Origin of the sequence: Stenotrophomonas sp. GD03794, from assembly GCF_029842145.1 — a bacterium.
Classification (GTDB): domain Bacteria; phylum Pseudomonadota; class Gammaproteobacteria; order Xanthomonadales; family Xanthomonadaceae; genus Stenotrophomonas; species Stenotrophomonas riyadhensis.
On sequence record NZ_JAOCFV010000005.1, the window covers coordinates 112,724 to 167,661 of the forward strand.

A 54,938-nucleotide genomic window follows, 5' to 3' on the forward strand; every position below is an offset into this window, starting at 1 on the left:
CCCCAGTGCAACCCGTGGCACGACCGCGCCGTCACCAAGCAGTGCCAGCAGCAGCGCAGATGCGCCCACGCCCTTGGCCCAGAGCACGTCGACCACGCCGATGTTGCGGTGGCGGCGCTGCCAGGCCCAGCTCCAGCTCATCACCAGCACGGCATACAGCAGGACCCACAACAGATTGATCATGACGGTGCTCCGGCCAAGGGCGGCGGAATGGTGCTGGAGCCGCGACGAGCGGCCATGCACAGCAGCGAAAGCGCGATGCTCCAGCCCACACCCAGCACCAGCAGGCCCTGCCACAGTGGCGCAGTGAATCGAACCGCATCGAAACCGCGCGCTGCGGAGAGATACGCCAGCGGGGCCAGCAGCAGGCCGAACAGGGCTGGTAGGGCAGGGTGGCGCAGCAGGAAGCGCATCGAGGTGGTCAGCGTCATCGCAAACGCGGCCCACAACGCCATGATCCAGGGCGGCGGCGCCCAGCCCAGCGGGGCAGCAGCGTAGCGCACGGCGCCGCTGGCGGCGGCACTGGCGTCGACCAGCCACGCGCAGGCCAGCGCCAACAGCATCAGCCGAAGATCCAGCCGCGGCTGCGGCGAGGTCAGCAGCTGGCTGCCGATGTAGAGCGATGCTGCCAGCAGCGCCGGCCATTGCAAGCCGCGCCCGGCGCCGGCCACGGCGCACAGCCAGACCAGCTGGTTGCCAAGCAGATTGGCCCAGAACCGGCGCATCTCAGCCGCCTTGACCCGATGCGCCAGCGGGACGATGCCCTGGGCGCGCCAGCAGCAGATGCGAAACGCCGATCGAACGCTCCAGGAAGCCGCCCTCGCAATAGGCCAGGTAGAACTCCCACATCCGGCAGAAGCGCGCGTCAAAGCCCTGCGCCTGCACGGCGGGCAGCTGGGCAAGGAAGCGTTGGCGCCACGCGCGCAGGGTCAGTGCGTAGGAGTGGCCGAAATCCTGCTGGGCGACCAGCTGCAGGTCACTGGAGCGGGTCTTGGCGGCCATGATCGCGTTGATCGATGGAATGAAGCTGCCCGGAAATACATAGCGCTTGATGTAGTCGACGCTGCGCCGTGCCTGTTCGTAACGGTGATCTTCAATGGTGATCGCCTGCAGCAGGGCCACGCCATCCGGCTTCAGCAGTCGCTGCAGCGTGGCCATGTAGGTGTCCAGGTATTCCGCGCCGATGGCTTCGATCATCTCGATCGAGACCAGCTTGTCGTACTGACCCTGCAGGTCGCGATAGTCCTGCATCAGCAGCGTGACCTTGTCCTGCAGGCCGGCAATGCGGACGCGCTCGGTGGCCAGCGCATGCTGCTCGGCGGAGATGGTGGTGGTAGTGACATGGCAGCCATAGTGCTGTGCCGCGTGCAGCGCAAAACCACCCCAACCGGTACCGATCTCCACCACGCGATCGCCCGGCTTGAGTTGCAGTTGCTGGCAGATGCGGTCCAGCTTGCGGTGCGAGGCGGACTCCAGCGACTCGCCGTCTTCGGCGAACAGGGCCGAGGAGTACATCAGGTCCGGCGACAGGAACAGGGCGAAGAAATCGTTGCCGAGGTCATAGTGCGCAGCGATGTTGCGGCGGCTGCCTTCACGGCTGTTGCGGCGCAGGCGGTTCCAGCCGCGCAACAGCCAGCCGCCCACTCGGGCCGGGCCGTGTTCCATGCTGTCGAGCAGATCGCGATTGCGCACCAGCAGGCGTATAAGTGCGACCTGGTCGTCACAGCGCCATTCGCCGTGGATGTAGCTTTCGCCGGCGCCGACGCTGCCTTGTGCCGCCACCTTGCGATAGAACGCCGGGTCATCGATGGTGACGGTGACATGCAGTTCGCCGCGGGCATCGCCCAACCACACTTCGCCCAGCGCGTCGCGCACGCACAGGCGACCGTCGCGCATCGGGGCCAGCTGGGCCAGCAGGCGGCGGCGCAGGAAGGCATCCAATGCGCCGGGGCGCGGCAGCGCGACCGAAGGAGTCATCGAGTTCATCGCGGTTTCTCGGCAAGGGTGGGGTGGTCGTGCACGGGATTGCGTTTCAGCCACAGCCGCAACGCGTGCCAGTGGATGGCGGCCACCACTTGGGTGGTCATCAGTGGATAGCAGGCAAGGACGCGTGCCAGCCCGCGGCCATCCAGGGCGTGCCGTTGCATGACCTGGGTGGCATCAAACTGGCGCGTGCCGTGGCGCCAGACCTGCATGTGCACGCGCAGATCCCCATCAGGGCAGTTGAACCGCCAGTCGTAATGGCAATCCATCGGCATGAAGGGCGAGACATGGAAGCACTTGTCGAACCGCCAGCGCAGCGAGGTGCCTTCGTGCGTGGCCGTCGCGACTGGCAGCACGTAGGCATGCCGCTCCTTCCAGGGCGTGTTGGTGATCTCGGCGACGATGCAGTCCAGCGTGCTGCCATCGGCCCGATAGCAGTAGTAGAAGCTGACCGGGTTGAACACATGCCCGGCGAAGCGGAGATGGGTGAGCAGGCGGACCGGGCCGGTGGGCCGGTAGCCGAGGGTGGATGCAGCGTGGTCGCGCACTGCATCGGCCAAAGGCCGCGCGGGATCGCCGAAGTAATCGCTGCGACGGAACTCGGCCAGGTTGCGGCGATTGATCGACCACAGCCAGCGCCCGGCGAACACGCTGTCGAGTTCATCCAGGTCGAGCAGCAGCTGTGCGATCGGATAGCGGAACGCATGTGGATGCGGAAGGTGCCGGCGATGCATCACCTGCCCGAAGTAGAGTGCGCTGGCGCTCATGCAGCTACCCCTCCGGTCGCCGCCATGACGCGGTGTGGGTCGCAGGTGTGCAGGGCATCGACCACGCGGCGGGCGCTGAGGATGCCGTCCTCATGGAAGCCCCAGCCCCAATAGGCGCCCGCGAACCAGGTGTGGCGGCGGCCCTGCAGCTCGGCCCAGCGCTGTTGCGCGCGCACTGCGGCATGGTCGTGCACCGGGTGGGCGTAGCGCAGGGTGCGCAGCACCTTGCCGGGGTCGATCGCCGCGCTGCGGTTGAGCGTTACCACCAGGGGCGTGTTGCCGGGCAGGTCCTGCAGCAGGTTCATGCAGTAGCTGACCGTGCACGGCGCGGCAGGATCGCGGGGCACATGGGCGTTCCATGCCGCCCACGCCTTGCGGTTGCGTGGCAGCAATGACGCATCGGTGTGCAGCACCGCTTCATTGGTTTGATAGCGGATGGCGCCGAGCACGTCGCGCTCGATGGGGTCGGCGTCACGCAGCAGCGCCAGGGTCTGGTCGCTGTGGCAGGCCAGGATGACCTCATCGAAGCCTTCCACGCCGGCCGCGCTGTGCACGCGTGCGCCCCAGGGCATGCGCTCGACCGACTGCACCGGGCACTCCAGCCGCTCATGCACCCGCCAGCGGGCGCGCAGGGCATCGACATAGCGCGCCGATCCGCCGCTCACCACCCGCCACGGCGCACGCCCGGTCATCTGCAGCATCTGGTGGTTGGCCATGAACTGGGCCAGATAGCGCGCCGGGAAGTCCATCACCGTAGCCGTCGGGGACGACCACAACGCGGAGGCCATCGGCAGCAGGTGCTCGTCGATGAAGGCATCGCCGTAGCGCTGGCTGCGCAGGTACTGGCCCAGCGTTGGGCCCTCGTCTTCTGCCAGCAACAGGGGGGCATCGCGATAGAACCGGCGCAGGTCGGCCAGCATGCCCCAGAACCGCGGTGATACCAGGTTGCGGCGCTGGCAGAACAGGCCATCCAGCGAGGTCGCGTTGTACTCCACGCCGCTGCGCTCGCTGTGCATGGAAAAGCTCATTTTGGTCGGCTTCGACGCCACGCCCAGCTCGTCGAACAGCGCGCTCAGCAAGGGGTAGTGGAGCGGATTGAACACGATGAAGCCGGTGTCCACCGCCATGCGCTGGCCATCCACCTCCACGTCATGGGTGTGGGTATGACCGCCCAGATAGTCGTTGGCCTCGTACAGCGTGACGTCGTGTTCGCCGTCCAGCCACCAGGCGCTGGCCAGTCCGGCAATGCCCGAGCCGATGATTGCGATGCGCATGTCAGTACCTCGCCTTGGCCAGCACCCACTCGGGAATGGGCTTGAGTCCTTTGACCAGCCCAAGCGCCGCCAACGCGCGCAGCCCATACCAGGTCAGGTCGACTTCCCACCAGCGGAAGCCCTGGCGGACGGTGCCCGGGAAGAAGTGGTGGTTGTTGTGCCAGCCTTCGCCGAAGGTGAGCAGCGCCAGCCAGAGGTTGTTGCGACTGTCATCGCGGGTCTCGAAACGGCGGCGGCCGAAGCGGTGCGCCAGCGAGTTGATGGTGACCGTGGCATGGAACAGCACGATGGTGGAGATGAAGAAGCCCCACACCAGCAGTTGCGGGCCGGAGGTGTGCAGGCCCGGTGCCCAGCGCTCCAACCCGGCGCCCAATGCATACAGCGCTGCGGCCAGCAGTACCGGCACGGCCGTATCGAAACGGTCCAGCCAGCGCAGTTCGGGGAAGCGTGCCAGGTCCGGTACCCGCGACAGATCGGTGGCAAAGGCCTCACGGGTCAGGAACCAGCCCATGTGGCTGCGCCAGAAACCGCCTTCACGTGGGGAGTGCGGGTCCAGCGGCTGGTCGGCGTGCCGATGGTGGTGGCGATGATGGGCGGCCCACCACAGCGGTCCGCGCTGTACGCTGGAGGCGCCGATCACCGCGAACACGAACTGCACCGGGCGCGTTGCCTGGAAGGTGCGGTGTGAGAAGTAGCGGTGGTAGAACGCGGTGATCGCGAACATACGCACTGCATACAATGCCGCAGCGACCACCACGGCCGTCCATGAGGCACCGACCCAGATCACCGCCAGGCAGGCGACATGCATCAGCGCGAAGGGTACGGCGCGCAACCAGTCGATGCGCCCCGGCCGCTCGCCGGTGGCCTCTGCGGCGTTGCCGGTATCGAACCAGCGCTGCAGCGTGCTCAGCAGGCGCCAGCGTCGACGGGGAAGGGGCGCTACAGAGGCCATGGCGGATCTCGGCGGGTGTCGTGTCTTCCTTTACGCAGCAGGATGCGCAATGGATGCGCCACGGCGCAGTAAATTTCCACTTCACCTGGGCGTCACGACGCAGCGCTCAACCAGAGACTGCGTCCACGCCTGTTGCCAGTCGCTTGCCGGATGCTCGGCCGGTGGCGAGCGGAAGCGCACGGTCACCTGCGGGTAGCTGCCGCGCGCATCGCGCAGGTTGCTGGTGCCGCGGAACTCCAGCAGGCGACGGTCGCCGTTGGCATAGACCAGTGACAGGCGCGGTGCGATGCCGCCGTACCAGGTGTCCAGGCTGACTTCGATTGCCTGGGCGTCGATGCCCTGCCAGCGAACCGGGCCGGTGCGTCGCACCTGCACCGGGAAGTAGCGCTGGCGTGCCGGCACCAGGAATGGCAGCGTGATGCGCTCGCCCCGAAGCAGCGTCGGCCAGTGCAGGCGTACGGCAGCGTCGAATCCCGCATCGATGACCGCGTCCGGTGGCAGTTCAAGCCGGCGCCGACGCAGCAGGCTGGTGGCATCCTCCTTCCAGGCAATCGACACCGAGTCGCCAGCTGCGTCGACTTCGGCGGTCTGGCCGCTGCGGCGGTCCTGCAGCGAATAGCCCCGTGCCTGCGGGCGGGCGCTGGCTGGCAAGTGCTTGCGGGCGAAGGGCTGGCCATCCGGGCACTGGTACAGCACCCAGCGCTCGGCACCCTCCGTTGCTTCGCGCCGCCAGTGCACTTCACGGTAGAGGATGTCGCCCTGCGCGGAGGTGGCCACGCCTTCACTTCGCAGCCAGGGTGCCGCCAGCGCAGCATGGGGCAGGCACAGCAGCAGCCAGGCAGTGCGCATGGTGTTCATCCGGAAGGGGGGGGCCCAGGTCATACGGCGGGGATGGCCGGTTGGATGCGCTACGTCGCCTGCATCCAATTGCGGCCTTCGCGCGTACAGGGGACAGACCTTCACCCGCCCGCCGCGAACGCAGATGTACCCTGACGCCGCCAGCACACTCCTCAACTTCGATACCGCACGCATCGTGTCCAGTTCCCAGCAGCCGAGCAGCGAGCCGACGAACTGGGCCGGTGACATGGACGGCGTGGCACGGCTTCGTGACCGCGATTGTTTCATGCGGATCTACGACTACTTCATGCCGCGGTTGTGCGTGTACCTGCGCGGCCTGGGCGTGCCCGACGCGGTGGCAGAGGAGCTGGCGCAGGAGAGCCTGTTGCGCCTGTGGCTGCGGGCCGCCGATTTCGACCCCGGGCAGGGGGCCTTGAGTACGTGGTTGTATCGCATCGCCCGCAACCTGCATATCGATCGCATACGGCGCGAACGCAGTTGGATGCAGGTGCAGGCCGCGGTGGAACATGCGGCAACACTGGACGTGGTCGAGCGCAGCAGTGCCGAGCAGTTCGCCGATCAGGCGCGCCTGCGCCAGCGCATCAACGAGCTGCCTGCGGTGCAGGCGCGGCTGGTGCGGATGTCCTATTTCGAAGCCAAGAGCCACAGCGAAATCGCCGAGGCGTTGGGCATGCCGCTGGGGACGGTCAAATCACACCTGCGCCGAGCGTTCCTGCAACTGCAGGCGAAAGTGGGAGGTGCGCTGTGAATCCGCACCACCACCTGCACGAATCCACCCTGATGAGCTATGCCGCCGGGGCGCTGCCGGCGCCGTTGAGTATCGTGGCCGGTGCCCACCTGGAGCAGTGCCCGCATTGCCGTCAGCGCCTGCGCGAGGCTGAGGCGATCGGCTCTGCTCTGCTGGAACAGACACAGCCGTCCACCGCCGATTCGCGGCGTGAGCAGTTGCGTGAGGCCATGCTGATGCAGTTGGCTGCGGAAATGCCGATTGCCATGACCGGAGCCGCGCGTTCCGTGCCGAAGGAGCGGCCCGAGGCCGACCCGGACCATCTGCCTGCCTCGCTGCACCCTTTCTTCGGCGCCTCGCTCAGCGGGTTGCGTTGGCGCTGGATGGCGCCGGGCGTGCACTGCATCCGTGCGGAGCAGATGCCGTCGCTGATCATGCTGAAGATCGCCCCGGGCAAGTGCCTGCCCATGCACAGCCATGGCCGCAGCGAGCTGACCCAGATCCTGCGCGGTTCCTACAACGATGCGCTGGGGCTGTTTGCGCCGGGCGACGTGGCGGATCTGGATGAGGACGTGGAGCATCAGCCGGTGACGGCGCCGGGCGTACCGTGCATCTGCGTGTCGGCGCTGGATGCGCCACTGGTGTTCAGTGGCTGGCTGGCGCGGAAGATCCAGCGTTTCGTGAAGCTCTAGGATGCGTGCAGCGATGGCAATGGGCGCGCTACGGATTCTGTTGACCGGTGCCACGGGGCTGGTGGGGCAGGGCGTGGCCCTGGCCTGCCAGCGCTCGCCCCGGGTTTCCGATCTGACTGCACTGGTCCGGCGCCCGGGCAGCCTCGACGGTAGCGGCAGCGAGCTGATCGTGCCGGACTTCCTTAGGATCGAGGAACGGCAGGATGATCTGTCGGGGTTCGATGCCTGTTTCTACTGCGCGGGCGCTCCACCGGTCGGCACGGCCGAGGCCGAGTACCGAAGAGTGACACTGGAGACCACCTTGGCCGTCGCCCGCGCCTGGGCCACGGTGAACCCGCAGGGGTGTTTCCTGTATGTATCCGGCGCCGGTGCGGATGCGCGAAGCCGGTTGATGCCATTGCGGATCAAGGGCGAGGCAGAGCGGGCACTGCAGTCGCTGCCGGTCCGCACGGTCATGCTGCGTCCGGGTGGCGTTCGCCCCGTGCAGGGCACCGGCACCCGTCATGGCCTGCTGAAGCCGCTGTACTGGGGTGGCGCACCCTTGATGAAACTGGCGAGTGTGATCGCGCCGTCACTGGTGACCAGCAACCTGGCACTGGGCCAGGCGATGATTGCGCTGGCCGGCATGGAGCATTCGCCGGCCACGGTGGAGTGCGCGGACATCAACCGGATCGCGACGGACGTGCGCGACCCGGTTGCCTGACCTCAATGCGCGGCACCTTCCAGTGCGGTACGCACCGCCTGGGCCAGGTCGCTGCGGGTAAATGGCTTGGGCAGCAGCGCGGCCGCCCGGCCCTGGGTGCCGACCGCGTCGTGATCGCGTGGATAGCCTGAGGTGAACAGGACCGCGACGTCGGGCCAGCGCTCCCGGACTTCCCGCACCAGCTCCCAGCCCGACATGCCGGGCATCACCACGTCGGAGAACAGCAGGTCGACCGTAGTGTCCGGACGTTCCAGCAGCCGTAGTGCGGATGGGCCATCGTGCGCTTCCAGCACGCGATAGCCCAGCAGGCGCAGTGCATCAACGGTGTGCGCACGCACGTCATCGTTGTCCTCGGCCACCAGGATGGTTTCCTCGCGTGGCGAGTAACCGGCCAGGCCGGTCGGTGGTGCGCTCGCCTCGCAGGGCAGGGCCAGTGCCGAACGCGGGAACATCATGGTGATGCTGGTGCCGCCGCCCTCCACCGAATCGATCAGTACATGGCCGCCGGACTGCTTGACGAAGCCATGCACCATCGACAGGCCCAGGCCGGTACCACGGCCAACCTGCTTGGTGGTGAAGAAGGGTTCGAACACGCGCGCGAGGGTAGCCGCGTCCATGCCGTGGCCGTTGTCGCGGACCCGCAGCATCACGTATTCGCCAGGCGCTGCATCGGGGAACAAGGCAGCGTAGTCGTGGTCGAGATGGCTGTTGTCGACCTCGATCACCAGCCGGCCCCCGTGGGGCATGGCATCGCGGGCGTTGACGGCCAGGTTGAGTACCGATGCCTCCAGCTGGCTGACGTCGATCTCGACGCACCAGACGTCCTCGGCGGCGCGGATTTCCAGCTGTACCAGCTCACCCAGGGCGCGCTGCAGCATGTCATGCATGTCCAGCAGGCGGTCATTGAGATTGGCTGCCTGGCTGTGCAGTGGCTGGCGCCGGGCAAATGCCAGCAGGCGCTGGGTCAGGCTGGCGGCACGGCCCACGCCTTTCAGAGCATTGTCCAGCGCACGACTGACCATGTCGCCCGGCTCGCCGGCCCGCTCGCTGAGCAGCATGGCGTGTTCAACGTTGCCGGAAATCACCGTCAGGATATTGTTGAAATCGTGGGCGATGCCGCCGGTGAGCTGGCCCACCGCTTCAATCTTCTGTGACTGGCGCAGCGCATGCTCGGCCTGCAGGCGTGCAGTCGTTTCCACCGCTTCGGAGACCACGGCGGTCACCGCGCCCTCGGCATCCAACAGCGGACGGAACGAGAAATCGTAGCTGCGGCGGCCGGTCGGCAGTTCCAGCTCCAGCGCATGCAACGAGCTGTGGCCCTTCGCGGCAGCGGCAATGGCCTGGTCCACGAGGATGCCGACGTCATCGCTGGTGGCAAACCACGGCGATTGCCCGTAGCGCTGGCCTACAACGTCGGGCTTGTCGGCCAATACGGCAGCCAATGAGGCGACATTGGCGTCGACCACGCGGCCATCCAGGTCCAGCAGCACCTGATGCTGGAAGCTGGATTCGAAGATGGCCTGCAAGCGTCGTTTGCTGGCCCGGAGTTCGGTGGTACGCGCCTGCACCTGCCGTTCGAGCAGCTGGTTGTCTTCGCGCAGGGCCAGCTCCGCCTGCTTCAGCCCGGAGACGTCGCTGCCCAGGCAGATGTAGCCGACCACAGCGCCGTCGGCGCCTCGCTCCGGCACGCAGTCCATCTGCACGAAACGTGATTCGCCGCTGCGGTGGGCCAGCTCCACCTGGAAGCGGGTGCGCTCGCCCTGCAGCACCCGTTCGATGCTGGGCAGCGCCTGCTCAAACGCGGAGACTCCGCTGACATCGCGCGCCGTACGGCCCAGCAGTTCGGCCAGGCTGACGCCGTGCCAGTCCAGGAAGGCCTTGTTGGCGAAGCGGTAGCGATGCTCCTTGTCGAGCTGGGCAATCAGTGCCGGGACGGCATCGGTCACCTGCTGCAGCTGGGCCTGGCTGTCATTCAGGGCGGCCTGCGCGTGGGCCAGCTGGGTACGCTCGTTCGCCTCCTGGCGGGCGCGGCGGATCGCATCCGGCAGGCGCTGCAGGCGCTGCTTGACCACGTAATCGCGTGCGCCACGGGTCAGCGCCTGCACCGCCAGTTCTTCGGTCAGCGTGCCGGAAACGAAGATGAAGGGCGTCTGCGGAATCCGCTCGCGCGCCAGCGCCAGTGCAGCGTCGCCGTCGAATCCGGGCAGCACATGATCGGCCAGGATCACATCGAAGGCGCGATTCTCGATTGCCTCGATGAAGGCATTGCGGGTCCACAGGCGCTCAGCCTCGAAGTCGAGGCCGGCCCGCTGCAGTTGTGCGGTGATCAGTTCCGCATCAAGCGCACTGTCCTCCAGCATGAGGATGCGCAGGCGCTCGCTGCGGCGCGATCCATCACGCATTGTGCTGCCCCGAGCCGTTGGGGCGATGCGGTGGTGGCTGGTTGGTGATGCCCCAGAACATGCCCAGGCCCTGGATCGCGTCGAAGAATTCCTTGAAATCGACTGGCTTGACCACGAACGCATTGACGCCCAGTTCGTAACTGCGCACCAGATCCTGCTCTTCGCGGGAGGAGGTCAGCATCACCACCGGCGTGCTGCTCAGGTTCGAATCGCCACGCACCTGCTCCAGCACCTCCAGGCCGTTCACCTTGGGCAGCTTCAGGTCCAGCAGCACCACCACCGGGCCGCCGTGGTTGGCGCCGGCGAATTTGCCTTCGCAGCGCAGGTAATCCAGCGCTTCGGCGCCGTCACGTACATGGATGACATCGTTCAGCAACTGGCAACGCGCAAGTGCGGCCAGCGTCAGCTCTGCATCCTTGGGGCTGTCCTCTACCAGGAGGATCGGCCGCAGGTCCCTCATGGGTGATCTCCTGTGGAACGGGGTAAGGTGAAATGGATCGTGGCGCCCTTGCCGGGTTCGCCCTCGGCCCAGGTCCTGCCGCCATGGCGGCCGACGATACGGCGCACATTGGCCAGGCCGATGCCGGTGCCTTCGAATTCCTCGACGTGATGCAGGCGCTGGAACACGCCGAACAGCTTGTCGACATAACGCATGTCGAAACCGCAGCCGTTGTCGCGCACGAAGAAGTGGTCCTCCTCATCGAGGCGCTCATGGCCGATCTCGATCACCGCCTGCTCGCGCTCACGGGTGAATTTGACCGCGTTGGCCAGCAGGTTCTGCCAGACCAGGCGCATCATCGTCGGGTCGGCCTGCACCTCCGGCAGCGGCGCCAGCGTCCACTGTACGTCGCGTCCGGCGTAGTCCAGTGCCAGGCTCCTGCGGACATCCTCGGCCAGTGCCGCCATGTCCAGCCGCACCCGGCCGAGCGTGGAGCGGCCCATCTGCGAGAAGCTCAGCAGGTCGTCCACCAGCGTTCCGGCAGATTTGGCCGATTCCACGATCGTATCCAGGAAGCGGCGCTCGGTATCGTTGAGGCGTTCGCCGGCCGAGCTGCCCAGCAGCTCCGAGTAACCGACGATGTGGCGGAAGGGCGCACGCAGGTCGTGGCTGACCGAATAGGAAAACGCTTCAAGCTCCTTGTTGCTGCGGACCAGCTGCTCGTTGAGCTCGGCCATTTCCTCGGCCTTGCGCAGCACGATGTCGACGATGGCGGTGCGCATCTCGTGGGCGGCATCACGGTCGGCATCGTTCCACGGCAGGCTGCGCTGCTGCACGGTTTCCTTCCAGGCCTCGAAGGAGCTGCGCGGCGACAGTGCCACGTCGAGTACCGCGGTCTTGCGCGGATCGCCGCCCCAGCGCACGGTACGCACCACTTCAGGGCGGAACCACATCAGGTAGCTGTCATGCAGCTGCGAAATGGACACCGCCAGTACGCCGCTGGCCACGTCGGACAGGCGCGCGCCTGGCGCCCAGTCGGCTGCCAGATGGTCACTGCAGTACGTTTCCTGCCCGGCCTGCTGTGCCGCCAGCCAATCGGCCAGGGCCAGCACGTCGGTTGCGGGCGGGCACTGGCCCACACGCATGCAGTCGCCCTTGTGCACGATGGCGGCGCCTGCTGCGCCGGTCAGCGACAGCAGGCTGGCTTCGTCGTGGCGCAGCGCAGCCATGAAATCCTCGTCGCCGGCCATGCGTGCCAGCAGCTTGACCAGCACCGAGCGGCGCGCCACGCGCTCTTCGATGGCGCGTGCACGCTCCTTCAGCGCGATCTGCAGCGACAGGATCTGGCCCATGAATTCGCAGGCAGTGCGCACGTGATAGGGCAGGCGGCGCGGTTGAACCGTGTGGCAGGACACCAGACCCCACAGCTGGCCCTCATGCACCAGTGACACCGACATCGACGCGCCGGTGCCCATGTTGCGCATGTACTGCAGGTGCACGGGCGAAACGCTGCGCAGCACGGCCAGGCTCAGGTCGGTGGCCGGCGCGTCGCGGTGCGCCTCGCTGCGCATCAGTGGGGCAGGGGTGTAGTTGTTGTCCGCGATCAGTCGCACCCGGTTGCGCCGATACAGCTCGCGGGCCTGGGCCGGAATGTCCGATTCGGGGAAGCGCAGGTCCAGGTAGGACGGCAACAGGCCGTTGCCATCCTCAGCGACCACGATGCCGTTCCAGCCGGCGTCGAACTGGTAGACCAGGGTGCGGTCGAAGCCGGTCAGCCGGCGCATGTGCGCGGCCGCCAACTGGCACAGATCTTCCACGGTGGTAGCCGATTCGATGCCGGTCATCAGTTCGCGGATCGACGGATACAATTCTTCCAGCGAACCAGGCTGGCCGGGAACCGGTGCCTCCAGTTCGATCAGCAGATCGGTGGCGGAGCGATGCACCAACAGCTGATGCCGGCCGTGGCCATCCAGGTGCACGGCGCCGACATGCGCGCTGCTGCCCACCGTGGCCTGCTGGAACAGCGCCTGGAAGGGCGCCAGCACGCCGCCCAGTACCTCGCTGACATGCTGCATCAAGGGTTCGCCGAACTGCTGCAGCAGCCCTTGCTGGCTGATGGCACGCTCACGCACCCGCAGTGACTGCGGCTCCACTACAAGAAGCACACCGTATGGCTGGATGGCACCGGGCGTATGAATCGGCTCACGCGCACAACGGGACTGGGCGGTGTCGTGCGTGGACTCGGCAGAAGGCATCAAAGGCGGGACTCATGATTCGTGGATGGCTGGAATGGCCCAGCGTTGCATCCGGCATGCATGGATGGTGACGCAAAATCGTGCATTCGCATACCAGCACGTGCGCGTGAAGAACGTTTCATTCAAACCTGAATTCTTCATCTGAGCATTCCAACAGCACTTGCATGTTTCGCGAAAGGTACATGTGCGCTGCACGCGCGCTCGACACCCACTTGCCTAGGGTGAACGCACATTCCTGAGTGACTACGCCCCGTGAACCTGCAGACCTTGCTTTCAACGCCATACCGCATGCTTGCCGACAGCTGCCAGTTTGAGCTGCTGGATGTGGATGCCCTGCAGGATCCGGCCAGTGGGCGCCTGCTCCACCTGTACTCACTGGTTGCGCGCTGCCTGTGCTGCGAAACGGTGTTCAAGGCGGAGGAAGGGCAAGGGCTGGTCAGCCACACCGCCGCGCGCGTGGTGCGATGCCCCACGGGTTGTGGCCAGCAGGCGTTCAAGCCGGCGTTGCTGCGTGCATGGCAGCCGCAGCGCGTTGCACAGGCCTGAGAGCACTGATACCGGGTCACAGCAACCCGGGATTGGCGCGCCACGCCGCGAAGTTCAGCGCGGATGCGAACGATATCCAGGCCAGGTAAGGCAGCAGCATCACCGCCGCACCACGATGGATGCGGGCGAAGGCAACGATCGTTGCGCACACCAGCGTGATCAGTACCAGGATGTCGACGAAGGCCAGCGCGCCCAGCTTCCAGCCGAAGAACAGCCAGCTCCATAGCGCATTGACGGCCAACTGCAGCAGATAGAGCGTCAGCCCCGGTTGTGCACCTCGCCAGCCGCGCTCACGCCAGACCAGCCATGCAGCAACAGCCATCATCGCGTAGAGCAGGCTCCATACCGGGCCAAACACGTTGGCAGGCGGTGCCCAGGCGGGAAGGGCGAGAGTGGCGTAGAAGCTGGCGGCGGATGTCGATGCCCATGCGCCGACTGCGGCCGCCGCAAAGGTGATCACGCCCCATCCCAGAAGACCCATAACCTGTGAACGCCGCTTCATTCCGTGCCGCTCCATCCTGCGTTTACCCGCTCATACGAACGGAAGCGGCAAATGGATGCAGCCCGGGGCGATCAGTCTGAAGAACCCGCGGCGCTTCCACCTTCGGCAGCCGGCAACAGCGAAGGGCGCTGATCGAACCATTCACGCGCCTTGGCCAGATGCCACTGGCGCTGTTCGCCATCAAGCTCGATGCCGGCGCCCAGCAGCCCCCAGCGCAGATAGAGATCGCCACGCTTGCGCTGCTCCAGCAGATCCAGCCGCGCACGTACCGACAGGCGATCATTCTCGGCCTGCAGGCCGTCGACCAGAAGATGCCCCGGGCGCCAACGCAGCGTGGCCTGTGCATCGACCTGGCCGGAGTCGAGCAGGGACAGCGTCCAGCGCGGATAGTCGGTGCGCTTGGCGAACACGGCCAGCAAGGGGCGTGCATCGCTCAGGGTCAGATCGGTGATAGCGTCCACCTGGAACGGAGACTGCGCGTCGATGCGGCCCCGCTTGAACACGGCGCGGCCTTTCCACGCGCTGCTGGAATCGGTGCGCGCCACCTGCACATTGCGCAGCTCCACGGTGGTGCCGGACAGATCGAAATGGCGCTGGTTGAAGTCCCCACGGCGAAGCGTCGCGTTCACGTCGACATCGCCGCCCATGTCCAGGCCCGCCACCTTGGCGCTGGCATTGCGACCCAGCAGCCGCGCGGTGCCGTGGCCGACGCGGCCATCGGTGTCGAGCGTGGCGTCGCCGCTGAGGCTGCCGGTGCCACGCAGCAGGCGCACCTGTTGAGAGCCAAGGTAGCGGTTGTAGGCGGCCAGGTCCGGGATGGTCGCTTGGCTGAAGCGCAGCCGCGCACGAACGCCCTTGCGCAGTTCCTGTAGGCGGCCGTCGCCGGTGAGGTCCACGGCCAGGTCGCGCCCGTCGAACAGGCGCACATCCTTCGCATCGCTTGGGCGAGCGGTGAAGCGGGGCAGCCGGATCGCCAGCTGTGCCTGAGTGGGGGTGCCGGCCTTCAGCTCGCCATGCGCACTGGCCGTGCCGGCCAGGCGCACGCCAGCGACCTCGGCCACGGCGGCAGCCGAAGGAATGTCCACGGTGCTGCCTTCGATCAGCTCACCATTGCGCAGGCGTAGGTCGGCCTTCAGCGTGCCGCCGCCATCCAGCTGCAGCCACGGCTTGCGCACGAACAGGGCAGGGATCCAGTTGAGCGAGGTGAAGGTCCATTCGCCACGCACGGTACCGGAGCTGCGCTCCAGCAGCTGGGAAGGGTGCTGGAAGGGAATCTCGCGCCCGGTGATGTGCAGGTCGGCATCGATGCCGGCGGCCGAATCCGGGCGTGGCGGCAGGCGGGCCTGCAGGCGCAGGTCGTTGGCTACATTGAGCTGCAGGGCCAGCACACCGCGATCGGGCGCGCCATCGCCGAGGAAGAGCGGCACCTGCCACAGCGCGCGGTCACCGGGTTGCAGTTGGCCGTCGAACAGGTGGACCGCCAGTTGCAGGCGTCCGGGCACGGGCGCGCTGGAGATCTTTGGCGTTGTGGCGTCCGTATCCATGCGCAGGCCCTGGCTGCGCGCGTCCAAATCAAGTTGCGCATGCAGCAGCTTCAACTTGGCCAGGCCAGGCGCCTGATCGCGATAGTGGCGCGGATAGCTGAAGCGCGCAGTCAGATCCATGTCGCCCAGCAGCTGCACGCCGTCATAGCTGGTATCTGCTTTGCTGAACGAGACCTCGGAATCGAACAGTTCCGATGGGCCGCCGCGCAGCTGCTTGAGGAACCCGACCGTGCCCTGGCCCTTGCCGATGATCAGCAGCTTGCCGAGCCGGGCGCTGCGGATGCTGTCGCTGTCGATGGCGTCGAAACGCAGGGTCCAACCCTGGTCGCCGCGCGGGGGCGACGGAATGGCGTCCTCGACGCGACTGATTTCGGCCGACACGCCTGTGGCCTGCAATCGGGGAACCCGCACTTCGCGGCGGAACAGGGGCAACACGGCCAGCCGGGCGCTGGCGCGTTCGGCGTGCAGCACGTAGACGGTGTGGTTGACGTGCCCGCGCATGTGCACGTTCCACGCGATCACATGGCCAGGCAGCAGCGTGATGGCCGGGCCGGTGGTCATCACGAACTTGTGCGGCTTGCGGTTGGTGACCTGGTCGAACAGCGGGGTGTTGAGGAAGATGTTGCCGGCCAGCAGGTAGGCAGCGTACACGACAAGCAGAATGCGCACCGTGAGGCGCGCATGGCGAGGCCATTGAGGGTAGCGAACGGAAATCAGCGGCTTCAACCTTCATCACATGGGGAGCCAGCGCACTATTGCGAAGTGTTGGGTTGCACCGTGTGAATGCGGGCGTGGAGACGGCCTGAAGTCGGCTACCTGGAGCAATTAGGTGGCACTTGGAATAAGTGCAATGCTTTTTTCCGGGATTATCAACCCAATAGCGGCGGCCTACGCTTTGCCTGCCGAATCCAATCCCCTGGAGAACTGAAATGAGCACCCAACAGACCGTCAGTTTCAAGAACCGTAGCTGGGATGTCGCCGCCACCCTGCGCTTTCCGGAAGGCTTCGACCCTGCCAGCAAGTACGCTGCCATCGTCTGCGCGCACCCGATCAGCAGCTGCAAGGAGCAGACGTCGGGCGCCATCTACGGTGAGGCACTGACCGCCGCCGGATTCATCACTCTTGCCTTTGACGCCTCCACCCAAGGCGCCAGCGGCGGTGAGCCCCGCTTCATGGAAGATCCCGCTACCCGAGTAGAGGACTTCCGCTGTGCCATGGATTACCTGATGACGCTGCCGTACATCGATGAAGACCGTGTTGGCGTGCTGGGCGTCTGCGGCGGCGGTGGCTATGCGGTGAGCGCGGCCACTACCGACCACCGTTTCAAGGCAGTCGGCACGGTGGTGGCTGCCAACTATGGCCGGCTGATGCGTGAAGGTGACATGTCGCCGGATGCTGCGTTGAAGACGTTGGAAGCGCTGGGCAAGCAGCGCACTGCCGAGGCACGGGGTGCTGAGCCGTTGATCGTGGGCTACATTCCCGGCTCCGAAGCGGAGCGCGAAGCCGCCGGAATCAACGACATCGACATCGTCGAGGCGGTGCAGTACTACTGCACGCCGCGTGGCCAGCAGCCGGGCTCGCCGAACAAGCTGCGCTTCACCAGCACCGGCGCCGCCCTGAGCTGGGATGCCTTTGCGTTCACCGAGCATCTGCTGACTCAGCCGCTGCACATCGTCATCGGCGGTGTGCCCGGTGGTTTCGGTTCGTATCGTGACGGCCTGGAGCTGTACGCAAGGGCGCGTTCGGCGCAGAAGAGCATCCAGATCGTGGCCGGCGCCAGCCACTACGAGCTGTATGACCAGCCAGCAGCCACCACCCAGGCGCTGCAGCAGCTGATTCCGTTCTACCGGACGCATCTTGGCGCTTGATGCAACAAGGCCAACCAGAGCAGCGTACGTCCCGCCGGCCCATTTCAGGCAGGCGGGACGTTTGCTTTACAGCTGGATCTGCACCGTAGCGGCGCCCTCGAACGCGGTATCGATACCGCGCTCACGCCACCTGGCCAGATCGGCCTGGCGGTTGGCCAGTGTGGTCTCCCAGATCGAATAGGCATCCGCACCCAGCATCAGCCGCACCGGTGGGTCATTGCTGGCTACAACGTCCAGCATGCGCTGCGCGGCCTTTGCCGGGTCACCCATCTGCTGACCGGAGGATGATTCCAGGTAGGTTTCGAATGGCTCCACAACCGGCCGATAGGCATCGATGCGGTGTGCTGGCCGCATGTTGGCATCACCGGCGAACTCGGTGCGGAACGCGCCCGGTTCCACCAGCGTCACCCGGATGCCGAGCGGCTTTGCTTCGATCGCCAGTGCTTCGGTCCAGCCTTCGATAGCGAACTTCGCTGCACAGTAGGGACCGGCCGCGTTCATTGCCACCAGCCCGGCAATGCTGCTGACAGTGAGAATGTGGCCAGCGCCTTGCTTTCGCATCTGCGGCAACACGGCGCGACTCATTTCGGCAGCAGCGAAGAAGTTCAGCTCCATCTGCTCGCGCAGCTGTTCCAGGCTGAACTCCTCGCAGGCGCCCACCACACCGCGGCCAGCCACATTGGCCAGCACATCGATGCGCCCGAAGCGTTCGATGGCGTCGGCCACGGCACGTGCACGGCCATCGGCATCGTTCACGTCAAGCGCCAGCGGCAGGACGTGGTCCTCATGGCCTGCGGCGATCGCGCGAAGTCGGTCCAGCCGCCGCGCGGTAAGGATGGCGCGGTCACCCCGGGCAATGACCGCTTCGGAAAGGGCCTTGCCCAGGCCGGATGACGCACCGGTGATGAACCAGACACGTGGTTGTTGTGTATTCATTGGAGAATCCTGCGGAATGTTGTGCAACACGCGATCAGATGATGGTCAATCCACCGTCGACCACCAGTTCGGCACCGATGACGTAGGACGCGTCATCGCTGGCCAGGAACAGCGCGGCCTTGGCGATTTCCTCCGAAGTGCCGACGCGACCGATCGGAATGCCCTTGAGCAGGCTTTCCAGGAGTTGCGGATCCTCGGTGAAATGGGTCGCCATCGGCGTGTCGATCAGCCCCGGGTAGATGCCGTTGACACGGATGCCGCGGCGGGCGAAATCGACGGCGGCGGCCTTGGTCAGGTGACGGCTGCCGCCCTTGGAGGCGCTGTAGCCCGGCGGCACGTCGGGGAAGACGATGATGCCGGCGGCGGACGAGATGTTGATGATCGCGCCACTGTGCTGCAGTTCCATCTGCGGCGTGACCGCCTTGATGCCATGGAACTGGCTGGTCAGGTTGACGTCGATGACGTGGCTGAAGTCCTCGGCCGTGGCGTTGTCCCAGCGGCCGTCGCGCGGCCCCGGCGTGCCGGCGTTGTTGACCAGGATATCGATGCGGCCATGGCGCCCGATCGTGGTGGCGGCCACCTCGGCCCATTGTTCGGGCCGGGTCACATCCAGGAACGCCGATGTTGCACGATGGCCCTGGGCGGTGAGGTCCTGCACCAGTGCGTCAAGGTTCTGTTTGCGGTCGGGGGTGCCGGTAGCAACAACGACGGCGCCTTCGCTGGCGAAGACCCGGGCGATGACCGCACCCATGCCGGTGCCGCTGCCGGCGCCGGTGATGATGGCGACTTTGTCCTGCAGGCGTTTCATGGGCAATTCCTGTGTCTGATCGGGAGCGGGGCGGTGATGTGCCGCCATGGAATGCACGATAGGCCCGGGGTTCTGTACGATCCATGCCGTGGCGTTCGCCTGACTTCTTCGAGCGTACGGAAATGAGCGCGGATCCGCTGTCCGATGTGTTGTCACTGCTGCAGCCAAGCAGCCAGTTCTTTGCCGGATTCGATGCCGCCGGCGACTGGGCATTCGATTTCCCGGCGCACGAAGGCATCAAGTTCACGGCGGTCATGGGGGGCGGCTGCTGGGGCCGCGTCGAAGGTGAGAACGCGCCGTTCCACTTCGAAGCCGGCGACTGCTTCCTGCTCAACAGCCGCTGCCGGTTCGTGCTCGCTTCGGATCCCGAAGTGGCCATCGCCAGCGGCGAGCCCATCATCGAAGCGGCGGCGCGGCAGGGCGTTGTCACTCACAACGGGGGAGGAGAGACCTTCCTCATCAGCGGCCGATTCGCGTTTCCCGGGCGGCATGCCGCCGTGCTGTTCGATGCGCTGCCACCCCTGATCCATGTGCCACGCGCTTCGGGGCAAGCAGGCGTGCTGCGCTGGGCGCTGGATCAATGGGCCAATGAACTGCACGCGCCGCAGCCGGGCGCAGGGTTGATGTCCACCCATCTGGCCCATCTCATGCTGGTACAGGTGCTGCGCCTGCACCTGGCTACCCCGGGCCGGGTGCCGAAGGGCTGGTTCCTGGCCTTGACCGACAGCCACATCAGCCTCGCCCTCGGGGCGATGCACGCGGCTCCGGCCCAGTCCTGGACGCTGGAGTCTCTGGCGCGTATCGCCGGGGTTTCGCGCACGGTGTTCGCGCAACGCTTCAAGGCACTGGTCGGGCACACGGCAATGGACTATCTGTCACGTTGGCGGATGCTGCTTGCGGCGGACCGGCTGTCCCATGGAGCCGATGCCGTGTCCAGTATTGCCTTTGCCGTGGGCTACGAATCGGAGAGTGCGTTCAGTACTGCGTTCAAGCGCATCATGGGGCAGGCACCCGCGCAGTATCGCAGGCAGGCCACCTCGCCCAGGTAAGCGGTATCAGGTCGTGCGCCGGCGAGGCCTGGCCGGTGCACGCTGGGTGGCGGCACGTGCTGCACTCGTTGCGCTGCGCTTCCTGCTGTCTTCCAGGTTGTCACGCAACGCTTGCAGCAACAGTGTGAACACCGGCGAAGCCAAGCGCCGGTTCGGGTAGTAGAGGTGATACCCCTCATAAGTCTTGCGCCACTCGGTCAGCGCCTCGACCAGCTCTCCTGACGACAGCCAGTCCTGCACGTAATGCAGTGGCAGATAGGTAAGGCCGACGCCCTGCAAAGCTGCATCGCGCATGGCCGAAATACTGTTGACCACCACCTGGCCTTCGGACTTCACCCGGTGGTCGCGGCCGGCGCGAGTGAATGTCCAGGCATAGATCTCGCCATGGGTGGGCAGGCGCAGGTTGACGCACTGGTGCTCTACCAGCTGCTGCGGCTGTTGGGGTGCCGGGTGGCGGGCGAAGTAGGCCGGTGATGCCACCACCACCATCGGTATCGGCAGGCTGATCGGCACTGCGATCATGTCCTTGGCAACCAGGCCGCCGCGACGCACGCCGGCATCGAAGCGCCCGCTGACGATGTCGGTCAACCCGTAGTCGGTGGTGATTTCCACGCGGATGTCGGGGTAGTCCGGTACCAGCCGGGCGATGGCGGGCATCAGTACAGCGTGCACGGCATATTCGTCTGCGGTCAGGCGCAGGGTGCCGGCGGGCTTGTCGCGCAGTTCACCGATGCGGGCCAGCCCGGCTTCCAGTTCGTTCATGGCCGGGCCGATGAGTCCGAGCAGGCGCTCGCCGGCCTCGGTCAGGGCCACGCTGCGGGTGGTGCGAGCGAACAGGCGCAGCCCCAGGCGGGTTTCCAGTCCGCGGATGATCTGGCTGAGCGAAGACTGGGTGATGCCCAGCCGGATCGCGGCGCGGGTGAAGCTTGCCTCTTCGGCAACCATCAGAAAGGCCGAGAGATCCTTGAGGTGACTGCCTGCCATTGGGTGGTCCTGCTTATAAGTCCATTACGAGTTTTGCGGATTATCACCGCGTCATGCCAGCCCTATCGTAGCTGTCATTCCACACAACGTGGACAGCAACCTGTGAGGACGGCAATGAAAGCAGTGCAATTCCCCAATGGCAACATCACCATGGCCGGCCAGCTGCATGTGCCGGAGCACGCCGCACTGTCGGCCCGTCATCCGGCCATCGTGGTCGTTCACCCGGCCGGTGGCGTGAAGGAGCAGACCGCAACGGTGCATGCGGCCAGCCTGGTCAAGCAGGGCTTCGTGGTGTTGACCTTCGATGCCTCCTGCCAGGGCAACAGCACCGGCGCGCCGCGCGGCAATGAGAACCCGTATGCGCGCGTGGCCGATATCAGCGCGGCGATTGACCTGCTGGTCACGCTGCCGATCGTCGACGCCGATCGGATGGGTGTGCTCGGCATCTGTGCCGGTGGCGGCTATGCGGCACACGCCACGATGAACGATCGCCGCATCCGCGCGGTGGGCACCATCAGTGCCGTCAATTACGGCCAGATGTTCCGCCAGGGTTGGGACGGCGGCGCCGATCCCCGGAATTCAGTCGCGCTGCTTGATGCCGCAGCGCAGGCTCGCAGCCGTCAGGCCGAGGGCGGACAGCTCCAGTACCAGGATGCGCTGCCAGCCAACCGCGAAGCCGCCACACACCCGGACTTTGCCGAAGCCTTCGACTACTACCGCACACCGCGTGGCCAGCATCCGAACGCCACTGGGCTGTTCCCGCTGCAGAACCTGGCCGAACTGGTGGGCTACGACGCCTTCAACAACGCGGAACTGTTCCTCACCCAACCGTTGCTGGCGATCGCCGGCAGCGAGGCCGGCACCCGCTGGATGAGCGAGGAGCTGCACCGGCGCGCGGCCAGCACCGACAAGCACCTGCTGATCCTGGCCGGTGCTACCCACGTGGCGCTGTACGACCAGCCCGAATTCGTGGCGCGTGCGGGCGCGGCACTGGGCGAGTTCTACCACCAGGCGCTGGTGGCGCGCTGAGCACGCCGATATGGCGTTTCATTGAATTACTCAAGGATCTGCAGATGAAAACCCAGGCCTACGCTGCGCTGTCGGCAACTACGCCAATGGTGCCGCACACCATCGAGCGTCGTGAACTGCGTGACGACGATGTCGCTATCGAAATCCTCTACAGCGGCGTCTGCCATTCGGATCTGCACATGGTCCGCAACGACTGGGGCAGGGCGATCTATCCGGTCGTGCCCGGCCACGAGATCATCGGTCGTGTGGTGGCCACCGGCGCGTCCGCGCATCGCTTCAAGGCCGGTGATGCAGTGGCTGTCGGCACCTTCGTCGACAGCTGCGAGCACTGCGATCAGTGCCACAAGGGCGAAGAGCACATGTGCCGCGAGGTGCTGACCGAGACCTATAACGGCCTGGACCGCGTCACCGGCCAGCCGACCCTCGGTGGTTATGCGCGGCACATTGTGGTGAAGGAGGCTTTCGTGCTGCGCGTGCCCGAAGGATTGGACCTGTCTCGGGCCGCACCGCTGCTGTGTGCCGGCATCACCACTTACTCGCCGCTGCGCACCTGGAACGTTGGCCCCGGCAGCCGGGTGGCCGTGGTTGGCCTGGGCGGGCTGGGCCACATGGCGGTCAAGCTGGCGATCGGACTGGGCGCACACGTCACCGTCATCAGCCGCTCGCGCGCCAAGCAGGCCGACGCGCTTGCTCTGGGTGCAGAGGCACTCCTGCCGACCGACGATGCGCAGGCATTGGCGGCTGCGGCTTCCAGCTTCGACCTGATCGTCGATACCGTACCGACCAAGCACGACATCAACCCGTACATTCCGCTGCTGGATATCGACGGCACGCTGGTGGTCGTCGGGCAACTGGGCGATCTGCAGGAGCCGTTCACCGTGCCGATGATCATGGGCCGCCGCCGCGTAGCAGGCTCGATGATCGGCGGAATCCGCGAGACCCAGGAAATGCTGGACTTCTGCGCGCGACAACAGATCCTGCCGGACTGCGAGCTGATCCGCATGGACCAGATCAACGAGGCCTTTGATCGGCTTGAGCGGGCCGACGTGCGCTATCGCTTCGTCATCGACATGTCCATGTTGGCCTGAAGGCCTGCGGTAGAGCGGACGAGGAGCACAGCATGCGCACGGCATTGATCATTGGTGGTTCGCTGGCGGGATTGTCAGCGGCCTTGGCACTGGCCAACGTCGGCGTGGCCTCCACCGTGCTCGAGCGGGCACCGGCGCGCGGGCGCGCCGGTGTGGCCATCCGCGCCGGCGGCACTGCCTTGCGGATGGCATTCACTGTACCGGCGAGCCAGCAGGTGGTGGATGCATTGGGCGGCGATGCCATTGAACAGGCCGTGCTGCCGCATGCGTGGTGGGACGTCTACAGTGCGCTCCGCCAGGCGGCCAGTGTCGAGCCCGGCATCACGCTGGTGGATGGCGAGGCGGTGGTCACCGTTGGTGAGCGGGTTGACGCGGCATGGGCCCGTAGCGCAGAAGGGCGGGAGTGGGCGGCCGACCTGCTGATCGGGGCCGATGGCCATCGGAGCGTGGTTCGACGGTGCGTCGCCCCGGAGCAGCCCGAGGCCTCCTACGCAGGCTATCTGGCGTGGCTGGGGCAACTCGACGTGCCACCCCGGAACGCGCGTGCGCTGAGCGGTGTCGAGTTCCATTCGGCCGGCCACGATGTGCTGGCCATCTACCCGTTGCTGGAGGCTGCACACGCCACCCCGCGATGCGTGGGTTGGGCGTGGTTCGAAGCGCGCAGCACCCGGCTGTTGCAGGCCCTCGGTGCGGTCTGCGAGGACCGGGTGCGGTTCACGCCGACGGCGGACGCAGTGCCCGCAGACGCCCGTATTGCGTTGGCCAATCGTGCGCGGGTGCAGTGGCCTGCACCGTGGGGCAAGGCACTTTCGCGGGCGATCCGCCAGGCGGGCGCGCTGCCGATGCCCATCTCCGAGTACGTCCCCACGCAGGTCGCGCGCGGGCGCCTGGCCCTGGTGGGGGACGCTGCGCATGCGCAATCGCCGATGACCGGCGCGGGATTCGCTGAGTCCATGCTCGATGCCCTGCACGTGTCACGGGCGTTACGCCTGGAACCCGACGTGGTGGACGCCCTGGCGCTCTACCAGCAACGGCGCCTGCCCCACATGCGCGAGCAGGTGCTGCAGGGCCAGGTCTTCGGGCGCTCCTTCCGCGACGCCACTTCGCCGGGTGCGGCGCGCCAGCGCTGGGCCTGACTTCATTCCGAACCGAGACAGAAACATGTTCAGTCACGTAACCCTTGGCAGCAACGATCTTGTGCGGTCCCGTCGCTTCTACGACGCCGTAATGGGAGTACTCGGCGCCCGCCCGGCACTCAGCCTCAACTTCAATTCCGAGCGCATCCTCTACCAGCACGCAGGTAGCCTGCTGGTGCTGGCCACGCCGCTGAACGGCGAAGCTGCCTCGGCGGCCAATGGCGGCACCATCGGCCTGCTCATGGCCAACCCGGCACAGGTGGATGCCTTCCATGCCGCGGCGCTGGCCAACGGTGGAACCTCGTGCGAGGAACCGCCCGGTGTGCGCGAGACTCCGGCGGGCTCGCTGTATCTGGCCTACCTGCGTGACCCGGACGGCAACAAGCTGTGCGCGTTCCATACGCTGGCCGATTCCGCTCCCACGCTTGACACTGCGGGGGCGTCGTCGTGATGAGCCCTCAGCGCCCCCTGAACTCCGGCTTCGACCGGACGAGTACCGCAGCCGATGTGGCGCGGGGTATCGACCTGCGCGGCAAGCGGGTCATCATCACCGGCGGCCACGGTGGCCTCGGCCTGGAAACCACCCGGACCCTGGCCAGCGCCGGCGCAGACGTGCTGGTACTTGCGCGCAACCCGGCGGCGGCCCGGGCCACGCTGGCCGATGTGCCCGGGGTGGAGGTGGACATGCTTGATCTGGCGGACCAGGCCAGCGTGCGTGCCTGTGCCGAGCGCTTCGTCGCCAGCGGACGCAGGGCGGATATCGTGATCTGCAATGCCGCGGTCATGGCCAACGATGAATCGCGCGTGGGCAACGGTTGGGAATCGCAGTTCGGCACCAACCACCTGGGTCATTTTGCATTGGTCAATCTGCTGTGGCCGGCCATTGCGCGAGGTGCCCGCATCGTTTCGCTGTCCTCGATGGGACATCACTATTCGCCCATGCGCTGGACGGACCTGCAGTTCGAAACGGGGTACGACAAGTGGCTGGCCTATGGGCAGTCCAAGACCGCCATCGCGCTGTTCGCGCTGCACCTGGATGTGCTCGGTTGCACCGCTGGCGTGCGTTCCTACTCGGTCCATCCGGGCAAGATCCACACGGCGCTGCAGCGCCACATGGCACTGGAAGAAATGCAGGCATTGGGCTGGCTTGATGCAGAGGGCCGGTTGATCGACCCCAGTTTCAAGACGTCCGCTCAAGGTGCGGCGACCACGGTGTGGGCGGCCACATCGTCGCTGCTGGATGGCATCGGTGGGGTGTACTGCGAGGACTGCGACGTCGCATGGGAGGAAGACCTTCCCGTCCCGAGCGAAGGGGGTGTTCGCCCGTATGCGGTGGACGCCGCGCAGGCAGAACGCCTGTGGCGGCTGTCGGCCGAGCTGACCGGTATTAATGCTTTTGCTGGCATGACGTCAGGCGCGGAGTGATGTCGGAGGCACGCGCTCCCTTGGCCGAACGGCTGCGCCCAGTATCGCTTGCCGGCGTTGTCGGGCAGTCCCATCTGCTGGCGGATGGACAGCCGCTGCAGCGGGCACTGGAAGCAGGCCTGCCACGTTCGATCATCCTGTGGGGGCCGCCGGGGTGTGGCAAGACCAGTATCGCGCAACTGCTACTGGGGGCATCGGGGCATCGCCACACATCGCTGCCTGCAGCGGTGATGACGCCCTCCGAACTGGGCCGGGCGCTGGCCGTGGCCAGCCACCAGGCAGGCCGCGGCCACCTGCTGTTCGTCGACGAGGTTCATCGTCTGGACCGTGCCACGCAGGATGTGCTGGTACGTCATCTGCAGGGCAACGACGCTCGCTTGCTTGCTGCCACCACCGAGAATCCGTCGTTCCAGTTGCGACCGTCACTGCTTCAGCGCTGCGACGTTCATGTACTGCAGCCGCTGCAGCCGATCCACATCGCCGGACAACTGCGGCGTGCGCTGGTGGATGGGATGCAGGGGCTGGCCCACTGCGATCTGAAGATCGACGACGACGTTCTGGGCGCCATCGCCGTTCGCGCTGATGGAGATCTGCGCAGGGCGCTGAATGCTCTGGAGATCCTGGCGGATCTGGCGCCTGCGGATGGTCGGATCCCCCATTCGTTGCTGGATGACGCGCTGCCCCGCCAGGTGCGCCGCTTCGACAAGCAGGGTGAATTGTTCTACGACCAGATATCCGCAGCGTTCAAGTCGGTGCGCAGCACGAATCCCGACGCGGCCCTGTACTGGATCTGCCGGATGCTGGATGGAGGCTGTGATCCACGGTACCTGGCCCGCAACCTGAGCAAGATGGCCATCGAGGACATCGGCCTGTCCGACCCGAGAGCGCAGACCAGGGCCTTGGAGGCCTGGAAGGTACTGGAGCGATTCGGCGACGAACTGGGCGCGGTCGCACTGGCCAACACGGCCCTGTACCTGGGGGCCACCCACAAATCCAACGCCACGGTGATGGCATGGCTGAACGCGCGCTCGCGCAGCGGGTCACCTGCGGACGCTGGCTGAGTGATCGCGGTCAGACACGCATGGCCTGAGCGTTGCTCGCGGCGCTTAATGATCTGAACACGACGCTTGCGGCCATGGCATGGAATCCAACGCCCGCCGCAGCTGTTTCAACCCGCGCACGATGTGCGCCTCAACAAGGTGAATGTGAGATGCAACTTGGTATCCAGAACAAGGTCGCCGTGGTTACCGGTGCGACCCAGGGCATCGGTTATGCCATCGCCAGCACGTTGCTGGCGGAGGGCGCTACGGTGGTGGTGAATGGCCGCAGGAGCGACCAGGTTGACCAGGCTGTTGCGCGGCTGAAGGCCGAGCACGGCGACGCAGCACCGGTGCAGGGCGTGGTTGCGGACCTGGCCAGCGCGGCGGGTTGCAACGTGCTGCTGGCACAGGTGCCAGCGTGCGACATCCTGGTCAACAATGCCGCTGTCTTCGAAACCGCAGACTTCTTCGAGATTGCCGATGACACGTGGGACACCTACTGGGCGGTGAACATCATGGCTGGCATGCGCCTTGCGCGTTCGTACCTGCCGGCCATGGCAGGCAAGGCCTGGGGCAGGGTGGTCTTCATCGGCTCGGAGTGCGGCATCAGCACGCCTCCCGACATGTTGCACTACGCAACCACCAAGACCGCACTGCTGGGTCTCTCGCGTGGCATGGCCAAGCGCATGGCCGGTACTGGCGTGACCGTCAACGCGGTGTTGCCGGGGCCGACCCTGAGCGAAGGTGTGGAGGCGATGTTGCAGGATGAGATCCGCCGGACCGGCAAGAGCATCGAGGAGCAGGGTGCGGCGCTGGTGAAGGCCATGCGGCCTTCGTCGATCACCGAGCGCTTCCAGACTGCGCAGGAAGTGGCCAGCCTGGTGGCCTACACCTGCTCAAGCCTCGCATCCGGCACTACCGGCGCCGCGCTGCGTGCGGATGGTGGCGTGGCTGACACGCCATTCTGATGCGCCTGGCTGCCGTCGTCAGTCCGCATCGATACTGGTGCGGACCTGGCGGCGATAGCGGCCCGGTGCGACGTCCATCACCCGGGTAAAGGCTGCGATGAAGGAGAATTCGGAGCTGTAGCCCACGTCTGCCGCGATGCGTGCCAGCGTCTGCTGGGTGCTGCGCAGGCGGGAGGCGGCCAACAGCATGCGCCAGTTGGTCAGGTACTCGATGGGCGAAACGCCCATCAGCTGCTTGAAGCGGCCGGCGTAGACCGTGCGTGACATGGCCGCGATGCTGGCAAGATCATCCAGCCGCCAGGTACGGGCCGGCTGGCCGTGCATCGCGCGGATGCTGTCGGCGATACGCGGGTCGGTCATGGCCTGCATCCAGCCGGGCGGCAGGGCAGGGTGCTCGGAGGACAGGAACAGGCGGAGCATCTCCACCAGCATCAGATGGGCAAGGTGCTCGACCACCAGCGCAGCCCCCGGGCGTGGCTGTACCAGTTCTTCGGCAAGGCGGGCCAGCGCACGGCGCAGCAGGATGGCCTCGCTGTCGCCATGTGACACCTGCACGATACCGGGCAAGGGGTCGAGGACGCGCACCGCATCGGTATCGGCGAAGCGGAAGCTGCCGCTGATGATCAGATGGTCGCCGCCGCCGTGCAGCGTCCTGCGGCCAGTGGCTTCGAGGTCGAGTACCGAGGCTGCATCAACAGGGGCGAGTTGAGGGTCGCTGCACAGGACATACGAGCCGGCTTTGCTGAGCAGGAAGCAGTCACCTTGCTGCAGGTGCTGCAGCTGTTGGCCGCCCTCGGCGGAGATCCAGCATTCCCCGCGCTCGATGGCACAGAACTTGATGCCCTGCCGGTTGGGAAAACGCAGTGACCATGGGCCCGCCACATCCAGCGCTGCGGTGCGCGTATGGGTGGGGCGGAGCAGGGTTAGTACTTCAGACAGAGGATCCATGCACCAGAACGGCAACAGAAGGGCCGCACATAGCGTACCGCGCCAACCCCGTCTCCGGCGCGAAGCGGGCGGACGATTGCACATCAACCACGAACGGTGGCGAATGGTACCGCCCATGCTCCGTTCCTAGAATTTCCGGCTGGACGTGCCGGTCGCCGGCCTGCGTCCCGATCCATCTTTCCTCCTCGGCGGCATGGCGCTTGCCGCCCTGCGCCTTCCGGGCCCTTCCTCGTGAACCCACTTCCAGAATCGCGGTGGCCGGCATGAATGCGGCGGCCACCCTGTTGTTCGCATTGAAGCTCTATGTGGCCTGCATGCTGGCGTTCGTCGCCTCCGTGCACCTCGGGCTGGAGCAGAATTACTGGGCCAGCGTGACCTGCGTCGCGTTGGCCAATCCAATCTCGGCCAATGTCCGCTCCAAAGCGCTGTACCGTCTACTGGGCACCCTCGGTGCCGGCGTGACTGCGCTGGCCATCGGCGGCCTGTTCGGCATTCTTTCCTTCCCAGTGGTGCTGGCCAGTGGTGTGGTTGCCACGCTGGGCTTCACCGTGGCGGCGGCCAACCGCACCCCACGGGCATATGCGCTGCAGTTGTTTGCCGTCACGTTGTGCCTGATCGCCGTGGGCAACGTGGAACACCCGGGGCGCCTGTTCGACATCGCGCTGCTGCGCGTCACCGAGATCTGCATCGGCATCGCCGCGATCACCCTGGTGGACGGCCTGGCGCCAACCGCATTGGGCCCTTCGGTGAGAACCCGACTGCGCCGCTGGCTACCAGAGGTCAGGCAGTGGCTGGACGACGCGGTCGCTGGCAACGTGGCTACGGACGTGGCTGCGCAGCATCGGCTCAAGGCCGTGGCCGACCTTTCGGCGCTCTCGTTGGTGGCCGAGCAGCTGCGTTTCGACAGCACGGTAAGCAATCGCCAGCACCGGCTGCTGTTTGCGCTGCAGCGGCGGCTGGCGCGTCTTGTGCCCTTGATCGGAGCGTTGGAAGCGACGACCGCGGGCAGCTCGCGCCTGCATGACCCGGCCTGGCGCGCGCGCATCGTGGCAACACGCCAGCGCGACCTGGCCCGTGCACAGCAGGCATGGACCGATATCCAGGTGCTGGATGATGCCCTGGAGAAGGGTGACCCGCTGCCGCCGCATCTGGAGCGCAGCCTGGCCACGAGCCAGCCACTGCCGCTCGCGCCGGATCATCATCACGCACTCCGCATCGGCGGTGGCTGCGCCCTCGCGTATGCGCTGATCTGCCTGCTGTGGTGGGCGACCGGCTGGGCACAGGGGCCGAACATGCTGATCATGGGCACCGTGACGCTGGCCTTCTTCGGCATCTTCGATGGTGCCAATCTGGCTGCGATGAAGTTCGGTCGCTTCGCCGCGTTGTCGGTCGCGTTGTCGGTGGTACTGGGATACCTGCTTCTGCCCATGGCCCAGAGCTTCACTGGATTCGCACTTGCGTGTGCACTGGTGATCCTGCCATTGGCGGTGTGGAGCATCGAGGAGCCGCTGGCGATCCTGCTGCTGGCGCTGACACTCAGTAATGCAGGTCTGGCCAGTCACTACCAGCCCCAGGACTTCGGCACCTTCCTGGACATGGCCGCGGGAACCCTGATCGGCATCTTCATCGGCTTCTTCTGCCTGCTGCTGGTCAAGCGCATGGGCGCCGAAGCGGCCTCGAAGCGATTGCAGGAGGACGGGCGGCAGGACCTGGCGACGCTAAACCGGACCGCGGATCGCGACGTGGAGGACGCCTTCCTTGAGCGCGATCTCGATCGCATCGGGCAGCTTGGCGCCCGTGCCACAGGCGCGAATGCGGTGGCGGCAGCGCACCTGTTTCGGCAGCTTCGCCTCGGCCACAGCCTGGTGCACCTGCAACGTGCCACCCACTATGTGACAGGGATCGAACGCGACTTGCTGGATGCGCTGATGCGTCGACTCCACCGTGAACTGGCGGGCGCAGCGTCGCCCGGAATGCTGGGCGATCACCTCGACCGGGTGCTGCGACGCGACATCCTGCTGGGCAGCCCGGAAGGCGACGCACTGACCGATGCACTGGTTCACCTGCGCCTGGCCCTGGAGCCGGTGCCGGCGCAGAACGGAGAGGCAGCATGATCGGAGAGCTCGACCTGGCTGGACTGTTTGTCTCGCCGTTGCTGCCGTGCCTGCTGATCGGATTCGTGCTGCGCATTGCATTGTCGCGCGTGCTGGATCGGATTGGCGCCTATCGGCTGCTCGGCAATCGCCCTCTGTTCGACCTGTCGCTGCTGGTGATGCTCGTCGGCGCGCTCATGGTTCTCTTTCCGCTTGTCTGGCGCACATCGTCATGAAGAATCTGCAACCCCTGCTGCTTGCCGTTGCCCGGCAAGCCCTTACCCTCATGTTCAGTGCCATTGCTGCGTTCGTGGCCTGGCACATCTACAGCTACTACATCAGTGCGCCACAGACCCGTGACGGCAAGATCCGCGCCGACGTGGTGGCATTGGCCACCGAGGTCTCCGGCCGCGTCTCTGAAGTACATGTGAGAGACAACCAGCAGGTGCAGCGTGGGCAGGTCCTGTTCGTGCTGGACCGTGACCGCCTGGCCAATGCCCTGGAACGGGCGGACGCCGCGGTGGCACTGGCTGCGGAGCGATCCCGCTCTGCGCGCCGTGAGGCTTCGCGCTACGGTGGATTGGTCGGCGTAGCATCCGACCAGGACATCGCTGCCCGCCGCACGCAGGCTGAAGAGGCAGCGGCCAGTCATCGCCAGGCCATCGCTGAGCGGGACCTGGCGCGCTTGAATCTTGAAAGCGCTACCGTGCGTTCGCCGGTGAACGGCACCATCAGCAATTTCTCGTTGCGCCCCGGCACCTACGCCAGCGCAGGCCAGCCGTTGGTGAGCATCGTCGACAGCGAGAGCTATCACGTCGCAGGCTACTTCGAGGAGACCAAATTGCCACGCATCCATCCAGGTGCACCGGTCCAGGTTCATGTGATGGGTGAGGCCGCCACGCTGCGTGGCCACGTGGCCGGCCTGGCACCGGGCATCGATGACCGTGAGCGTGTGACTGCAAATGGCACCCTGCTGGCGAACGTCAATCCGACGTTCACCTGGATCCGGCTGGCCCAGCGCATTCCAGTGCGGGTCGAACTGGATGAAATCCCTGAAGGGATGGCGATGATCGCGGGGCGCACCGCCACGGTGACCCTGATCGAAGACGATTCGCAGGGGAGGACCCCATGATGCGCGCCGTTCCCTATGGGCATGTTGTCCGGCGGGTACTGCCGATGTGCATCGTGCTGGCCATCAGCGCGTGCCGTACCGTAGGGCCGGACTACCGGCCTCCGGTACCGCCGGCTGCAGGCCTTGGGTTTGCATCGATCGAACCCGTACAGGGAGCGCCGGCGGCCGTCAGCAATGCTCCGTTACCAGAACGATGGTGGCGGCTGTACGACGACCCCGCGCTCGATGCCCTTGTGCAGCGCGCCCTTGCCGCCAACACCGATCTGCGGATCGCACAGGCGCGGCTGGAGCAGGCCCGTGCTCAGGCGCGGGAGGTCCGCGCCGCAGCGGGTGTGGGTACTGCTGTCAGTGCCGGGGCAGGTGCCAGCCAGGCTTCCAGCCTTGGTCTTGGATCCAGTGCAGGCGTGCATGCCAGTTTCGATGCTGGCATCAGCATCGACTACGATCTTGATCTGGCCGGGCGGGTAAAGCGGCTCCTCGAGGCGCAGGACGCGCAGACCGAGGCCGTCGCTGCGGCGCGGGACCTGGCCACCATCGGTATTGTCAGCGACGTGGTGCGTGTGTACACCGACAGTTGCGCCGCCGGCGCGAGCCAGCAGGTGGTGGCACGTTCCATCCAGCTGCAGGCCTCGGAGCTGGCATTGATCGAGCGTGCGTGGAAGGCCGGGCAGCAGCCAGCCATCAATGTAACCCGCGCCAGGGGCTTGCTTGGGCAGCTGCAGGCGCAGATACCGCCACTACAGGCCGGCCAGCAATCCGCACTGTCACGACTGGCGTTGCTGCTGGGACAGGCACCCTCGCAACTGGATGCGCAGTACCAGCACTGCACCTCGATTCCGACCATGGCCGGTGTGGTGCCAGCGGGCGAGGGCGCTGACCTGATCCGACGGCGCCCGGACGTACGTGCGGCCGAGCGTCGACTGGCAGCGGCCACGGCACGAATCGGTGTGGAGATGGCGGGCCTGTATCCCAGTGTGCATCTTGGCTTGAGTGCGGGTGCCACATCGCGTCGACTGGACCATCTGTTCGACGATTCCGCACTGCGCTATTCGGTAGGCCCGCTGGTGTCATGGAGCTTTCCGAACCGCTCCGTGGCACGGGCAAGGATAGACGCTGCCGACGCGGCGTCACGGGCTGAACTCGCCGCCTTCGACGGTACAGTTCTCAAGGCGTTGTCGGAAACAGAGATTGCCGCGGCAGCCTATGCCAAGGCATTGGAAGAGAACGCCGTACTGGTGGATGTGCGCGGGGCGGCCCGACTGGCGCATGCGCAACAGCAGCAGATGCTGAAGGCGGGAACAGTATCGGCATTGGAAGCGCTGGATGTGGCGCGTAGCCTTGCGGCGGCCGAGCAGGCCGTCGCCACCTCCGATGCGACGGTCGCTCGAAGCCGCATCGCCCTGTTCCTGGCGCTGGGAGGAGGATGGGAGTCGTAAGGAAGGGCCGGAATGCAATCGGGGCCATGGCTGGCCCCGAAGCACCGTCTTCTCCTCAGGCAAGACGAACGCGGGGTTGGACGCAGCCGTTCAGGCGTTCGGCCATCCACAGCAGGGTCGCCTTGCGGAAGCCGTGCAGCGCATGCTGGTGGCGGCGATAAAGCAGCGCATGGCTGAGATGTGCGAATCGCCCCTTGATCGACGCGCCACGGAAGAATCCGAAGTCTCCCAGCGTGCCAAAGGCGTTGTAATCGCTGATCGAAACGAGTGCACCGAAGTCACGGAACGCGAACTCGGGCAGCGGCCGGCCCTCCAGCCAGGCCGGAAGGTGGCGGGCCAGATGCTGTGCTTGCTGGGTGGCCACCTGCGCCGTAGGTGGCAGGGCGCGTGTGGCACCGGCCAAGGTCAGGCTTGCGGCATCCCCGAGCACGAAGACGGTGTCGTCCGTTGTGGATTGCAGGCTGGGGCGCACCCGCACCTGATTGGCATGATTGAGCTCCAGCCCATCCAGGCCCTCTGCAAACGTGATGCCTTTCACCCCAGCCGCCCAGACCATGAGGTCTGCGGGAACCAGGTTGCCATCGGCCTGACGGAAGCCTTCGGCCTCGGCGGCGATCACGGATGCCCCGGTCAGGACCTGGAAACCGATGTTGCGCAACTGGTGTGTGGCCGACGCCGAGATCGCTGGGGTAAACGCCTGCAGGATGCGTGGGCCTCCCTCCAGCAGGGTCAAATCCAGGCGATCACGAAGGGTAGGGTCTGCATAGCTGGACGCGAGTTCCAGCAACCGACTCAGTTCCGCAGCCAACTCCACACCGGTGGCACCGCCCCCGACGATGGCCACACGCAGGCGGTCGTCCTGGGCCATGGCACGCATCACCCGGGTTCGAAGTGCATCATTGAAGACTTCGGCCTGGGCCAGGCTGTCGATGAAGTGGCAGTGCTCGCGGACGCCGGGCGTGCCGAAATCATTGGCATGGCTGCCCATGGCGAGGATGAGCACGTCGTAGGGGATTCGATGCGCAGGTACCCGCAACTCTCCGTCGGGTGAGCGCAGGTCGCTGATATGGACTTCCCGCGATTCCCGGTCCAGGCCGCGCATTTCCCCCGGCTGGTAAGTGAAGCCGTGCTCGCTGGCATGCGCCAGCAATACCACCTGTTGCTGCTGCAGGCTGCGCGTGCCCGCGGCCAGCGTGTGCAGCATGGGCTTCCAGATATGGGTGGGGCTCTTGTCCACCACAGTGACGGCGGCACGACCGCTGCGACCCAGCTGTTGGCCGAGCTGGGTCGCAAGCAGCAAGCCGCCGATGCCACCGCCGACGATGACGATTCTCTTCTGATCTGACATGGGGTGTGCCTGTTGGCGCGAGGGCAAGGCCGTCCCGCGCCGGGTGGGCTCAGACAATGACGTAGCCGCCATCGACAACGATCTCGGCACCGGTGACATAGGACGCTTCGTCGCTGGCCAGGAACAGCACCACATTGGCAACTTCCTCTGCACGTCCGAAGCGACCAAGCGGGATGCGTGAGCGCATGCCATGGTTGGCGCCATCGTTGGCGATCAGGTCCTTGTTCTGTGGCGTATCGATGATGCCCGGGTGCACCGAGTTGACGCGGATGTTGAAGCTGGCGAACTCGGCAGCAGCCCCCTTGGCAAGCAGGCGGTTGGCGCCCTTGGAGGGGCAATAGCCAGGATGGATGCCGGTGATGGCCACGAGTCCACAGATGGACGACATGTTCACGATCGAGCCCTTGCCCGCGCGCTTCATGTGCGGACTGACCACCTTCATGCCGAGGAAATGGCTGTTGAGGTTGAGCTGGATGATGGCGTTGAAGCCTTCCAGCGTGGCGTTGTCCCAGGTATCAAAAGGGCCGGGAAGCCCTGCATTGTTGACCAGGACGTCGATGCGGCCGTGCGTTGCGATGACCTGGTCGACCACGTCGTTCCACTGGTCTTCGCGGGTGACATCCAGGGGCAGGGCCGTGGCCGACAGGCCTTCAGCACTGAGCTCCGCTGCAATGGCCTGTGCCGCGTCGGCGCGGATGTCAGTGATGAAGACGTGGGCGCCCTCGCGCGCGAACAGGCGGGCATCGGCCGCCCCCATGCCGGCACCCGCGCCGGTGATGATTGCTACTTTTTCCTTCAAACGTGCCATGTGAACGCCTCTGTGCTGTGGATCATGGGTTGAGAGGCCCATGCGCTGTGGCTCACTGGCCGGCGCCGGGTTCTGCATCCATTGGGCGCTCTGGCAGCTCTCAATCCCATGTGCAGGCGTCCGCATTACCTGCGGGATTGTTCGTGCCTGGATTCTGCTAGTGTCCGCCTTGTCCATCACGCCACTCCGCGAGGAACCGCATGGAAATCCGACCTGCCAGCGCGGACGACATCGAGACCATGTGGGCGATCTTCCAGGCCGCCATTGCGACGGAAGATGCGCTTCCGTTCGCCGGCACCTTCGAGGCCGGGACCTTTCGGAGCCATTGGTTCGGAGTGCAGGCGGCCTTTGTGGCCGTTCTGGAAGGGCGCGTGGCCGGAATGTACAAGATGGGTGCCAACTATCCAGACCTGGGCGCGCACGTGGCCAGCGCTACCTATGTGGTCGATCCCCGGGTGCAAGGTCGCGGCATTGGCCGGGCGCTCGTGGAGCACAGTCTTGATCGCGCCAGATCGGAAGGCTTCCTGGCCATGCAGTTCAATTACGTGGTCAGTACCAATGCGCCAGCGGTTGAGCTGTATCGGAAGCTGGGCTTCGCCGTGGTCGGGACGCTACCTGCGGCGTTCCGGCATCGGTCGCTGGGGTTGGTTGATGTATATGTGATGCACCGGTTCCTGTAGACAGCGATATCGCTGTCCATCGGCTTCGGTGCGTCGGGCGGAATGGGATTGAAATGCCGTGGCGATGTGTACCGCCGACGGCACAGCTATCAGGCGAAGACGCGCTCGATGTCCAGCTGGGCGTGCCGCAGTGCCTGTGCACGCGCATCGTCGCCCATTGCCAGACCTTCGGCCCGGATGAACTGCAGGTCGGTGACGCCCAGGAAGCCGAACAGGCTGGTCAGGTAGGTTTCGTGATGATCCATGGCCGCGCCGGGCGCATCACCTGCATACATGCCGCCGCGCGTGGAGGCGATCAGCACCCGCTTGCCGCCCGCCAGGCCTTCCGGCCCCTGTGCGGTGTAGCGGAAGGTCTTGCCGGCCACCGCGATGCGGTCGATCCATGCCTTGAGCTGGCTGGGAATGCTGAAGTTGTACATCGGTGCTCCGATGACGACGACATCGGCCTGCAGGAAGGCATCCAGATCGTCGGCACCGAGCGCCACGTCCTGCTGCAGGGCATCCGCTTCGATGGGGGCGCCCTGGGCGGCGGCAAGGTGGGGCGGGGCAAGGTGGTCGACCGGTGCCAGGGCAAGATCGCGGTAGGTCACGCTCACGTCGTCATGCTGCTGGCGGGCAGCCTCGATGAGCTGGGCGGTGAGCTGGCGGCTGACCGACTGCTGGCCCAGGATGCTGGAATCAATGTGCAGGAGCTTCATGGCGGTTCTCGTAGTGGAGGTAGGACGGGCCCGGCGAACGCACTGCCATGGGCCACGGCTGCACTCTATTTGCGGGCATTGGGCCCCACTAGCCGGTCGCAGCGGATTTCATTCGTCCACGGATGGGAGCAATCCCACTGCGGGTGGATTCGTCCATGAATGGACGGGTGTATTCCCCCTGGGTCGGCTAGTGGGCGGTGGAAGGGGCACCTAGAGTGCGTCCCGCTGGCAGTGATGATGTCGTCGTTCCTGCCGCTGCCACCGACCCTCTTCTTTCAACACGCCTCCAGGAAATGCAGACATGTCCACTTATTCCACAACACCCCTTGGTACCTCGACCTCCACCCGCCTGCAGGGCGCAGTCGAACTGCTCGGCCGCCTCCTGCTGGTCGCACTGTTCCTGCTGTCGGGATTCGGCAAGCTGAGCGCCTACGAGGCCACGGCGGGGTACATGGCCTCGGTCGGTGTCCCCGCGCTGATGCTGCCGCTGGTGATCCTGGCGGAGATCGGTGGCGCGCTGGCGATCGCAGCGGGTTGGCAGACCCGGCTGGTCGCCATGTTGCTTGCCGGCTTCACCCTGGTCACCGCCTTCCTGTTCCACAACAACTTCGCAGACCAGACGCAGATGATCATGTTCCTCAAGAATGTTTCCATTGCCGGTGCATTCCTGATGCTGGCCACCAACGGCGCCGGCCGATTCAGCCTGGATGCGCGCAAGGCCCGATGAGGGCAGGGCGCCGCGCTGAGCGTGGCGACACCATTTGCAACACAATGCAGGGGCCTCCGTACCGGAGTCGTGTGCATGGAGACCGCGGGTGATCGACCTCAATGATGTGGCCCTGTTCGTACAGGTGGCCAAGGCCGGCAGCTTCGCCGAGGCCGCGCGCCGCGTCGGCATGCCCTCCAATACCGCCAGCCGGCGCATCCAGCAGTTGGAGGCGCAGCTGGGCGTCCGGCTGCTGCACCGTTCCACCCGCAAGTTGACCCTGACCGATGCCGGTGAGGGCTTGTACGCACGCAGCGTGGAGCAGATCGAGGCGCTGGCGGACGCCACCCTGGAGCTTTCCGAGGGAAGTGAAGTGCCGGTGGGCAAGGTGCGCGTCGCCGCGCCGGTGGACTTCTTCAACTGGTTCCAGCTGGAATGGGTGCAGTCATTCCTGCAGGCCCATCCCAGGGTCCGCCTGGAGTTCGTGCTCAATGATGCGCGCGCCGACCTGGTCGCTGACGGCATCGATGTTGCGATTCGTGCAGGTGCAGTCACCGGGCCAACACTGATCGCGCGCCGGGTGGGCAACAACCGTGCCGTGCTGGTGGCCAGCCCGGCCTACCTGGAGGCACGGGGAGCGCCCAGCGCACTGGAGGAGCTGTCCACGCACGACTGTATCGCCGTGCCCTCGGGCTCAGGGCGCACGCAGTGGCACTTGATGGGGCCGGATGGCCCCGCCGAGGTCGAAGTGCGCGGGCGATTCAGCGCCAACTCGGCCTTGGCCTTGACCAAGGCCTGCGTGGCCGGCATGGGCATCGCGCTGCTGACCGAGGCGATGGTGGCGCAGCCGTTGCGGGAAGGGAAGCTGGTCCAGGTGCTGCCCGACTACCGTATTGATGGGCTGGAGTTGTTCGTGGTGTACCAGAGCCGGCGGCAGCTGCCTCGCGCCGCCAGCGCGTTTGTCGAGTTCGCCACGACCCATCTGGTGCAGGGGCAGCTGGTGGACGCCTGAATCGGGCGGTAGCTGTTTCAGCGCGGCAGCGATTGCTCCAGCAATGGAGGGGTGAAATCCGATCTGACCGGCTACTGCCATGCGTGGCCGATGCCTACCTTGGACGTACGACGCCGCCGCGTCGTTCGAACCCTGCTTCCAAGGAGATCACGCCATGCTTGCCGTCCACCCCTCCGAATCCACTGCGATCCCTCCGGTCGCCTCCGTGCGCCGCATCGTGCATCGCACCCGCGGCCGCAGCCACGGACCCATCACCCGGCTGGTGAGTCCTTCCGACCTGGGCGAACGTCTCAAGCCGTTCGTCTTCCTCGACCTTATCGATGCGCGTGATCTTTCGCGTGCCAGAGCCGCTGCGCTTGGCCTGCATCCGCATTCGGGCATCGCCACGCTCACCTGGCTGCTGGAAGGGGCGGTCGACTATGAAGACGACCAGGGGCGCCAGGGCAGTATCGAGGCCGGCTGGATGGAGTGGATGCAGGCCGGCAGTGGCGCCTGGCACGGCGGCGGATTCGGTGATTCCGATCGCTTGCGCGGTTTCCAGTTGTGGCTTGCACTGCCGCCGGCACTGGAACTGGGCGCGCCCTTCAGCCGCTACTTCTCTCCTGGCGAGATCCGCAGCGAAGGTCCGGTGACCGTATTGCTGGGAACGTACGGCAGGGCCCGCAGCCCCATCGATGCCCCGGCACCGATCAACTACTTCTCGGTGAAGCTGGCGGCCGGGGATTCGTGGCGGTTCCAACCGCCGCCGGGACATGACGTGGCCTGGGCCGCGGTGAGCGTGGGCTCGCTGCGTGTACCCGAAGCGATCGGTGCAGGTGAACTGGTGGTCTTCGAGGAAGGTGGCCAGGACGTTGCGTTCTTCGCCCGTGAGGACACCGAGTTCGTGTTCGGTACCGCAGCACGGCATCCGTATCCACTGGCAACCGGCTACTACTCGGTCCATACCAGCCCGCAGGCACTGAACGCGGGTGAGGCGCGGATCCGCGAGCTGGGTACGCAGATCCGGGCGGCGGGAAGCGCTGGCTGATGGAGTCGGCTCTGGAGCAGGGCAGGAGGGTGAGGCCCGGCTATCGTGAGTGGCCGCTACTGCTTCCGCGCACGAAGGCGGCAGCCAGCCGCAGTGCATCGTCGCTGCCGCGATCACCGCGCAGCGCGTGGACCAGTCGAGCGGGCGTGACGCCGGTCCATCGCACCAGGTCATGCGTGGCATGGGCCTGGTCGCTGTAGCCGTGGCGCGCTGCGGCGGAGGCGATGTTGGTGGCTTCTCCATCCAGCGTGTGCAACAGAGCCTGCAGCCTGCATACGCGGGCATATTCTTTCGGCGTCATGCCCACGGCCGCCAGAAAGCGGAATTGCAGGCTGCGCAGGGACATGCCCAGCCGCCGCGCCAGTTCGGCGATGCGCAGGTCGCCTTCCGCTGCATCCAGTTCCGCAACGGCCTGTTCGATGCGCTCGTCCAAAGTGAAGCTGGCACAGCATTCCCGCAGCACCTGCCATAACGGCTCGGGCGTGCCGCTTGCCGCGCTGGTGCGTGCGGCCGCACCGAAGGTCTCGGCAAAGGAGGCATCCAGCGTGTACAGGTCCGGTGCCTGGTCGCGAAGACCGGGCAGGCGGACACCGGCGATCAAGGCGCTTGCGGCCGGCTGCAGCCGCACGCCGATGCAGAACACCGGGCCAACGGCCCGCAGGCGGATCGGGCCGCATTGCTGTGCGGCGAAACAGAACGGCAGATCGGAGCGGATCCGGCCGTCTGCCCCATGCAGATGCAGCGGCACGCCAAGTTCCGCCAGCAACTCGCACCGGCCATCGGGATAGATGACCTGCACCTCATGGGCTGGGGCCTCGTCCCGCAGCCACCAGAGGCACTGGACATGACGACGCAGGTCGTCGGGGGCAGGGTGCTCGCGGTAGTCCATGCGGCATCGGACGTCATCCTGCGCATTTTTACAAGCGTCCCCGGGGCTGGGGCGCTAGCCTGCGTCCAACCGATCCAGGAGGTCAGGGCATGTTGAAGTCGACGTTGGTGGTGCTGGGCGCAGGGCTGGCGTTGGGAAGCAGTGCAGTCACTGCTGCTCCGGGTAGGTTCGACTGGTTGGCCGGGCATTGGTGCGGTGGTACCGAGGAGCGCAGGCTTGATGAGGTGTGGCTGCCAGAGGCCGGCGGCGCCCTGCTTGGCATGTCACGGACGTTGAGCCGCGGCAGCATGGCGTCTTTCGAGTACATGCGCCTGGTGCCGGCCGGCAAGGCGGCCGGCCTGCATGTGCAGCCCAACGGTGTGGCGCCGACCACATTCGTGATTGCCGACCACGGCGAGAACTGGGTGGTGTTCGAGAACCCGCAGCATGACTTCCCGAACCGCATCGAGTACCGGCGCGATGGCGCCGAGCTGAAAGCCAGCATTTCCGGACCGGGAGAGGATGGGAAGACCCTGCGGATTCCGTTCGACTATCGGCGCTGTGGTGGTCAGGGGGAGGTGGAGCGGGGGCGGTGAGCGGTCCGGCGCGCCCATTCAATCGTGGCGGCGCCGCAGCGCCTTGAGCAGCTCGTGCAGCGGCATCGGACGAGCAAACAGCCACCCTTGGCCACGCCGTACTCCATGCGCTGCCAGTGCATCGGCCTGTTGCTGGGTCTCGATGCCTTCGGCCACGATGCGCAGCCCGAATGATCGGGCGAGCTCGATGATGTGGAAGACCATGGCATCGGCGGTGTCCGACCTGCCGATGCGTTGCACGAACTGCTGGTCGATCTTGAGGCCATCCAGCGCGAACTCGGTCAGGTAACCAAGGTTGGAGAAGCCTGTTCCAAAATCATCCAGTACCACCTGGATGCCCATTTCTCGCAGGAACTTGATACTGCTTCCGGCCGCGTCGATGGACACCATGCTGTACTCGGTGATCTCGACCTGGAAGTTGCGACCGCTGGCACCAGGCAGTTCGGAGAGTGCGCGCAGTCGAGTGAGCATCTTCGATGACGCCAGATCGCTGCCGGCGAGATTGATGGCGATGTAGAAATCGGGATCTTCCGCCAGCAGCATCGGGCTCTCTGCGGCGACCAGCTCCAGAACACGCTGGCTGAGCCGGGCGATGAGCCCGGTGCGTTCCGCCAACGGCACGAAGATCGCGGGACTGACCGGGGTTCCGCCTGGACGCTGCCAGCGCAGCAGCGCCTCCACGCCCACCCATCGTCCGGTTTCCAGCTCGACGATGGGCTGGTAGTGGAGGCTGAACTCCCCGCGCCGAAGGCCTCGCTTCAGCGAAGTGGCCGATACGCTCAGCAGTCGCCGGGCCCACAGGACCACCCATGACGCCACCCCCAGGCCAGCCAGTATCGCCAGGCCGAGCGTGGCGCCGGCAATGCTGCGCTTCTCTGATTGCCAGCGGCTGCGCGGGTAGGCGACGACCACGCCCGTGGCGTTTCGGCTGGATTCCAGCACGGCCACCGCGTAGCGGCCATCAATGAAGCTGACGCCTTGGCCGCGGCGCCCGGCCGCGAGCCAGGCGGGGCGAACCTCGCCACGCGAGGTCCGCACCCTGCGCGCCAGCGTGGAGTACGTCGCAACCACAGCGTCACGATCGAGCGGAAGGTCGATCACGTGCGTTCTGTACAGGAAGAAGACGAAGCCATCACGCTCTATCGCCATGAATGTCGGTGAAGGCGCGAGGGGAAGGCTCACTTTGGTGCGTACATCGAACTCGCCGCGGAACTCCACGGGACCGAGCACCACCGAATCCACCGGGACCGGCAAGGAGGAGCAGAGCAGGCGACCTTGCTGGGAATGGCCGATCGCCATGATGTCCGGGGACATCAAGGCGATACGGCGCATCGTGGTGACCCGTGAGGGATCACAGAAGGTTGCCGGATCGCCCTGTGTCAGCTGCGCCAGAGCGTCCTTCAAGGTGGCTGACACCCGTTCGGAGCGCTGCAGGACATCCCGCGCGTAGCCCATGGCCACGTTTCGTTCGGTGGCCTGGAAGATCTGCTCGATCCCGATCTGGCTTGCCACGGGCAGGCCAATGGCCGCACAGATGGCCAGCGCAGCCACTGTGCAGGGGAAGAGCCAGGCTCTCATTCGCTGCGTGATCGTGCTTGACATGACGCCAGCCCCGGGAGGCGATGTTCGCGCGTGCAGACGTGCAGGGCGAGCATAGCCCACGGGGCGACAGGGAGGGCGTATCTTTCACTTACATGAATCGATGTGAGCGGGCTTCAGAACAACTGGAACCAGCGGAGCAGCAGGCGGTCCCCCTCGCTGCGATTGGCCGCATCGAACTCCTTGTAGTAGTGGACCATGATGCGGGTCCTGCCGGTGCCGAACTGGACGGCGGGGCCCAGTGCGCTGATTCGTTCCAGCGAATCGGCCCGGGTTCTGCCGTCGATGCGTTCGGCGCTGATCTGCTTGAGCGCATAGCCGGACAGGCCGAGACGCCAGTTCTGGCCCACTGCACGCGAGACCGAGACATTGGCATGCAGCGCCTGGCCAGGTTGCACGTAGTCGGTGGCAAGGGCTGGATTTGGATCGTTGTTGCGGCCCGTCCACAGATAGTGGATGCGAGAGCTGAGTTCCCAGTTGTCCGCGAACTCCCAGGTCAGCGCATAGTGCGGATTGAACGCCCAGGCGTTGCTGCTCGGGTTGATGGCGCGGTCGCGGTGGTAGCTGCCCGTGGGCAGTTGAACCTGCAGGTTCAGGCGCTGGAAGTAGGGGCGCCCGAACAGGGTTGTTTCGGGCCACTGCAATACGACCGGGCTGACACTCAGATTACCCAGGCCATTGCCGGTGCTCACCTTCGGGTTGAAATCCGCATTGGCAAACAGCACCGGCTGCAGGGCTTCATAGCCGTACCAGGCGCCGAAGACCTTGTGCTCGGTGATGCGGCCGACGAAGGTGGCCAGCACGGTGGTCTGCAGCTCGTTGTCGACCGGTCGTGGCCTGCCCTGTGCATCCATGAAGCGGTCGGCTTCGTAAACGTTGACGAACTGCTGGAACAGATTGCCGGGCTTGGACTTGCCATCGTTGAACGAGGTCAGCCCGAGGTTGCCGGATGGAAGTGCAGCCTGTGCCGGTAGCGCAACGCTGCTGCCGACCAGGGCCAGCACGGACAGCATGAAGGGTGCCTGCCGTGAACCGATGGCATATGGAGGGTGCCGCATGCGATCTCTCCCAAGGTTGAGTGATGAGCACGTTCCTGCGCTGGCAGCGCGACCGGAGGCTCAGGCCGGATAGTCGGGTTGCCGTTCCGGTGCGGCAGCCTGGAAAGCAGGGTGTGCAAGGCAGGCCTGATGGATCTGCAGCACGCGCGGGTAGGGCGCCAGGTCGCAGTTCATGCGCAGCGCATTGGCGACCTGGGGGACCAGGCAGCAGTCCGCCGCGCCCGGCGTGTCACCGAAGCAGAACGTGGCTGGGTCGGCGCGTTGCAGCAGGATTTCGGCGGCGGCCAGGCCCTTGGCGATCCAATGGCCGTACCACTCCGATCGTTCGCCAGCCTCCAGGCCCAGCTCGTACTCCAGGTACTTCAGGACGCGCAGGTTGTTGAGTGGATGGATGTCGCAGGAAATGAGGAGCGCCAGTTCCTGCACCCGTGCGCGGCGCATCGGTTCTGTCGGGAACAACGGTACCTGCGGAGCGATGGCGTCCAGGTAGTCGAGAATCGCCAGTGACTGGGTCAGGACCTCGCCGTCATCTGTGACCAGCACCGGCACACCACCGATGGGGCTCAGCGAGCGATGGGCCGCGCTGTACTGCTCGCCCTTGCGGATGGCCACGGTGCGCAGCTGGTACTCTACCCCTTTCAGCGCAAGGGCGATGCGCACCCGGTAGGAGGTGGAGCTGTTGAAGAAGCTGTAGAGGATCATGATCGGCTCGTACGGAAGGAATCAGTGCGCGGTCACTGTCGCAGTCGTGGTGCGTGCGTGCCGATAGCGCAGCCCCATGATGAAGATCAGCAGTGCGGCGATCGCTGCGGGAAGCATCAACAGGCTGAAGATGCCCTGGATGCCCCAGCCCAGGCCCAGCATGGCGCCGCCGCTGAGCGAACCCACGATGGAGCCGATGCGGCCTGCACCCAGCGCCCAGGAAACGCCGGTGGCGCGGCTGGCAGTGGGATAGAACGCGGCCGCCAGTGCATTGGCCCCTACCTGCGAGCCGCTGATGCAGAAGCCCACCCCAGCCACGAAGGCGCCCAACAGCCAGAAGTCGTAGTAGAAGCGTGCGATGGCGCCGATGCAGAGCGCGCCGGCCAGATAGGCCAATGCCAGCACGCGGTAGGGATTGAGCCGGTCCATGGTGGCCCCCAGCACGATCGAGCCGATGGTGCCGCCGATCTGGAACAGGGCGGTCAGCAGCGCCGCCTGGCTCAGGCTCAGGCCAGTGCCCTTGATCAGCGTCGGCAGCCAGTTGGTCAGCAGGTAGATGATCAACAGGCTCATGAAGAAGGCACCCCATAACAACACCGTGCCCTGGCGCAGCGCCGGTGCCATGATCAGCTGCAACGGGGAGCGCCCAACCTGCGTGGCAGGATCACGGGCCACGCCATCCAGGAACGCCCCGGACCACCCTGCTGGCAACGCTGCGATCTTGCGCAGCAGTGCTGCCACACGTGCTTCATTGCCCGGCCTGAGCAACAGGAAACGCGGCGATTCCGGCAGCCACAGTGCCAGCGCCGGCAGAATGAGCAGGGGCAGCGCGCCGCCCAACCCCAGGATGGAGCGCCAGCCAAACAGTGGCACCAGGTGCGCGGAGACGATCCCGCCCAGCGCAGAGCCCAGGGTGAAGCCGCAGAACATGGTGGTGACCAGCAGCGAGCGGCGGCGCTGGGGGCAATACTCGGACATCAGCGTTACCGCCTGCGGCATGGCACCGCCAAGGCCGAGTCCGGTGAGGAAGCGCAACACGCTCAATCCCGCGACCGAGTCCGACCCGGCGGAAGCCAGGCTGAAGCCGCCGAAGAACAGCACGGACAGCATCAGGATGCGTTTGCGGCCGAAGCGATCGGCGAGCGGGCCGCAGGCGAATGCGCCCACGGCGAGCCCCGCCAACGCAGCAACCATCACCGGATTGAGCTGGCCGGGAGTCAGTGACCAGTCCTGGCTCAATGCGGGGGCGATGAAACCAATCGCGGCGGTATCGAGTCCGTCCAGCGCGACCACCAGGAAACACAGACCCAGTACCCGCCACTGGAAGCCGCTCAATGGCTGCGCGTCAACGAATGCCTGGATGTCGACGGCGCCGTTACGCAGGATTGCAGACATGATTCATCCCCTGGCCGCGCCATGCGCAGCCTTGTGCAATGGAATTGCAGCCCTCCCGAGGGCTGGTGAATGCCGCAGTGCGCGTGCTCAGACTACACGCACGTTCAACTCCCCAAGACCGTCGATGCCGCCCACCATCAGGTCGCCGCGGACCACCGGGCCCACGCCCTCTGGAGTGCCGGTATAGATCAGGTCACCCGGCTGTAGCTCGAAGAAGCGCGACAGGTATGCGACGGTCTCGGCCACTGACCAGATCAACGCCGCGGTCGTGCTGCGCTGGTGATCTTCACCGTTCACCTGCAGCCACAGTCCGGCCTGGTCGATCGATCCACTTCGTGCCGCAGGCCACAGTGGGCCGATCGGGGCGGACTGGTCGAAGGCCTTGCCGATTTCCCACGGGCGCCCCATCTCGCGCATCTTCATCTGCAGGTCGCGGCGTGTCATGTCCAGGCCTACTGCATAGCCGAACACATGCGACAGCGCCTGCTCCAGCGGAATGTTGGAGCCGCCGGTGCCGATGGCAGCCACCAGCTCGATTTCATAGTGGTAATTGCCGGTTTCGCTGGGATAGGGGAGTTGCAGCTCTTCTCCGGCGGCCACCGGCACGACAGCGTTGGCGGGCTTGCAGAAGAAGAAAGGCGGCTCGCGATCCGGATCGAACCCCATTTCCCGCGCATGTGCGGCGTAGTTGCGGCCGACGCAGTACACGCGGCGTACGGGGAACTGCTGATCACTGCCAACCACCGGTATGCCGACCACCGGTGCCGGGGCAAAGAGATACGTCATTGAAACCACTCCAGAAACGGACGGGGAAGGGCGCGCGGGAGGACGTGACCTCATTCCGCTTCGCGCGACTCGCGCAGAACGCCCAGCAGCTCATGCACGGGGCGGTCGGAGAAACTGAACAGCGTGGAATCCTCGTTGGCATGCAGTGACAGCCCGGCCCATGAGGGGACCACGAAGGTGTCCTTGGCTTCGAAGGCGAAGCATTGCCCGCCGATGATCGCCTCACCGCTGCCTTCCACCACCGAGTACACGGTGGCATCAGTACTGCGCCAGGTGCGGCCACGGAAGCCTGCCGGCAGCAGTTGCATGCAGGTCGCGATGGAGGGCATCGCCCAGCCACCTGTTGCAGGATTGGCATAGCGGAGCTTGATGCCATCCCAAGGATCCAGATCACCATTGCGCAGCAGGGTTTCAAGCGCTTCGCGGGTGCGTTCGTAGGGATAGTGCGAGAGTGGCGATACGGGCGTTGCCACGCGGTGGCGTACCGGCAGCAGGGCCGAACCGTAGCGGGCCAGTGAACTGCCCTCCAGCTGCGTCAGGGGCTGCTCATCGCTGTCGTGGTCCTCGGCGAACTGCGCACCCAGGAAGCCCAGCAATGGAATGTCCAGCCCATCCAGCCAGACCACAGGCTCTCCACCTTCGGCCGCTTCGCGATTGCCGTGGTCATGCCAGGTCCAGGACGGGGTGATGATGAAGTCGCCCGGGGCCATCGCAATGCGTTCGCCATCGACAACGGTATGCGCCGTGGTGCCTTCGATCACCAGGCGCAGCGCCGATTGCGTGTGGCGATGACTGGGCGCGACTTCGCCGGGAAGGATCAGCTGCAGGCCGGCATACAGGCTCTGCGTGACCGAGGCGCGGCCACGGATCGCGGGATTCTCCATGACCAGCACTCGTCGTATCGCTTCGGCGGCCGTCAGCAGGCCGCCTGCGCGCATCAGATGCGGACGCAGGTCGCGATAGCGCCACAGCGCTGCCTCCACCTTGGCTGCCGGCGCGCGCGGCACCAGTGAATGCAGCTGTTCCCACAGCGGCACCAGATGGTCCGCGTCGATATCGCGGTTGAATGCGGAACGTGCGTCGAGGGCCTGGACTGCGTGCATGAGCGACTCCACCGTGCGTGCCGGCACCCCGGAGCGGTGCCTTTGAAGCAGAGACTAGGCGGTTAACCTACAATGCGAAAATGATCTTTGAGTATTCATCCATATAGGAACGGATATGCCTGAGATTCTCGACTGGTCGCGCCGCCTGCATATGCGGCATCTGCAGTGGCTGTTGCTGCTGGAACAGACCGGCAGCCTGTCCGAAGCCGCGCGGACGGCGCACACCACACAGCCGGGCCTGTCCAAATGGCTGCGCGAACTGGAAGAGGACATCGGGACGGCATTGTTCGACCGGCACGCACGCGGCATCAGCCCGACCCCGGCGGGCCGTCTGGTGCTGCTCTATGCGCGACGCGTTCTCAACGCGATGCAGCGGGCGGAGGAGGATGTGGAGGCGGTACGCCACGGCGGCCTGCGCCGGGTGATGCTTGCCACCTCACCTGCGGCCACGTTCGATCTGGTCCCTGATGCGATCGCGCGTTACATGCGCCTGCAGCCGGACATCCAGATCGGGTTGCGCGAGGGGACGATGGATGAACTGTTGTCACAGCTGGAACGCGTCCAGGTGGATGTGGCCGTCGGACGGCTGAGCGGCAGCAATCCGCCACCTGGCCTGCAGTATGAGCTGCTGTACGTGGAGCCGATTGTGCTGGTCGCGCGGCCCGGTCATCCACTCACACACAAGCGTTCGCTCACCTGGCAGCAGGCGTTCGACTACCCGTGGATCGTGTGGCCTGTGGGAACGCCGATCCGTTCCAATCTGGAAACCGGCCTGGCTGAGATCGGACTGACGCCGCCGCCCTATGCGGTGGAGTCGGCCTCCATGCTGGCCAACATCTCGCTTCTGCGCGACAGCGATCTGTTGCTGGCCGCATCGGCACATGTAGCGGATCACTTCGTGCGCCTGAAGCAGATGGCCCGGCTGCCCTTGTCGATGGGGTCGGCAGGAGCACTCGGCATGTACTGGCGTGAAGCGACGGGCAGCGATTCGGCCATCGCAGGGTTGATCGACAGTCTGCGCCAGTCGGCACGACGGATTCGCGAGGCCGGGTAGGGCATGACCCTCGCCCAGTCTGGATCAGAGGTCGAGCTCGCTGTCGAGCAGGGGGTACTCCTGACGCCTCACGGTCCATTGGCCTGAAGGGCCCTTGGCACGAAAATGATCAAGCACGAACGGCACACCCTCGCTGCTCATGACGCCGGGGCCGGTTGTCACCTGGAAGTGCAGATGTGGCCATCTGGCATCGCCTGAATTTCCGATGTTCGCCAGCAGCTCGCCACGCTTGACCCGTTGCCCGGCCTTGACCGCGACGCTTCCACGTTGAAGATGGGCATAGTGCGCGAACTGGCCATCGCCCAGGTCCAGAACCACGGTGTTGCCCGCCAACGATTCCATGCTGAGTGGCACGGCCGGAGTGAACCCGGCCGGTGTCCGCGGGGTGTTGTCCGGGAACCCGTCCCTGGCCTGGATGATGGTGGCATCAGCAACGGCAAATACCGGTTCCCCGTACGCATGGTAGCTGCGTACATCCAGGGGGTCTCCCGCCAGCAGCTTGCCGTCGACTCGGCGCTTCCAATCAATGGCGTATCGGCGCGAAATCTGGGCTGTCCCTCCGGCGACAAACACGCCAGGACGGTGATGAAGGTCAAGTGCGAGCCCGTTGTCCGCCAGCCAGTGGCTGCCACGGACGGGGCTGGACAGCACCTTCACGGTGTCGTGCTGCGTGCCCACCTCGGGGCCCTGCGCCACTGCACTGTCCAGCACGACGCGATGCAGGAGGCGATCAGGCACCGGGAACGATCCGTCGAACGCAACGCATAGGAAGACCGTCCCCGCACGTCCTGTCTCCAGCGTCTGCGCGGAATCAACAGCACCGCTACCGACCAGTCTCATCTGGTCGCGCAGGGCCTGTCCTGAAATCCTGAGGAGAAGCTCGGCCCCATCCGGTGCGGGCGTCAATACGTCCACTGCTTCTACGCGCAATGATGCTTCCGAGTAGTTCTGCAGCTGCAGTTCGTACACAAGGTAGCGATAGCCGCCCGCACTGAAGGCACTGGGCTCGAAGGGGGTACGGACATCAAGCTGGACAGGCGGAAAAACGGGTACGTCCATGGCCTCCATCGGGCGTGCCTGCGCAGAACGCTGGGCGGGTTTGCACCCGGCCGGAAGCGGAAGCCGCTCGAGCGACGATGCAGGCAGCGGCACGGCGGCGCAGATCCCCGCAAGGAGGCTGAGGCAACGTGGGGCGTAGCGGGTCACGGCATATCCTTAGGCGGGCGGGCGCTCACGGCACGAGCCGAAGGGCGCCGCGATGAGGTGACGCGAAGACGATAACGTAGCTGAGGCGCACCGGCGGATGCGGACATCAATCCTGCGGATCGGGACGCTCTAGACAGAGCCAAACCGTGTCCGGTACTCGCTTGGCGTCACGTTGAGCTGGCGGAGAAAGGCGCGCCGGAGCGCATCCACCGAACCGTATCCGCACTCACTGGCAACCCATTGCATGTCCTTGCGCGTGCCCTCAAGCAATGGCTTGGCTGCTTCGACGCGCAGCATTTCCACATACTTCTGTGGCGTAAGCTGGAAGGTCGCGACGAATCTGCGATTGAACTGCCGGGGGCTCATGTGCAGACGCTGCGCGAGTTCGTCCACGCTCAGGCGAAGATGCAGGTTCTCCCGCATCCACTGTTCCAGCTTCTGGAACTGGTCGGGTAGATCCATAGACTGCAACTGGCGGCTGAACTGGCTCTGGCCGCCGGAGCGTTTGCTGGTCATGACCATCCGCTTGGCCACCTTCAGTGCCAGCGATTGGCCACGATCTTCTGCGACCATCGCCAGGGCCATGTCCATCCCCGCGGTGATCCCAGCCGACGCCCACACATGGCCATCGTGCGTGTAGATCGCATCTGGCTGCACGTGCACCTTCGGATAGCGCTCGCGCAGCTCGCGAACATCACTCCAGTGCGTCGTGGCCTCACGGCCATCAAGGACGCCCGCCTCGGCCAGCAGAAGAGCGCCGCTGCAGATCGAGGCGATCCGCCGCACGCGTGTTGCGGCTCGTCCCAGCCATTCGACCAGTGCCCGATCAGCCCTGATGACATCGAGCGAGTCACCCATTCCACCGCACACCAGCAGCGTGTCGGTATTGTCGGGCATCTCCTCGCACGTCATATCGGGGAGCAGGCGTATGCCGGAGGAGGCCACAACCCAGTTCGAGTGTCTGCCGATCAGCTTCACGGAGTACAGCGGTGCACTGCCAGCGCGGTCTTCCTCGGCCTGGCGACTTGCCAGAGCGAACACTTCCACAGGGCCGCTGATGTCCAATGACTGCGCGCCGTCGTAGATCAGCATGCAGATGGTACGTGTGAAGGCCTGTGCCATGGATTGTGGTCCTGCCAGTGGCAAGGGTGCGATCAGCATATCCGACATTGAATGTTGCGGTTAAATGCCGCTTTTGCGGGCTTTGCCTGGCGGCACCCCGGTCCACTTCTTGTAGGCCTGCGAAAAGGTGGTTGGTTCACTGAATCCCAGTTCCGCGGCAATCTGCGCGAGGGACAGGCGCCCGTCCTGCATCAGGATGTCTGCGCGGGCCAAACGCGCACCGTTGGATATCTCGCGGAACGTTGTTCCTTCGCTCTGCAGCCTGCGTTTGAGGGTGCGCTCGGTGGTGTTGAGCATGCGTGCATATTCGCCGACCGACGGCGGATGCCTGAATGATTGTCCGGCAAGGTGTTCGCGGATGAAGGCCGCCGTGTCCACCCTGGGGCTACGCTTCCTCAGCAGCTCATTGCACATCTGTTCGCACATTCTGGCCGTGATCGGGTTGGCCTGTGGCAGTGGACGCTGCAACAAGGCGGATGAAAAGCCCAGAGAACCCTTGATGGCGCCATGGCGTACCGGTGCACTGAATACGGTAGAGACACCCGAGCCTGAGCCACTGGCTGCCCCGGCGAGCTCGAACCATTCCAATCGGAAGTCCCGCCCGATCACGTCATGTAGTACACGTGCGGTGGCACCCATGGCACGTTCCACCACAAAGCGCGCTGTGTCACCGATCAATTCGGGGGCAGGGGCGAATGCCATCTGCACGTTGCGCCCATCCGATGTGATCGTGATGGAGGCAAAGGTGTAGGTCAGCGGGAGGAGGCGCCGGGCGAGGGCAAGAGCAGCCTCGCCGCTTGCGCTGCTTAGCAGCCCATAGCCGAGCAATCCATACGCCGAAAGCCGATAGGTCAGGCCTACCTCCAGCCCGGCGCGGGATGCTTTCGGCAACGCTTTCAGCAGGTTCTCGATGACCTTCAGTTCCTGGGTCGCCGAAATGATCGCGTCAGGGTCCTTCAGGTCGGCGGCCGCCAGGCGGGTGCCCGTCATCAGCTGCGGGGTCTTTATCCCACGGCTTTCGCCAAAACGCAGCATGAGCTCGATCGAAGCAGGGCTGCGGGGGTAGTGCCAAGGATCCATGATCAAGTCCGTTGGTTGGCACAAATTCTATAGCGCCTGTCCCGAACAAGCATCCCTGGCCGCCGCCGCCTGGAGGAGCATGCCCTCTGTCCTTGAATCGAGGTGAACATGAACGCCAAGCCAGACTACTACCGTGATCAGCAGGAATGGAGGGACCTGCAAACGCGGCTACCTGCGCGCCTTCGTCTTGACGAGGCAACTGCCCCCAAGGAGGTGTACTGGAGTCATCGAGGACACGAGGTCCACCTGGACAGGTACGTTAATGCGGAAGCACCGGCGAAGGTCATCCTCCTTCACGGCGTAGGCACCAATGGTCGCCAGATGTCGATGATCCTGGGCGCGCCTTTGGCACGTAGAGGTCTGGAAGTAGTGGCACTGGACAATCTTGGTTACGGGCTCACCAAGGTAGCGCGCGGTGCCCCCTTCTCCTACGACGAGTGGGTCGATCTCGTTGTCGACTTCATTGCGTTTGAGCGGGCGCGGGACGTGCGCCCCATCGTGCTGTATGGCCTTAGTGCTGGCGGGATGCTGACCTATCACGCTGCTGCAAAGGCGCCAAAGGGGACAGTGGCTGGGATTGTGGGCATGACCTTCCTTGACCAGCGATCACAGCAGGTGCGCGACGAGACGGCCCACGACCTGCTGACCTCACGGCTTGGAATTCCATTGATGGGCCTGTTGGCGAAGTCTCCAATTGCTGCATTCAGATATCCAATGACGCTGGCGTCGAAAATGAGTGCGCTTGCCAACGACAAGGTCGCAATGGAGATCTTTCTGCGCGACCGGACATCTGCTGGAAACCGGATGTCGATTCGGTTCCTGGACAGCTATGGGAACTATCGGCCTGCACTCGAACCCGAGCAGTTCGACCGCTGCCCGGTGCTCCTGACCCAGCCGGCAGATGATCACTGGACACCGTTGCATCTTAGTACGCCCTTCCTCTCGCGCATCCGCCAGGTTGAGGTCGAGACTGTATTGCTCAAGAATGCCGGGCACTACCCGCTGGAGGATCCAGGTCTGCAGCAGATGGAGGAGACGATCGCAAACTTCGTCATGCGGGTGGCGTCTGTGGGCGGGATTGGATGACCCATTGGCAAGGAGCTGGGATTGGACGGGGCAGGGGAGGGTTGCAGTAAGTACGGGTTGTACGGAGGATGACATCCGTGCATGGCAGCAGGAATCCTTGGCGACTCCATTACAGAGAACCCGTGATGACTGCGGCGACCAGATCTCCCTCTCTTGCCTCATCGGGGCACCACGCGCTCGTGGTGAGGATCGTAGTACTGACCCTGCTGGCCTGGGTGTGTACTGCCGCCGTCCTTGCCATCGGTGGTCGGCCTGATCCATCCAGGCTCCGCGCAGTGGCGCCTCTGATCGATGGAGCGTGGAAATTCCAGGTCGGTGACGATCCGCGCTGGGCGGGTATTGCGTTGGATGATTCGTCCTGGGAAACGCTCGACCTGAGCGCACCGGCCAGCAGCATCGACGGCGATGTGGGGCTGCCCAACCATGTCGGCGGATGGATGGCACACGGTCATTCCGGGTATCAAGGATATGCCTGGTACCGGCGCACGCTTGCGATTCCAGAGGGCGACCGCGCGTGGGACATCCTGGGGCCTACCGCCGTAGAGGATGGCTATGAGTTGTACTGGAACGGCAAGCGCCTGGGGGGCTCAGGCAGGCTAGGGGAGTCGCCCCGTGTCGTGGGTACGCGGCCGATGATCTTTTCGCTGCCCGCCGATGCCGCAGGCACGCAGGGCGTGATCGCCATACGAGCATTCATGCAGCCCGGCAGCGCTGCCGGCCCTGCGAGCGGCGGCATCCACGTGGCGCCGACACTTGCCCCGCAGCCAGAAAGCCGTGAGCTGTATCGCGTGCAATGGTGGCGTACCGTCGCGGGCTACAGTGTTGAAGTCGTTGAGCCGCTTGCGATGGCCATGGTGATCGTGCTGGCACTGTTTCTAAGACCGCTCAGCAGCCAGCGGTCGTTCATCGCCTTCGTTTGCGTCGCGCTTCTGCTCTCTGCCGTGAGGCGGCTCGATAACGCGATCGTCTCCTGGACGGATCTGCTCAGTCTTTCTGCCTATGCATGGCTGAACAATGTGCTGTGGATGCCGCTCAGCCTGGCGGCATGGGCACTGGCGTGGAATCGCTGGGTACTTCCACCTTCGCGGATGATCGACGGTAGCGCCTTTGTTCTGGCGGCGCTGGGGGCCGCGGGAGGCGTCATGGGGGCTGCCTGGGGCACTCAAGTCTTCCGCCTCGGCACACTCGCGCTGCTCGTGCTTGTTGCCGCGCGGATTGCCCGCAATGGGCCAACGCGAGGCATGGCGTTGATCGTGATGCTGATGATCACCGTATCGCAGTACACGAGCGAACTCGGTTCGCTGGGGGTTCCAACGATCTGGTTCCCGTTCGGGATTGGCGTGACACTGACCCAGTACGTGTATGGAATCGCCATCCCATTGCTGGCGGTGTTGATCGTACGGAGTGCAACGACTGCGGC

At 65.5% G+C, this 54,938-nt stretch carries 54 protein-coding genes (2 of these 54 running past the window's edge); 25 read left to right on the forward strand and 29 right to left on the reverse strand.

The features are described 5' to 3' along the window. The 7 genes from N5D91_RS04720 to N5D91_RS04750 form a co-directional block, all read right to left on the reverse strand. On the reverse strand, positions 1-183 hold the start of the coding sequence (locus tag N5D91_RS04720; protein ID WP_180854419.1) for a DUF1295 domain-containing protein. The gene continues 603 nt to the left of window position 1, outside the view; the window shows 183 of its 786 coding nt (coding positions 1-183); its start codon is at positions 181-183; its stop codon lies beyond the left edge, outside the window. Next, a complete protein-coding gene (locus N5D91_RS04725; RefSeq protein WP_110712281.1) occupies positions 180-725 on the reverse strand; it encodes a DUF2878 domain-containing protein in 546 nt (181 codons plus the stop codon). The genes N5D91_RS04720 and N5D91_RS04725 overlap by 4 nt, the downstream gene beginning before the upstream one ends. 1 nt (position 726) lies before the next feature. Further along, on the reverse strand, positions 727-1,986 hold the full coding sequence (locus N5D91_RS04730; RefSeq protein WP_153855312.1) for a cyclopropane-fatty-acyl-phospholipid synthase family protein: 1,260 nt from the start codon (positions 1,984-1,986) through the stop codon (positions 727-729). After that, complete coding sequence (locus N5D91_RS04735; RefSeq protein ID WP_110712283.1) at positions 1,983-2,750, reverse strand: DUF1365 domain-containing protein; 768 nt, start codon at positions 2,748-2,750, stop codon at positions 1,983-1,985. The genes N5D91_RS04730 and N5D91_RS04735 overlap by 4 nt, the downstream gene beginning before the upstream one ends. After that, complete coding sequence (locus N5D91_RS04740; protein ID WP_180854418.1) at positions 2,747-4,024, reverse strand: FAD-dependent oxidoreductase; 1,278 nt, start codon at positions 4,022-4,024, stop codon at positions 2,747-2,749. Before N5D91_RS04740 ends, N5D91_RS04735 begins: the two co-directional genes overlap by 4 nt. Before the next feature lies 1 nt (position 4,025). After that, positions 4,026-4,976, reverse strand: a complete 951-nt coding sequence (locus tag N5D91_RS04745; RefSeq protein ID WP_180854417.1) for an acyl-CoA desaturase — start codon at positions 4,974-4,976, stop codon at positions 4,026-4,028. Positions 4,977-5,057: 81 nt separating this feature from the next. After that, positions 5,058-5,825 carry a hypothetical protein gene (locus N5D91_RS04750; protein WP_180854416.1) on the reverse strand — a complete coding sequence of 256 codons (768 nt, stop codon included), beginning with the start codon at positions 5,823-5,825 and terminating at the stop codon, positions 5,058-5,060. Between the two features lie 133 nt (positions 5,826-5,958). Between N5D91_RS04750 and N5D91_RS04755 the strand changes: the two genes are divergently transcribed. From N5D91_RS04755 to N5D91_RS04765, 3 genes are read left to right on the forward strand one after another with little or no spacing between them, the layout of a single operon-like run. After that, a complete protein-coding gene (locus N5D91_RS04755) occupies positions 5,959-6,582 on the forward strand; it encodes a sigma-70 family RNA polymerase sigma factor (protein WP_164160529.1) in 624 nt (207 codons plus the stop codon). Then, a complete protein-coding gene (locus N5D91_RS04760) occupies positions 6,579-7,253 on the forward strand; it encodes a ChrR family anti-sigma-E factor (protein ID WP_110712288.1) in 675 nt (224 codons plus the stop codon). Before N5D91_RS04755 ends, N5D91_RS04760 begins: the two co-directional genes overlap by 4 nt. A 19-nt stretch (positions 7,254-7,272) precedes the next feature. Next, complete coding sequence (locus N5D91_RS04765) at positions 7,273-7,956, forward strand: oxidoreductase (RefSeq protein ID WP_180854447.1); 684 nt, start codon at positions 7,273-7,275, stop codon at positions 7,954-7,956. Positions 7,957-7,958: 2 nt separating this feature from the next. On the opposite strand, the gene N5D91_RS04770 is transcribed toward N5D91_RS04765, so the two are convergent. Genes N5D91_RS04770 through N5D91_RS04780 form a run of 3 tightly spaced genes read right to left on the reverse strand, consistent with a single transcriptional unit; the run spans position 7,959 to position 13,052 of the window. Beyond that, a complete protein-coding gene (locus tag N5D91_RS04770; RefSeq protein ID WP_180854415.1) occupies positions 7,959-10,358 on the reverse strand; it encodes a hybrid sensor histidine kinase/response regulator in 2,400 nt (799 codons plus the stop codon). Next, positions 10,351-10,818: a response regulator gene (locus tag N5D91_RS04775; protein WP_110712290.1), complete on the reverse strand. Its 468-nt coding sequence runs from the start codon at positions 10,816-10,818 to the stop codon at positions 10,351-10,353. The genes N5D91_RS04770 and N5D91_RS04775 overlap by 8 nt, the downstream gene beginning before the upstream one ends. Beyond that, entirely contained in the window at positions 10,815-13,052 is a 2,238-nt protein-coding gene (locus tag N5D91_RS04780; protein ID WP_180854414.1) for an ATP-binding protein, read from the reverse strand. Before N5D91_RS04780 ends, N5D91_RS04775 begins: the two co-directional genes overlap by 4 nt. Before the next feature lie 252 nt (positions 13,053-13,304). On the opposite strand from N5D91_RS04780, the gene N5D91_RS04785 reads away from it, so the two are divergent. Beyond that, positions 13,305-13,598 (forward strand): hypothetical protein, encoded by a 294-nt coding sequence (locus tag N5D91_RS04785; RefSeq protein WP_180854413.1) that lies wholly within the window; start codon positions 13,305-13,307, stop codon positions 13,596-13,598. A gap of 16 nt (positions 13,599-13,614) precedes the next feature. Here the strand turns inward: N5D91_RS04785 and N5D91_RS04790 are convergent, their stop codons facing one another. Beyond that, positions 13,615-14,100: a TspO/MBR family protein gene (locus N5D91_RS04790; protein ID WP_180854412.1), complete on the reverse strand. Its 486-nt coding sequence runs from the start codon at positions 14,098-14,100 to the stop codon at positions 13,615-13,617. A gap of 71 nt (positions 14,101-14,171) precedes the next feature. Continuing rightward, the gene (locus N5D91_RS04795) at positions 14,172-16,313 is read right to left on the reverse strand and encodes a hypothetical protein (RefSeq protein WP_279907109.1); all 2,142 of its coding nucleotides are present in this window, start codon (positions 16,311-16,313) and stop codon (positions 14,172-14,174) included. A 260-nt stretch (positions 16,314-16,573) separates the two neighbouring features. On the opposite strand from N5D91_RS04795, the gene N5D91_RS04800 reads away from it, so the two are divergent. Next, the gene (locus tag N5D91_RS04800) at positions 16,574-17,512 is read left to right on the forward strand and encodes an alpha/beta hydrolase (RefSeq protein ID WP_180854411.1); all 939 of its coding nucleotides are present in this window, start codon (positions 16,574-16,576) and stop codon (positions 17,510-17,512) included. A gap of 66 nt (positions 17,513-17,578) precedes the next feature. Here the strand turns inward: N5D91_RS04800 and N5D91_RS04805 are convergent, their stop codons facing one another. Then, positions 17,579-18,448, reverse strand: coding sequence for an oxidoreductase (locus tag N5D91_RS04805; protein ID WP_180846617.1), 870 nt, complete (start codon positions 18,446-18,448; stop codon positions 17,579-17,581). A 34-nt stretch (positions 18,449-18,482) separates the two neighbouring features. Then, positions 18,483-19,256, reverse strand: coding sequence for an SDR family oxidoreductase (locus N5D91_RS04810; protein ID WP_164160518.1), 774 nt, complete (start codon positions 19,254-19,256; stop codon positions 18,483-18,485). Between the two features lie 122 nt (positions 19,257-19,378). Here N5D91_RS04810 and N5D91_RS04815 point away from each other — a divergent pair, with 122 nt between their 5' ends. Further along, complete coding sequence (locus N5D91_RS04815) at positions 19,379-20,305, forward strand: AraC family transcriptional regulator (protein ID WP_180854410.1); 927 nt, start codon at positions 19,379-19,381, stop codon at positions 20,303-20,305. 6 nt (positions 20,306-20,311) lie between these two features. Here the strand turns inward: N5D91_RS04815 and N5D91_RS04820 are convergent, their stop codons facing one another. Further along, entirely contained in the window at positions 20,312-21,289 is a 978-nt protein-coding gene (locus tag N5D91_RS04820; RefSeq protein WP_180854409.1) for a LysR family transcriptional regulator, read from the reverse strand. Positions 21,290-21,403: 114 nt separating this feature from the next. Here N5D91_RS04820 and N5D91_RS04825 point away from each other — a divergent pair, with 114 nt between their 5' ends. The 7 genes from N5D91_RS04825 to N5D91_RS04855 all read left to right on the forward strand — a co-directional run bounded on the left by N5D91_RS04825 (position 21,404) and on the right by N5D91_RS04855 (position 27,975). After that, positions 21,404-22,318, forward strand: a complete 915-nt coding sequence (locus tag N5D91_RS04825) for an alpha/beta hydrolase (RefSeq protein ID WP_180854408.1) — start codon at positions 21,404-21,406, stop codon at positions 22,316-22,318. A 44-nt stretch (positions 22,319-22,362) separates the two neighbouring features. Then, positions 22,363-23,406 (forward strand): NAD(P)-dependent alcohol dehydrogenase, encoded by a 1,044-nt coding sequence (locus tag N5D91_RS04830; RefSeq protein ID WP_180854407.1) that lies wholly within the window; start codon positions 22,363-22,365, stop codon positions 23,404-23,406. A gap of 32 nt (positions 23,407-23,438) precedes the next feature. After that, positions 23,439-24,542: an FAD-dependent monooxygenase gene (locus N5D91_RS04835; RefSeq protein ID WP_180854406.1), complete on the forward strand. Its 1,104-nt coding sequence runs from the start codon at positions 23,439-23,441 to the stop codon at positions 24,540-24,542. Between the two features lie 25 nt (positions 24,543-24,567). After that, a complete protein-coding gene (locus tag N5D91_RS04840) occupies positions 24,568-24,993 on the forward strand; it encodes a VOC family protein (RefSeq protein WP_180854405.1) in 426 nt (141 codons plus the stop codon). Continuing rightward, a complete protein-coding gene (locus tag N5D91_RS04845; protein WP_219635000.1) occupies positions 24,993-25,967 on the forward strand; it encodes an SDR family NAD(P)-dependent oxidoreductase in 975 nt (324 codons plus the stop codon). Before N5D91_RS04840 ends, N5D91_RS04845 begins: the two co-directional genes overlap by 1 nt. Then, positions 25,967-27,028 carry an AAA family ATPase gene (locus tag N5D91_RS04850; RefSeq protein WP_180854403.1) on the forward strand — a complete coding sequence of 354 codons (1,062 nt, stop codon included), beginning with the start codon at positions 25,967-25,969 and terminating at the stop codon, positions 27,026-27,028. The genes N5D91_RS04845 and N5D91_RS04850 overlap by 1 nt, the downstream gene beginning before the upstream one ends. Positions 27,029-27,177: 149 nt before the next feature. Continuing rightward, entirely contained in the window at positions 27,178-27,975 is a 798-nt protein-coding gene (locus N5D91_RS04855; protein WP_180854402.1) for an SDR family oxidoreductase, read from the forward strand. Positions 27,976-27,993: 18 nt separating this feature from the next. Here the strand turns inward: N5D91_RS04855 and N5D91_RS04860 are convergent, their stop codons facing one another. Next, entirely contained in the window at positions 27,994-28,923 is a 930-nt protein-coding gene (locus N5D91_RS04860; protein ID WP_180854401.1) for an AraC family transcriptional regulator, read from the reverse strand. On the opposite strand from N5D91_RS04860, the gene N5D91_RS04865 reads away from it, so the two are divergent. From N5D91_RS04865 to N5D91_RS04880, 4 genes are read left to right on the forward strand one after another with little or no spacing between them, the layout of a single operon-like run. Continuing rightward, positions 28,845-31,037 (forward strand): FUSC family protein, encoded by a 2,193-nt coding sequence (locus N5D91_RS04865; protein ID WP_279922662.1) that lies wholly within the window; start codon positions 28,845-28,847, stop codon positions 31,035-31,037. The two genes, N5D91_RS04860 and N5D91_RS04865, sit on opposite strands and share 79 nt — an antisense overlap. Next, the gene (locus N5D91_RS04870; protein ID WP_097049098.1) at positions 31,034-31,252 is read left to right on the forward strand and encodes a DUF1656 domain-containing protein; all 219 of its coding nucleotides are present in this window, start codon (positions 31,034-31,036) and stop codon (positions 31,250-31,252) included. Before N5D91_RS04865 ends, N5D91_RS04870 begins: the two co-directional genes overlap by 4 nt. After that, on the forward strand, positions 31,249-32,148 hold the full coding sequence (locus N5D91_RS04875; RefSeq protein WP_110712305.1) for an HlyD family secretion protein: 900 nt from the start codon (positions 31,249-31,251) through the stop codon (positions 32,146-32,148). Before N5D91_RS04870 ends, N5D91_RS04875 begins: the two co-directional genes overlap by 4 nt. Next, on the forward strand, positions 32,148-33,584 hold the full coding sequence (locus N5D91_RS04880) for an efflux transporter outer membrane subunit (protein ID WP_180854399.1): 1,437 nt from the start codon (positions 32,148-32,150) through the stop codon (positions 33,582-33,584). Before N5D91_RS04875 ends, N5D91_RS04880 begins: the two co-directional genes overlap by 1 nt. A gap of 55 nt (positions 33,585-33,639) precedes the next feature. Here the strand turns inward: N5D91_RS04880 and N5D91_RS04885 are convergent, their stop codons facing one another. Both N5D91_RS04885 and N5D91_RS04890 read right to left on the reverse strand, forming a co-directional pair. Beyond that, positions 33,640-34,989, reverse strand: coding sequence for an FAD-dependent oxidoreductase (locus N5D91_RS04885; RefSeq protein WP_258011537.1), 1,350 nt, complete (start codon positions 34,987-34,989; stop codon positions 33,640-33,642). After that, positions 34,982-35,740: an SDR family oxidoreductase gene (locus N5D91_RS04890; RefSeq protein ID WP_180854398.1), complete on the reverse strand. Its 759-nt coding sequence runs from the start codon at positions 35,738-35,740 to the stop codon at positions 34,982-34,984. The genes N5D91_RS04885 and N5D91_RS04890 overlap by 8 nt, the downstream gene beginning before the upstream one ends. A gap of 200 nt (positions 35,741-35,940) precedes the next feature. Here N5D91_RS04890 and N5D91_RS04895 point away from each other — a divergent pair, with 200 nt between their 5' ends. Continuing rightward, on the forward strand, positions 35,941-36,420 hold the full coding sequence (locus N5D91_RS04895; RefSeq protein WP_110712309.1) for a GNAT family N-acetyltransferase: 480 nt from the start codon (positions 35,941-35,943) through the stop codon (positions 36,418-36,420). Positions 36,421-36,509: 89 nt separating this feature from the next. Here the strand turns inward: N5D91_RS04895 and N5D91_RS04900 are convergent, their stop codons facing one another. Continuing rightward, on the reverse strand, positions 36,510-37,118 hold the full coding sequence (locus N5D91_RS04900) for an NAD(P)H-dependent oxidoreductase (protein ID WP_164160491.1): 609 nt from the start codon (positions 37,116-37,118) through the stop codon (positions 36,510-36,512). 301 nt (positions 37,119-37,419) lie between these two features. Between N5D91_RS04900 and N5D91_RS04905 the strand changes: the two genes are divergently transcribed. The 3 genes from N5D91_RS04905 to N5D91_RS04915 all read left to right on the forward strand — a co-directional run bounded on the left by N5D91_RS04905 (position 37,420) and on the right by N5D91_RS04915 (position 39,863). Beyond that, positions 37,420-37,845, forward strand: coding sequence for a DoxX family protein (locus N5D91_RS04905; RefSeq protein WP_180854397.1), 426 nt, complete (start codon positions 37,420-37,422; stop codon positions 37,843-37,845). A gap of 88 nt (positions 37,846-37,933) precedes the next feature. Then, positions 37,934-38,836: a LysR family transcriptional regulator gene (locus N5D91_RS04910; RefSeq protein WP_180854396.1), complete on the forward strand. Its 903-nt coding sequence runs from the start codon at positions 37,934-37,936 to the stop codon at positions 38,834-38,836. Between the two features lie 154 nt (positions 38,837-38,990). Beyond that, positions 38,991-39,863, forward strand: a complete 873-nt coding sequence (locus tag N5D91_RS04915) for a pirin family protein (protein ID WP_180854395.1) — start codon at positions 38,991-38,993, stop codon at positions 39,861-39,863. A gap of 40 nt (positions 39,864-39,903) precedes the next feature. Here the strand turns inward: N5D91_RS04915 and N5D91_RS04920 are convergent, their stop codons facing one another. Continuing rightward, positions 39,904-40,752 carry an AraC family transcriptional regulator gene (locus N5D91_RS04920; RefSeq protein ID WP_180854394.1) on the reverse strand — a complete coding sequence of 283 codons (849 nt, stop codon included), beginning with the start codon at positions 40,750-40,752 and terminating at the stop codon, positions 39,904-39,906. Positions 40,753-40,841: 89 nt separating this feature from the next. On the opposite strand from N5D91_RS04920, the gene N5D91_RS04925 reads away from it, so the two are divergent. After that, the gene (locus tag N5D91_RS04925) at positions 40,842-41,327 is read left to right on the forward strand and encodes a DUF6265 family protein (RefSeq protein ID WP_180854393.1); all 486 of its coding nucleotides are present in this window, start codon (positions 40,842-40,844) and stop codon (positions 41,325-41,327) included. A gap of 18 nt (positions 41,328-41,345) precedes the next feature. Here N5D91_RS04925 and N5D91_RS04930 read toward each other — a convergent pair whose 3' ends face one another. The 6 genes from N5D91_RS04930 to gtdA all read right to left on the reverse strand — a co-directional run bounded on the left by N5D91_RS04930 (position 41,346) and on the right by gtdA (position 47,970). Continuing rightward, a complete protein-coding gene (locus N5D91_RS04930) occupies positions 41,346-42,929 on the reverse strand; it encodes an EAL domain-containing protein (protein WP_180854392.1) in 1,584 nt (527 codons plus the stop codon). A gap of 113 nt (positions 42,930-43,042) precedes the next feature. Beyond that, on the reverse strand, positions 43,043-43,984 hold the full coding sequence (locus N5D91_RS04935) for a transporter (protein WP_219634996.1): 942 nt from the start codon (positions 43,982-43,984) through the stop codon (positions 43,043-43,045). Positions 43,985-44,044: 60 nt separating this feature from the next. Continuing rightward, entirely contained in the window at positions 44,045-44,686 is a 642-nt protein-coding gene (gene maiA / locus N5D91_RS04940; protein ID WP_153855329.1) for a maleylacetoacetate isomerase, read from the reverse strand. Positions 44,687-44,707: 21 nt separating this feature from the next. Continuing rightward, the gene (locus N5D91_RS04945; protein ID WP_180854391.1) at positions 44,708-46,081 is read right to left on the reverse strand and encodes an aromatic acid/H+ symport family MFS transporter; all 1,374 of its coding nucleotides are present in this window, start codon (positions 46,079-46,081) and stop codon (positions 44,708-44,710) included. Between the two features lie 87 nt (positions 46,082-46,168). Beyond that, on the reverse strand, positions 46,169-46,867 hold the full coding sequence (locus N5D91_RS04950; RefSeq protein ID WP_180854390.1) for a fumarylacetoacetate hydrolase family protein: 699 nt from the start codon (positions 46,865-46,867) through the stop codon (positions 46,169-46,171). Positions 46,868-46,917: 50 nt separating this feature from the next. Further along, complete coding sequence (gene gtdA, locus N5D91_RS04955; protein ID WP_180854389.1) at positions 46,918-47,970, reverse strand: gentisate 1,2-dioxygenase; 1,053 nt, start codon at positions 47,968-47,970, stop codon at positions 46,918-46,920. Between the two features lie 151 nt (positions 47,971-48,121). Between gtdA and N5D91_RS04960 the strand changes: the two genes are divergently transcribed. Further along, positions 48,122-49,024, forward strand: a complete 903-nt coding sequence (locus N5D91_RS04960; RefSeq protein WP_258011539.1) for a LysR substrate-binding domain-containing protein — start codon at positions 48,122-48,124, stop codon at positions 49,022-49,024. A 24-nt stretch (positions 49,025-49,048) separates the two neighbouring features. On the opposite strand, the gene N5D91_RS04965 is transcribed toward N5D91_RS04960, so the two are convergent. From N5D91_RS04965 to N5D91_RS04975, 3 genes are all read right to left on the reverse strand, one after another. Then, positions 49,049-50,230 carry a M23 family metallopeptidase gene (locus tag N5D91_RS04965; RefSeq protein ID WP_180854387.1) on the reverse strand — a complete coding sequence of 394 codons (1,182 nt, stop codon included), beginning with the start codon at positions 50,228-50,230 and terminating at the stop codon, positions 49,049-49,051. Between the two features lie 129 nt (positions 50,231-50,359). Then, entirely contained in the window at positions 50,360-51,352 is a 993-nt protein-coding gene (locus N5D91_RS04970) for a GlxA family transcriptional regulator (protein WP_180854386.1), read from the reverse strand. Positions 51,353-51,412: 60 nt separating this feature from the next. Beyond that, positions 51,413-52,432, reverse strand: coding sequence for an AraC family transcriptional regulator (locus N5D91_RS04975; RefSeq protein WP_153855336.1), 1,020 nt, complete (start codon positions 52,430-52,432; stop codon positions 51,413-51,415). Positions 52,433-52,540: 108 nt separating this feature from the next. Between N5D91_RS04975 and N5D91_RS04980 the strand changes: the two genes are divergently transcribed. Both N5D91_RS04980 and N5D91_RS04985 read left to right on the forward strand, forming a co-directional pair. Beyond that, entirely contained in the window at positions 52,541-53,518 is a 978-nt protein-coding gene (locus N5D91_RS04980; protein WP_153855337.1) for an alpha/beta fold hydrolase, read from the forward strand. Positions 53,519-53,793: 275 nt separating this feature from the next. Then, on the forward strand, positions 53,794-54,938 hold the 5' portion of the coding sequence (locus N5D91_RS04985) for a glycoside hydrolase family 2 (protein WP_279907110.1). The gene runs 28 nt beyond the window's last position; the window shows 1,145 of its 1,173 coding nt (coding positions 1-1,145); its start codon is at positions 53,794-53,796; its stop codon lies beyond the right edge, outside the window.

Excerpts from the sequence above, each read along its gene's own strand:
- N5D91_RS04805 (WP_180846617.1), bottom strand. The coding sequence starts at position 18,448 with ATGAATACACAACAACCACGTGTCTGGTTCATCACCGGTGCGTCATCC.
- N5D91_RS04850 (WP_180854403.1), top strand. The coding sequence starts at position 25,967 with ATGTCGGAGGCACGCGCTCCCTTGGCCGAACGGCTGCGCCCAGTATCG.
- N5D91_RS04855 (WP_180854402.1), top strand. The coding sequence starts at position 27,178 with ATGCAACTTGGTATCCAGAACAAGGTCGCCGTGGTTACCGGTGCGACC.
- gtdA (WP_180854389.1), bottom strand. The coding sequence starts at position 47,970 with ATGCACGCAGTCCAGGCCCTCGACGCACGTTCCGCATTCAACCGCGAT.
- N5D91_RS04775 (WP_110712290.1), bottom strand. The coding sequence starts at position 10,818 with ATGAGGGACCTGCGGCCGATCCTCCTGGTAGAGGACAGCCCCAAGGAT.
- N5D91_RS04980 (WP_153855337.1), top strand. The coding sequence starts at position 52,541 with ATGAACGCCAAGCCAGACTACTACCGTGATCAGCAGGAATGGAGGGAC.
- N5D91_RS04950 (WP_180854390.1), bottom strand. The coding sequence starts at position 46,867 with ATGACGTATCTCTTTGCCCCGGCACCGGTGGTCGGCATACCGGTGGTT.
- N5D91_RS04820 (WP_180854409.1), bottom strand. The coding sequence starts at position 21,289 with ATGGCAGGCAGTCACCTCAAGGATCTCTCGGCCTTTCTGATGGTTGCC.
- N5D91_RS04900 (WP_164160491.1), bottom strand. The coding sequence starts at position 37,118 with ATGAAGCTCCTGCACATTGATTCCAGCATCCTGGGCCAGCAGTCGGTC.
- N5D91_RS04790 (WP_180854412.1), bottom strand. The coding sequence starts at position 14,100 with ATGAAGCGGCGTTCACAGGTTATGGGTCTTCTGGGATGGGGCGTGATC.
- N5D91_RS04745 (WP_180854417.1), bottom strand. The coding sequence starts at position 4,976 with ATGGCCTCTGTAGCGCCCCTTCCCCGTCGACGCTGGCGCCTGCTGAGC.
- N5D91_RS04890 (WP_180854398.1), bottom strand. The coding sequence starts at position 35,740 with ATGGCACGTTTGAAGGAAAAAGTAGCAATCATCACCGGCGCGGGTGCC.
- N5D91_RS04865 (WP_279922662.1), top strand. The coding sequence starts at position 28,845 with ATGGGCCCGCCACATCCAGCGCTGCGGTGCGCGTATGGGTGGGGCGGA.
- N5D91_RS04735 (WP_110712283.1), bottom strand. The coding sequence starts at position 2,750 with ATGAGCGCCAGCGCACTCTACTTCGGGCAGGTGATGCATCGCCGGCAC.
- N5D91_RS04880 (WP_180854399.1), top strand. The coding sequence starts at position 32,148 with ATGCGCGCCGTTCCCTATGGGCATGTTGTCCGGCGGGTACTGCCGATG.
- N5D91_RS04740 (WP_180854418.1), bottom strand. The coding sequence starts at position 4,024 with ATGCGCATCGCAATCATCGGCTCGGGCATTGCCGGACTGGCCAGCGCC.
- N5D91_RS04905 (WP_180854397.1), top strand. The coding sequence starts at position 37,420 with ATGTCCACTTATTCCACAACACCCCTTGGTACCTCGACCTCCACCCGC.
- N5D91_RS04875 (WP_110712305.1), top strand. The coding sequence starts at position 31,249 with ATGAAGAATCTGCAACCCCTGCTGCTTGCCGTTGCCCGGCAAGCCCTT.
- N5D91_RS04825 (WP_180854408.1), top strand. The coding sequence starts at position 21,404 with ATGAAAGCAGTGCAATTCCCCAATGGCAACATCACCATGGCCGGCCAG.
- N5D91_RS04770 (WP_180854415.1), bottom strand. The coding sequence starts at position 10,358 with ATGCGTGATGGATCGCGCCGCAGCGAGCGCCTGCGCATCCTCATGCTG.
- N5D91_RS04870 (WP_097049098.1), top strand. The coding sequence starts at position 31,034 with ATGATCGGAGAGCTCGACCTGGCTGGACTGTTTGTCTCGCCGTTGCTG.
- N5D91_RS04935 (WP_219634996.1), bottom strand. The coding sequence starts at position 43,984 with ATGCGGCACCCTCCATATGCCATCGGTTCACGGCAGGCACCCTTCATG.
- maiA (WP_153855329.1), bottom strand. The coding sequence starts at position 44,686 with ATGATCCTCTACAGCTTCTTCAACAGCTCCACCTCCTACCGGGTGCGC.
- N5D91_RS04800 (WP_180854411.1), top strand. The coding sequence starts at position 16,574 with ATGAGCACCCAACAGACCGTCAGTTTCAAGAACCGTAGCTGGGATGTC.
- N5D91_RS04930 (WP_180854392.1), bottom strand. The coding sequence starts at position 42,929 with ATGTCAAGCACGATCACGCAGCGAATGAGAGCCTGGCTCTTCCCCTGC.
- N5D91_RS04755 (WP_164160529.1), top strand. The coding sequence starts at position 5,959 with ATGTACCCTGACGCCGCCAGCACACTCCTCAACTTCGATACCGCACGC.
- N5D91_RS04725 (WP_110712281.1), bottom strand. The coding sequence starts at position 725 with ATGCGCCGGTTCTGGGCCAATCTGCTTGGCAACCAGCTGGTCTGGCTG.
- N5D91_RS04860 (WP_180854401.1), bottom strand. The coding sequence starts at position 28,923 with ATGGATCCTCTGTCTGAAGTACTAACCCTGCTCCGCCCCACCCATACG.
- N5D91_RS04945 (WP_180854391.1), bottom strand. The coding sequence starts at position 46,081 with ATGTCTGCAATCCTGCGTAACGGCGCCGTCGACATCCAGGCATTCGTT.
- N5D91_RS04925 (WP_180854393.1), top strand. The coding sequence starts at position 40,842 with ATGTTGAAGTCGACGTTGGTGGTGCTGGGCGCAGGGCTGGCGTTGGGA.
- N5D91_RS04845 (WP_219635000.1), top strand. The coding sequence starts at position 24,993 with ATGAGCCCTCAGCGCCCCCTGAACTCCGGCTTCGACCGGACGAGTACC.
- N5D91_RS04970 (WP_180854386.1), bottom strand. The coding sequence starts at position 51,352 with ATGGCACAGGCCTTCACACGTACCATCTGCATGCTGATCTACGACGGC.
- N5D91_RS04840 (WP_180854405.1), top strand. The coding sequence starts at position 24,568 with ATGTTCAGTCACGTAACCCTTGGCAGCAACGATCTTGTGCGGTCCCGT.
- N5D91_RS04730 (WP_153855312.1), bottom strand. The coding sequence starts at position 1,986 with ATGAACTCGATGACTCCTTCGGTCGCGCTGCCGCGCCCCGGCGCATTG.
- N5D91_RS04835 (WP_180854406.1), top strand. The coding sequence starts at position 23,439 with ATGCGCACGGCATTGATCATTGGTGGTTCGCTGGCGGGATTGTCAGCG.
- N5D91_RS04960 (WP_258011539.1), top strand. The coding sequence starts at position 48,122 with ATGCGGCATCTGCAGTGGCTGTTGCTGCTGGAACAGACCGGCAGCCTG.
- N5D91_RS04780 (WP_180854414.1), bottom strand. The coding sequence starts at position 13,052 with ATGCCTTCTGCCGAGTCCACGCACGACACCGCCCAGTCCCGTTGTGCG.
- N5D91_RS04765 (WP_180854447.1), top strand. The coding sequence starts at position 7,273 with ATGGGCGCGCTACGGATTCTGTTGACCGGTGCCACGGGGCTGGTGGGG.
- N5D91_RS04810 (WP_164160518.1), bottom strand. The coding sequence starts at position 19,256 with ATGAAACGCCTGCAGGACAAAGTCGCCATCATCACCGGCGCCGGCAGC.
- N5D91_RS04895 (WP_110712309.1), top strand. The coding sequence starts at position 35,941 with ATGGAAATCCGACCTGCCAGCGCGGACGACATCGAGACCATGTGGGCG.
- N5D91_RS04915 (WP_180854395.1), top strand. The coding sequence starts at position 38,991 with ATGCTTGCCGTCCACCCCTCCGAATCCACTGCGATCCCTCCGGTCGCC.
- N5D91_RS04920 (WP_180854394.1), bottom strand. The coding sequence starts at position 40,752 with ATGGACTACCGCGAGCACCCTGCCCCCGACGACCTGCGTCGTCATGTC.
- N5D91_RS04975 (WP_153855336.1), bottom strand. The coding sequence starts at position 52,432 with ATGGATCCTTGGCACTACCCCCGCAGCCCTGCTTCGATCGAGCTCATG.
- N5D91_RS04750 (WP_180854416.1), bottom strand. The coding sequence starts at position 5,825 with ATGCGCACTGCCTGGCTGCTGCTGTGCCTGCCCCATGCTGCGCTGGCG.
- N5D91_RS04830 (WP_180854407.1), top strand. The coding sequence starts at position 22,363 with ATGAAAACCCAGGCCTACGCTGCGCTGTCGGCAACTACGCCAATGGTG.
- N5D91_RS04815 (WP_180854410.1), top strand. The coding sequence starts at position 19,379 with ATGAGCGCGGATCCGCTGTCCGATGTGTTGTCACTGCTGCAGCCAAGC.